Origin of the sequence: Lactobacillus sp. ESL0681, from assembly GCF_029392835.1 — a bacterium.
In the GTDB taxonomy this organism is placed as follows: domain Bacteria; phylum Bacillota; class Bacilli; order Lactobacillales; family Lactobacillaceae; genus Lactobacillus.
On record NZ_CP113943.1, the window covers coordinates 1,382,658 to 1,440,328 of the forward strand.

54 protein-coding genes, 1 pseudogene, 3 riboswitches and 1 other annotated feature (2 of these 59 cut by a window edge) are annotated in these 57,671 nt (G+C 37.1%); of the genes and pseudogenes, 38 read left to right on the top strand and 17 right to left on the bottom strand.

Annotated features, from left to right (window positions below; all coding sequences use genetic code 11):
* The 10 genes from OZX59_RS06605 to OZX59_RS06650 all read left to right on the top strand — a co-directional run.
* Window positions 1–861, top strand: partial view of an adenylosuccinate synthase gene (locus OZX59_RS06605; protein ID WP_277125434.1) — the 3' portion only. It extends 426 nt beyond the left edge of the window; the window shows 861 of its 1,287 coding nt (coding positions 427–1,287); the start codon falls outside the window, past its left edge; the stop codon is at window positions 859–861.
* Window positions 862–864: 3 nt separating this feature from the next.
* Entirely contained in the window at window positions 865–2,160 is a 1,296-nt protein-coding gene (gene purB / locus OZX59_RS06610; protein ID WP_277125436.1) for an adenylosuccinate lyase, read from the top strand.
* Between the two features lie 148 nt (window positions 2,161–2,308).
* Complete coding sequence (locus OZX59_RS06615; protein WP_277125438.1) at window positions 2,309–2,764, top strand: LytTR family DNA-binding domain-containing protein; 456 nt, start codon at window positions 2,309–2,311, stop codon at window positions 2,762–2,764.
* On the top strand, window positions 2,764–3,525 hold the full coding sequence (locus tag OZX59_RS06620; RefSeq protein ID WP_277125440.1) for a hypothetical protein: 762 nt from the start codon (window positions 2,764–2,766) through the stop codon (window positions 3,523–3,525). The genes OZX59_RS06615 and OZX59_RS06620 overlap by 1 nt, the downstream gene beginning before the upstream one ends.
* 67 nt (window positions 3,526–3,592) lie before the next feature.
* A complete protein-coding gene (locus OZX59_RS06625) occupies window positions 3,593–4,408 on the top strand; it encodes a hypothetical protein (protein WP_277125442.1) in 816 nt (271 codons plus the stop codon).
* 180 nt (window positions 4,409–4,588) lie between these two features.
* Entirely contained in the window at window positions 4,589–5,710 is a 1,122-nt protein-coding gene (locus OZX59_RS06630) for an NAD(P)-dependent alcohol dehydrogenase (RefSeq protein WP_277125444.1), read from the top strand.
* A 34-nt stretch (window positions 5,711–5,744) separates the two neighbouring features.
* Window positions 5,745–7,388 carry an FAD-binding protein gene (locus OZX59_RS06635; protein ID WP_277125446.1) on the top strand — a complete coding sequence of 548 codons (1,644 nt, stop codon included), beginning with the start codon at window positions 5,745–5,747 and terminating at the stop codon, window positions 7,386–7,388.
* A 24-nt stretch (window positions 7,389–7,412) separates the two neighbouring features.
* On the top strand, window positions 7,413–9,224 hold the full coding sequence (locus tag OZX59_RS06640) for an FAD-binding protein (RefSeq protein WP_277125449.1): 1,812 nt from the start codon (window positions 7,413–7,415) through the stop codon (window positions 9,222–9,224).
* 167 nt (window positions 9,225–9,391) lie between these two features.
* Window positions 9,392–9,619, top strand: a complete 228-nt coding sequence (locus OZX59_RS06645; protein WP_277125451.1) for a helix-turn-helix transcriptional regulator — start codon at window positions 9,392–9,394, stop codon at window positions 9,617–9,619.
* Window positions 9,600–10,022, top strand: coding sequence for a hypothetical protein (locus OZX59_RS06650; RefSeq protein ID WP_277125453.1), 423 nt, complete (start codon window positions 9,600–9,602; stop codon window positions 10,020–10,022). The genes OZX59_RS06645 and OZX59_RS06650 overlap by 20 nt, the downstream gene beginning before the upstream one ends.
* Window positions 10,023–10,082: 60 nt before the next feature.
* Here OZX59_RS06650 and thiE read toward each other — a convergent pair whose 3' ends face one another.
* Genes thiE through thiM form a run of 3 tightly spaced genes read right to left on the bottom strand, consistent with a single transcriptional unit; the run spans window position 10,083 to window position 12,361 of the window.
* A complete protein-coding gene (gene thiE, locus OZX59_RS06655) occupies window positions 10,083–10,739 on the bottom strand; it encodes a thiamine phosphate synthase (RefSeq protein ID WP_277125455.1) in 657 nt (218 codons plus the stop codon).
* A 9-nt stretch (window positions 10,740–10,748) separates the two neighbouring features.
* The gene (thiD, locus tag OZX59_RS06660) at window positions 10,749–11,558 is read right to left on the bottom strand and encodes a bifunctional hydroxymethylpyrimidine kinase/phosphomethylpyrimidine kinase (protein WP_277125457.1); all 810 of its coding nucleotides are present in this window, start codon (window positions 11,556–11,558) and stop codon (window positions 10,749–10,751) included.
* 14 nt (window positions 11,559–11,572) lie between these two features.
* Window positions 11,573–12,361: a hydroxyethylthiazole kinase gene (gene thiM / locus OZX59_RS06665; protein WP_277125459.1), complete on the bottom strand. Its 789-nt coding sequence runs from the start codon at window positions 12,359–12,361 to the stop codon at window positions 11,573–11,575.
* A 60-nt stretch (window positions 12,362–12,421) separates the two neighbouring features.
* Window positions 12,422–12,510, bottom strand: a riboswitch (TPP riboswitch).
* A 149-nt stretch (window positions 12,511–12,659) separates the two neighbouring features.
* Between thiM and OZX59_RS06670 the strand changes: the two genes are divergently transcribed.
* On the top strand, window positions 12,660–13,031 hold the full coding sequence (locus tag OZX59_RS06670; protein WP_277125461.1) for a pyridoxamine 5'-phosphate oxidase family protein: 372 nt from the start codon (window positions 12,660–12,662) through the stop codon (window positions 13,029–13,031).
* Window positions 13,032–13,077: 46 nt separating this feature from the next.
* Here OZX59_RS06670 and OZX59_RS06675 read toward each other — a convergent pair whose 3' ends face one another.
* Together OZX59_RS06675 and OZX59_RS06680 are read right to left on the bottom strand one after the other, a co-directional pair.
* The gene (locus tag OZX59_RS06675; RefSeq protein WP_277125463.1) at window positions 13,078–13,827 is read right to left on the bottom strand and encodes an amino acid ABC transporter ATP-binding protein; all 750 of its coding nucleotides are present in this window, start codon (window positions 13,825–13,827) and stop codon (window positions 13,078–13,080) included.
* Window positions 13,827–15,446 carry an ABC transporter substrate-binding protein/permease gene (locus OZX59_RS06680; RefSeq protein WP_277125464.1) on the bottom strand — a complete coding sequence of 540 codons (1,620 nt, stop codon included), beginning with the start codon at window positions 15,444–15,446 and terminating at the stop codon, window positions 13,827–13,829. Before OZX59_RS06680 ends, OZX59_RS06675 begins: the two co-directional genes overlap by 1 nt.
* Window positions 15,447–15,560: 114 nt before the next feature.
* Window positions 15,561–15,736, bottom strand: a riboswitch (Lysine riboswitch).
* Between the two features lie 110 nt (window positions 15,737–15,846).
* Here OZX59_RS06680 and OZX59_RS06685 point away from each other — a divergent pair.
* Entirely contained in the window at window positions 15,847–16,311 is a 465-nt protein-coding gene (locus OZX59_RS06685) for a YbhB/YbcL family Raf kinase inhibitor-like protein (protein WP_277125466.1), read from the top strand.
* Window positions 16,312–16,319: 8 nt separating this feature from the next.
* Here OZX59_RS06685 and OZX59_RS06690 read toward each other — a convergent pair whose 3' ends face one another.
* From OZX59_RS06690 to OZX59_RS06700, 3 genes are all read right to left on the bottom strand, one after another.
* On the bottom strand, window positions 16,320–17,477 hold the full coding sequence (locus OZX59_RS06690) for an ArgE/DapE family deacylase (protein ID WP_277125468.1): 1,158 nt from the start codon (window positions 17,475–17,477) through the stop codon (window positions 16,320–16,322).
* 18 nt (window positions 17,478–17,495) lie between these two features.
* A complete protein-coding gene (locus OZX59_RS06695; protein ID WP_277125470.1) occupies window positions 17,496–19,115 on the bottom strand; it encodes an ABC transporter substrate-binding protein/permease in 1,620 nt (539 codons plus the stop codon).
* Window positions 19,116–19,231: 116 nt separating this feature from the next.
* Window positions 19,232–19,409: riboswitch (Lysine riboswitch) on the bottom strand.
* 755 nt (window positions 19,410–20,164) lie between these two features.
* Window positions 20,165–21,829, bottom strand: a complete 1,665-nt coding sequence (locus OZX59_RS06700; protein ID WP_277125472.1) for an IS1182 family transposase — start codon at window positions 21,827–21,829, stop codon at window positions 20,165–20,167.
* 606 nt (window positions 21,830–22,435) lie between these two features.
* On the opposite strand from OZX59_RS06700, the gene cas3 reads away from it, so the two are divergent.
* From cas3 to cas2e, 8 genes are read left to right on the top strand one after another with little or no spacing between them, the layout of a single operon-like run.
* The gene (gene cas3, locus OZX59_RS06705; RefSeq protein WP_277125474.1) at window positions 22,436–25,201 is read left to right on the top strand and encodes a CRISPR-associated helicase Cas3'; all 2,766 of its coding nucleotides are present in this window, start codon (window positions 22,436–22,438) and stop codon (window positions 25,199–25,201) included.
* A complete protein-coding gene (locus OZX59_RS06710) occupies window positions 25,182–26,885 on the top strand; it encodes a type I-E CRISPR-associated protein Cse1/CasA (protein WP_277125476.1) in 1,704 nt (567 codons plus the stop codon). Before cas3 ends, OZX59_RS06710 begins: the two co-directional genes overlap by 20 nt.
* Window positions 26,886–26,914: 29 nt before the next feature.
* Entirely contained in the window at window positions 26,915–27,559 is a 645-nt protein-coding gene (gene casB / locus OZX59_RS06715) for a type I-E CRISPR-associated protein Cse2/CasB (protein WP_277125478.1), read from the top strand.
* Entirely contained in the window at window positions 27,552–28,640 is a 1,089-nt protein-coding gene (cas7e, locus tag OZX59_RS06720; RefSeq protein WP_277125480.1) for a type I-E CRISPR-associated protein Cas7/Cse4/CasC, read from the top strand. The genes casB and cas7e overlap by 8 nt, the downstream gene beginning before the upstream one ends.
* Complete coding sequence (gene cas5e / locus OZX59_RS06725) at window positions 28,621–29,331, top strand: type I-E CRISPR-associated protein Cas5/CasD (protein ID WP_277125482.1); 711 nt, start codon at window positions 28,621–28,623, stop codon at window positions 29,329–29,331. Before cas7e ends, cas5e begins: the two co-directional genes overlap by 20 nt.
* Before the next feature lie 12 nt (window positions 29,332–29,343).
* Window positions 29,344–30,015 (top strand): type I-E CRISPR-associated protein Cas6/Cse3/CasE, encoded by a 672-nt coding sequence (gene cas6e, locus OZX59_RS06730; protein ID WP_277125484.1) that lies wholly within the window; start codon window positions 29,344–29,346, stop codon window positions 30,013–30,015.
* Window positions 30,012–30,965: a type I-E CRISPR-associated endonuclease Cas1e gene (cas1e, locus tag OZX59_RS06735; protein WP_277125486.1), complete on the top strand. Its 954-nt coding sequence runs from the start codon at window positions 30,012–30,014 to the stop codon at window positions 30,963–30,965. The genes cas6e and cas1e overlap by 4 nt, the downstream gene beginning before the upstream one ends.
* Window positions 30,962–31,858, top strand: coding sequence for a type I-E CRISPR-associated endoribonuclease Cas2e (gene cas2e / locus OZX59_RS06740; protein ID WP_277125488.1), 897 nt, complete (start codon window positions 30,962–30,964; stop codon window positions 31,856–31,858). The genes cas1e and cas2e overlap by 4 nt, the downstream gene beginning before the upstream one ends.
* An 832-nt stretch (window positions 31,859–32,690) precedes the next feature.
* Here cas2e and OZX59_RS06745 read toward each other — a convergent pair.
* Complete coding sequence (locus OZX59_RS06745) at window positions 32,691–33,605, bottom strand: LysR family transcriptional regulator (RefSeq protein ID WP_277125490.1); 915 nt, start codon at window positions 33,603–33,605, stop codon at window positions 32,691–32,693.
* 115 nt (window positions 33,606–33,720) lie between these two features.
* Between OZX59_RS06745 and OZX59_RS06750 the strand changes: the two genes are divergently transcribed.
* Together OZX59_RS06750 and OZX59_RS06755 are read left to right on the top strand one after the other, a co-directional pair.
* Entirely contained in the window at window positions 33,721–35,187 is a 1,467-nt protein-coding gene (locus OZX59_RS06750) for an FAD-dependent oxidoreductase (protein WP_277125492.1), read from the top strand.
* 164 nt (window positions 35,188–35,351) lie between these two features.
* Window positions 35,352–35,720 (top strand): DUF488 family protein, encoded by a 369-nt coding sequence (locus OZX59_RS06755; protein WP_277125494.1) that lies wholly within the window; start codon window positions 35,352–35,354, stop codon window positions 35,718–35,720.
* On the opposite strand, the gene OZX59_RS06760 is transcribed toward OZX59_RS06755, so the two are convergent.
* From OZX59_RS06760 to asnA, 4 genes are all read right to left on the bottom strand, one after another.
* Window positions 35,706–36,479, bottom strand: coding sequence for a TerC family protein (locus tag OZX59_RS06760; protein WP_277125497.1), 774 nt, complete (start codon window positions 36,477–36,479; stop codon window positions 35,706–35,708). The two genes, OZX59_RS06755 and OZX59_RS06760, sit on opposite strands and share 15 nt — an antisense overlap.
* Window positions 36,480–36,971 carry a methylated-DNA--[protein]-cysteine S-methyltransferase gene (locus OZX59_RS06765; protein WP_277125498.1) on the bottom strand — a complete coding sequence of 164 codons (492 nt, stop codon included), beginning with the start codon at window positions 36,969–36,971 and terminating at the stop codon, window positions 36,480–36,482.
* Between the two features lie 3 nt (window positions 36,972–36,974).
* On the bottom strand, window positions 36,975–37,679 hold the full coding sequence (locus tag OZX59_RS06770; protein ID WP_277125500.1) for an NAD-dependent protein deacylase: 705 nt from the start codon (window positions 37,677–37,679) through the stop codon (window positions 36,975–36,977).
* A 119-nt stretch (window positions 37,680–37,798) separates the two neighbouring features.
* On the bottom strand, window positions 37,799–38,812 hold the full coding sequence (gene asnA / locus OZX59_RS06775; protein ID WP_277125501.1) for an aspartate--ammonia ligase: 1,014 nt from the start codon (window positions 38,810–38,812) through the stop codon (window positions 37,799–37,801).
* A 60-nt stretch (window positions 38,813–38,872) separates the two neighbouring features.
* Window positions 38,873–39,120, bottom strand: a binding site (T-box leader).
* Between the two features lie 123 nt (window positions 39,121–39,243).
* Between asnA and OZX59_RS06780 the strand changes: the two genes are divergently transcribed.
* Entirely contained in the window at window positions 39,244–39,729 is a 486-nt protein-coding gene (locus OZX59_RS06780) for a hypothetical protein (RefSeq protein ID WP_277125502.1), read from the top strand.
* Between the two features lie 48 nt (window positions 39,730–39,777).
* Here the strand turns inward: OZX59_RS06780 and cls are convergent, their stop codons facing one another.
* Entirely contained in the window at window positions 39,778–41,235 is a 1,458-nt protein-coding gene (cls, locus tag OZX59_RS06785; RefSeq protein ID WP_277125504.1) for a cardiolipin synthase, read from the bottom strand.
* Between the two features lie 27 nt (window positions 41,236–41,262).
* Window positions 41,263–42,192 carry an alpha/beta hydrolase gene (locus tag OZX59_RS06790; RefSeq protein WP_277125506.1) on the bottom strand — a complete coding sequence of 310 codons (930 nt, stop codon included), beginning with the start codon at window positions 42,190–42,192 and terminating at the stop codon, window positions 41,263–41,265.
* Between the two features lie 73 nt (window positions 42,193–42,265).
* On the opposite strand from OZX59_RS06790, the gene OZX59_RS06795 reads away from it, so the two are divergent.
* A complete protein-coding gene (locus OZX59_RS06795) occupies window positions 42,266–43,084 on the top strand; it encodes a ribonuclease H family protein (RefSeq protein WP_277125508.1) in 819 nt (272 codons plus the stop codon).
* Here the strand turns inward: OZX59_RS06795 and OZX59_RS06800 are convergent, their stop codons facing one another.
* Entirely contained in the window at window positions 43,085–44,047 is a 963-nt protein-coding gene (locus OZX59_RS06800; protein WP_277125510.1) for a DUF1002 domain-containing protein, read from the bottom strand. It abuts the gene before it with no gap.
* Window positions 44,048–44,190: 143 nt separating this feature from the next.
* On the opposite strand from OZX59_RS06800, the gene OZX59_RS06805 reads away from it, so the two are divergent.
* The 6 genes from OZX59_RS06805 (at window position 44,191) to OZX59_RS06830 (ending at window position 48,933) form a co-directional block, all read left to right on the top strand.
* Window positions 44,191–45,036 carry a glycosyltransferase family 2 protein gene (locus OZX59_RS06805; RefSeq protein ID WP_277125512.1) on the top strand — a complete coding sequence of 282 codons (846 nt, stop codon included), beginning with the start codon at window positions 44,191–44,193 and terminating at the stop codon, window positions 45,034–45,036.
* Window positions 45,033–45,689, top strand: a complete 657-nt coding sequence (locus tag OZX59_RS06810; protein WP_277125514.1) for an alpha/beta hydrolase — start codon at window positions 45,033–45,035, stop codon at window positions 45,687–45,689. The genes OZX59_RS06805 and OZX59_RS06810 overlap by 4 nt, the downstream gene beginning before the upstream one ends.
* An 86-nt stretch (window positions 45,690–45,775) precedes the next feature.
* Window positions 45,776–46,753, top strand: a complete 978-nt coding sequence (locus OZX59_RS06815) for a ribose-phosphate diphosphokinase (protein WP_277125517.1) — start codon at window positions 45,776–45,778, stop codon at window positions 46,751–46,753.
* A gap of 145 nt (window positions 46,754–46,898) precedes the next feature.
* Window positions 46,899–47,579 (top strand): TetR/AcrR family transcriptional regulator, encoded by a 681-nt coding sequence (locus OZX59_RS06820; protein WP_277125519.1) that lies wholly within the window; start codon window positions 46,899–46,901, stop codon window positions 47,577–47,579.
* A gap of 12 nt (window positions 47,580–47,591) precedes the next feature.
* Window positions 47,592–48,422, top strand: a complete 831-nt coding sequence (locus OZX59_RS06825; RefSeq protein WP_277125521.1) for a hypothetical protein — start codon at window positions 47,592–47,594, stop codon at window positions 48,420–48,422.
* A gap of 22 nt (window positions 48,423–48,444) precedes the next feature.
* Window positions 48,445–48,933 (top strand): GNAT family N-acetyltransferase, encoded by a 489-nt coding sequence (locus tag OZX59_RS06830; protein ID WP_277125523.1) that lies wholly within the window; start codon window positions 48,445–48,447, stop codon window positions 48,931–48,933.
* A 43-nt stretch (window positions 48,934–48,976) separates the two neighbouring features.
* Here OZX59_RS06830 and OZX59_RS06835 read toward each other — a convergent pair.
* Window positions 48,977–49,948 (bottom strand): annotated as a pseudogene (locus OZX59_RS06835) (CAP domain-containing protein); the annotation flags it as partial.
* A 319-nt stretch (window positions 49,949–50,267) separates the two neighbouring features.
* Here OZX59_RS06835 and OZX59_RS06840 point away from each other — a divergent pair.
* The 8 genes from OZX59_RS06840 to OZX59_RS06875 all read left to right on the top strand — a co-directional run.
* The gene (locus OZX59_RS06840; protein ID WP_277125525.1) at window positions 50,268–53,021 is read left to right on the top strand and encodes a cation-transporting P-type ATPase; all 2,754 of its coding nucleotides are present in this window, start codon (window positions 50,268–50,270) and stop codon (window positions 53,019–53,021) included.
* Between the two features lie 139 nt (window positions 53,022–53,160).
* Window positions 53,161–54,009: a hypothetical protein gene (locus tag OZX59_RS06845; RefSeq protein ID WP_277125527.1), complete on the top strand. Its 849-nt coding sequence runs from the start codon at window positions 53,161–53,163 to the stop codon at window positions 54,007–54,009.
* Between the two features lie 252 nt (window positions 54,010–54,261).
* A complete protein-coding gene (locus OZX59_RS06850) occupies window positions 54,262–55,038 on the top strand; it encodes a hypothetical protein (protein WP_277125529.1) in 777 nt (258 codons plus the stop codon).
* Complete coding sequence (locus tag OZX59_RS06855) at window positions 55,038–55,478, top strand: thioredoxin family protein (RefSeq protein WP_277125531.1); 441 nt, start codon at window positions 55,038–55,040, stop codon at window positions 55,476–55,478. Before OZX59_RS06850 ends, OZX59_RS06855 begins: the two co-directional genes overlap by 1 nt.
* A complete protein-coding gene (locus OZX59_RS06860) occupies window positions 55,475–55,894 on the top strand; it encodes a hypothetical protein (RefSeq protein WP_277125532.1) in 420 nt (139 codons plus the stop codon). Before OZX59_RS06855 ends, OZX59_RS06860 begins: the two co-directional genes overlap by 4 nt.
* 38 nt (window positions 55,895–55,932) lie before the next feature.
* On the top strand, window positions 55,933–56,307 hold the full coding sequence (locus tag OZX59_RS06865; RefSeq protein ID WP_277125534.1) for a hypothetical protein: 375 nt from the start codon (window positions 55,933–55,935) through the stop codon (window positions 56,305–56,307).
* A complete protein-coding gene (locus tag OZX59_RS06870; protein WP_277125535.1) occupies window positions 56,294–56,647 on the top strand; it encodes a hypothetical protein in 354 nt (117 codons plus the stop codon). Before OZX59_RS06865 ends, OZX59_RS06870 begins: the two co-directional genes overlap by 14 nt.
* Before the next feature lie 142 nt (window positions 56,648–56,789).
* Window positions 56,790–57,671 carry the 5' portion of a D-alanine--D-alanine ligase family protein gene (locus OZX59_RS06875; RefSeq protein ID WP_277125537.1) on the top strand. Its footprint extends 204 nt past the window's final position, so the window shows 882 of its 1,086 coding nt (coding positions 1–882); its start codon is at window positions 56,790–56,792; its stop codon lies beyond the right edge, outside the window.

Sequence of the window (57,671 nt, forward strand, 5' to 3'; positions counted from 1 at the left end):
GGTATCAGAGTTTGTGATTTACTAGAAAAAGAGACATTAGCTGAAAAGTTACATGCTAATTTGACTGAAAAGAATGATTTGTTTACCAAAGTTTATGGTAAACCTGCGTTAGAGTTTGACGAAATTTTTGAGCAATATTATGAATATGGACAAAAATTAGCTCAGTATGTTACTGACACCTCTGTTTTGGTTAATGATGCCCTAGATCGCAATGAAAATGTGCTACTTGAAGGTGCCCAAGGAGTAATGCTAGATATTGATGAAGGCACCTATCCTTATGTGACTTCATCGAATACCATCTCTGGTGGAATTGCTAGTGGAATTGGAGTTGGCGCTAACCGCTTGCAAACGGTAATTGGTGTCTGCAAGGCTTATACGACTAGGGTAGGTGAGGGACCATTTCCAACTGAATTACTTGATGCTACCGGGGATCGGATTCGCGATACTGCACATGAATATGGAACGGTTACTGGTCGTCCGCGTCGAGTTGGTTGGTTTGATTCAGTTGCTTTGCGTCATGCTAAAAGAGTTGCTGGGATTACTGCCTTGAGTCTGAACTTACTTGATATTTTTAGTGGATTTGATCGTATTAAAGTTGCGACAGCTTATGAACTTGATGGACAAACGATTGACTATTATCCAGCTAGTTTGAAGGAATTAGATCGTTGTAAACCAGTCTATGAGGAATTACCTGCTTGGGATGAAGACATTACTGGCGCTAAGAGTTGGTCTGACTTGCCAAAGAATGCTCAGAGTTTTTTAAAACGCATTAGTGAATTAGTTGGTGTGCCGTTAGTAACGGTTTCGCTCGGACCTGAACGCCAACAAACGATTGTTTTACAAGATCCATGGGAATTATAAGTTATGCTTGAACGTTATACACGACCACAAATGGGTCAAGTCTGGACAGATGAAAATAAATATGCGACTTGGCTACAAGTTGAAATTGCGGCCACAAATGCGTGGAGTGAAATTGGCGAAGTTCCAAAAGCAGATGCAGTAAAAATTGCCCAGAATGCTAGCTTTACAGCTGAAAGGGTTGCCGAACTTGAACAGGTAACCCATCATGATGTGGTTGCCTTTACTCGGACAGTTTCTGAAAGCCTTGGCCCAGAGAAAAAATGGGTTCATTTTGGGCTGACTTCAACTGATGTGGTTGATACAGCTCAAGGACTACAATTAAAGCAAGCCGATGAGATTATCAGACAAGATTTACAAGCTTTAAAGCAGACGATTGCACAAAAAGCAATCAAATATAAGTATACGGTTGAAATGGGGCGTACACATGGTGTACAAGCTGAACCAACAACTTTTGGCTTAAAATTAGCTCGCTGGTATGCGGAAATTAACCGAGACATAGACCGCTTTGAGCACGCGGCTAAAGGAGTGGAGTCTGGCAAAATTTCTGGAGCAGTGGGTACCTTTGCTAACGTTCCACCAGCAGTTGAGATCAGCGTGATGCAGCAACTGGGATTAACGCGTCAGCCGATTACTAGCCAAATCTTACCGCGTGATTTACATGCGGAATATATTGCTACTTTGGCTTTGATTGCGACTAGTATTGAAAACTGGGCAACAGAAATTCGCGGCTTGCAACGTTCGGAAATCCATGAAGTTGAAGAACATTTTAGAGCGGGCCAAAAAGGCTCATCAGCTATGCCACATAAACGTAATCCGATTGGTTCTGAAAATTTGTGTGGGATGGCAAGAGTTCTGCGTGGCAATATTGTTACTGCTTATGAAGATGTTTCTTTATGGCATGAGCGTGATATTTCGCATTCTAGTGCTGAACGAGTAATTTTGCCGGATACGACAATTGGCATTGATTACATGCTTGATCGCTTCAATCGTATTTTGGCTAATCTCGATGTTTTTCCTGAAACGATGTGCAAAAACATGGATAAAACCTATGGCTTAATCTATTCACAAAGACTTCTGCTTAAGTTAATTGATGAAGCGGGTTTGGCTCGTGAAACAGCTTATGACATGGTGCAGCAGTTAACCGCTAAGTCTTGGAATGAAGGCATTTCATTTAAAAAATTAGTGGAAAATAGTGAGATTGTAAATTATTTATCTCAGGCAGAGATTGATGATGCATTCGATTATCACTATCATTTGCGTCATGTTGATGAAATCTTTGCTCAGTTAGGACTTGAATAAATGTTTGAAAGCAGACTGTTAATAAGCCTGCTTTTTTGATACCTGCAAAAATTACATCTTAGTCTTAAAAATTGACCACTTATGCAAAGAAGCTAGATTTTAATAATAAATTAGCGTTTAATAAAATAGTGAAAGGCAGGTGAGAATCATGAAAGTTAAGATTGATCTTGATCCCGATATTGCAGAACCTGTGGTGACAATTCATGCCAAAGAATTATCGGCAGAAGTTGAGCAAGTTTATCGGCAACTTCAGGAGGTTAATAAACGACCAGATCAGCTTGAGTGTCATAAAGATGGTGCTTCATATTATTTGTATTTAACTGATATTTTGTTTTTTGAGACAGAAGAGCGACAGGTGATTGCTCATACTAAGCGTGAATCGTTCAGTATTGATTATAAGTTATACGAACTTGAGGATTTGTTAAGTAGTCAGTTTATGCGGGTGTCGAAGTCAACGATTTTAAATTTAAGGCAAGTATACGCGTTGACCAGATCGATTTCGAATTGTCAGGTACACTTTCATGATACTTATAAAGCTGTCTATGTTTCACGACACTATTACCATAGTTTACGTGATCGGTTAAATGAGAGAAGGTCATTATAATGAAGAAACATAAAATTAAAGAAATATTTTGGGGCCTTACTTTGCTAGCTGCAGCTGCCTTTTTGGTCATGAATCAGCTTAATTTGTTGGCCTTCCAATTGAACTTTTGGACAGTCCTTTGGACAATTATTTTTGGTGCATGCTTAATCGCAGGTATAGTTAATAAAAGCATAACAGCAACAGTATTTTCTATGGCATTCTTACTAATTATTTATGCTAAACCGCTCAAAATTACACGGATTGTGCCGTGGACTGTGCTGCTGGCCGCCTGCCTAATTAGTGTGGGCTTGCATTTGATTTTTACTAAACATGGTCATAAGACCCATGTTTATGTTAATGGCCATGAATTTAAGGGGAATTGGACTAAAATGGGAACGGAAAAGTCTTTTCATGCTGATCATATTTTTGGCAGCGATAGTAAAAGTGTTGATGATGCGGATATTGTAATCAGTCAAAGAATGTCGGATGTCTCACGTTATGTGCATTCGCAGAATTTGTGCAGTGTAACTATTAATTCGCTAATGGGAAATGCTGAAGTTTATCTTGATGCTGCTACACCTGCTGGTGATACTGTAATGGTGAATATTAATTCATCAATGAGTGAAATTTCAATTTATATTCCGTTAGCTTGGCAAGTTGATGACCAACTTACTTCAGTCTTTGGTGAGGTTGAAGTACGGGGAACTTCCTCTGGCGAAGGACCGACCTTGGTTTTAACAGGTAGTAGTAAACTTGGAAATGTTAATGTTAATTATATATAAATAAAATGCGTGTCTTAATGGAACGCATTTCATGTACTATTTCTCATTACTCAGGAAGTAAAAAATAATGAAATATAAACGTGAATTTTTGCGGCAAGTAAGAAGCTATCCGGATAATTTGAAAAAATATCGTCTAGGCGATACGGTTGTTGGTGAGAGTGTTTGGTGGCGTAATTCAATTCATCCATATTCGCTAAATTTTGCGGCGTGGATAAGTCCAACAATAGATTTGAATTATCAAACACAAACTTTTACACAAATTTTGGATTTTTTGCAAAAAAGGGCAAAGAATCAAGGCTTAACGACGTTGATTACTAAAGATTATGCCCCGCAATTATTATTTAATTCACTTGCTCAAGCAGCAAATTTTGCACTTGTTAGAACGACAGTTCAACCACAGCTCTTATTAGCTAGCCTTGAATTGACGAATTTGACTATTCCTGAAGGTTTTGAAATTATTAGTTATAGTGATTTGAAAAAGCGGCCAACTGCTTTCGCAGCTTTAGCTAAGTTGAACTATCATGATTATCAGATAAGCCACATACTTAATCCAGTTGCTAAGATTGGTTTAACTGAATGGGAACGAACAATTTATAATGCTGTTTTACCTGAAGCACCAATTGCACTCATTAAAGATCAGCAGTTTTTGGCGTATTGTTTTTTGTTTGAGGATGAGCCAGGCACATTAACTTTAGGTTGGATGGGAGCTATAGAGCCAGAATATTTGGATATACTGCAAAATATTCAGCTTGATTGGGCAAAGGGAAAATATCAACAGCTTGCAGGAGAATTTGATTCAACTGATCAATTGGCAATGCATTGTTATCAAAGATTTCCTTTTGAATTGTGTCCAGTTTATGAGACTTATAAAAAAGAAATTTGATATTTGGTAAGTTAGCTATTTTTATAATTCGTTAAAGTTAAAATACTATAATAGAAAATAATCAATATATTTCTTTAAATATTTATTAAGCTATATATTCTCTTAACCATTGTAAGCGGTTAAGTGATAAGATGAGCATGAATTAAATAACAATCTTAAATGTTAAAGAGGTATATTAGCATGAAAATTAATGCAGCAGTTTTAAATGAGGCAGGGCAAAAATTAGAATTAGAAGAGTTGGTCTTAGATGAGCCAAAGAAAGATGAGGTTCTAATCAAAACGGTTGCCTCGGGAATTTGTCATAGCGATATTGAGTTCCAGGCGAGTGGCTTTGCTGGTGGTATACCAACAGTACTTGGTCACGAGGGTGCCGGAATTGTTGAAGCGGTAGGTCCTAATGTGACAACTTTTAAAAAAGGTGACCATGTTGCCGTTGGTTTTGCTTATGATGGAACTTGCAAGTTTTGTCGTAATGGTTTGCCGGGATCTTGTGAGAATTTTAACCAGCTTAATACAAGCGGTGGTCCAATGCGTGATGGTACTTATCGTTTGCATACCCAAGATAACCAAAACGTAGGTAATTTCTTTGGACAATCTTCATTTGCTGATCATATGGTTGCTAATGTTAATAACTTGGTAAAAGTACCTGAAGACTTGAATTTACGTCTGGCTGGCCCTTTAGGTTGTGGTTATATGACAGGCGCTGGAACGGTTTTGAATGCGTTAAAGCCAGAAGTCCACTCTAACTTAGTAGTATTAGGAGCTGGTTCAGTTGGTCTTGCTGCAATTATGGGTGCAGCAGTTTCTGGTTGCAAGCATATAATTGCTGTTGATCAATATGATGAGCGTTTAGCAATGGCTAAGAAGTTTGGTGCTACTGATGTTATTAATAATCAGAAGGTAGACATAGTTGAAGAAATTAACCGTATTGTTGGCTCTGCAGGTTTAAATTATGCTGTCGATACAACTGGAGAACCTGAAGTAATGAAAGCCGGTCTTGCAGCATTAACGATTAAAGGGCAGTTTGCGGTTGTAGCAATGGGGACGAAGACGATTGATAAAATTAATCCAATGATTGATATTTTGACTTTTTCTAAGACTGTTACAGGAATTATTGAGGGTGATTCGGTACCGCAAGAATTCATTCCAGAAATGATTGATCTTTATCGTGCAGGCAAGTTCCCAATTGACAAAATTGCTAAGTTTTATAAGCCAGCGCAGATTAACCAAGCAATTGCAGATTCTTTAGCTGGAACGACAATTAAACCTATTATTGTTTTTGATGAGCAATACCAAGCTTAACTTTAATAATAAAGCAGATAAGGAGTCAATATTAATGGTTGAAAATGGAACTTACACAGGTACAGCTCAAGGTCATAATGCCAAGATTACTGTGGCTGTAACTTTAGAAGATGAAAAAATATCTCAAGTTGAAGTAACTGATGAACATGAAACAGCTTTACTTTCAGAAAATGCATTGAAAATAATACCGCAAAAAATAATTGATAATCAATCGACTGCGGTAGATGCAATTACAGGAGCAACTTTTACTTCTAATGGAATACTTAAGGCAGCTCGATCTGCCTTATCCCAAGCTGGCGCTACAGCAACTGAATTTACTGCCAAAGAACAGATTACTAAGCAACAACATAATATTACGACAGATGTAGCAGTATTAGGAACTGGTCTTGCTGGTTTAGATGCTGCAATTACCGCCAAAGAAGCTGGTGCAGATGTTGTTTTAATAGAAAAAACCGGCCGTCTTGGAGGCAATTCAGTAGTTTCTGGTGGTTTTATGTATGCAACAGGAAGTAAATTTAACAAAGAAGAGGAGAACGATCCAGCTGGTCTGGTTAAATTTTATGAGGACTTTGCTGCTAAAGAAGGCGGAAAGATTGATCATGATTTAATCAAAGAAGTTGCTGAAAATTCTGGTTCGGCTGTTGATTATTATGCTGATAAATATGGGGTAGAATTCACGGCAATGCCGCTAGGTATTTCGAAAAAGCCGAAAACTCATGTTAACCTTGAAAAAGGACCTGTTGCAATTATGGGTCCGGTCATTAAGCGTGTTAGAGAGCTGGAAATACCTATTATTTATGATCAAACTCATGAAAAAATTAAAACCGAAAATGGGCAAGTTAGTGGTATAGCTACTAGCGGTAAATACGCTGATTATGATATTAACTGCAAAGCTGTTGTTATTGCAGTTGGTGGTTTTGATGGCTCGCAAACGGTACGTGACAAGTATGCCCCTAGTGCTCAAGGAACTAGATCGCTTTCAACCCCGTATGATAATGCAGATTATATTGATATTACTAGTAATTTACATGCAGCAACAGAGTTTAAAGATGGTGTCATGGGTATTGTGACTGCTAATTACTTGAGTGTTGATGGTGGTGCCAATGGATTGATTATTACAGGTAAGGCTTTAGCTGTTAATAATTTGGGTAAAAGATTTACTAAAGAAGGTCAACATTATTCATTAATGTATAATGATGCCAAAAAATCTGCTGGTAATAAGTTTTTCTGGATTTTTGACCAAAATAATGCTTCGTATGATGCTGCAAGTCAAATGCCAGAAGCCAAAAAATGTGCTTCATTGCAAGAAGTTGCAAAACTAATTGGGAGTGATTTGCAAACATTGCAAAGAACTGTTGCCGATTATAATGCAGCTGCGACAAATGGCGATGCTGATTTTGGCAGGGATGATATTGTTCCGGTTGCTAGTGATGGTCCTTATTATGTGATAGAGGGCTATCCGACAACAGTAGCTGGCTTTGGTGGCTTGAAGATCACACCTGATGCACAAGTTTTAGATACTAGTAATCAGCCGATTGCTGGTGTATATGCTGCAGGAGAGGCTGCGAGTGGGCAATTATTTGTTCATACCTATCCTGCAACTGGAACGATGTTAACAGTTTGTACAGTATTTGGCAGAATTGCTGGACAAAATGCTGCTGAATATGCTAAAGAATAATTTTACTATGGGAGATTATAAATAATGATAGTTAATAAAAACACTTATTATGATGCTAGTTATGACGTAGTTGTGCTAGGATTTGGGGGAGCTGGAGCGACAGCTGCTCGCTTTGCCGCAGATGATGGAGCTAAAGTCTTATTGGTAGATTCCGCTCCGGAAGGCCATGAAGGTGGTAATACTAGATATGCTGCTGAATTAGTCGGTTATAGCAGCAGCGAAGCTGACTACCGTAAATATTATGAAGGTTTAGCGCAACATTTCGAACTTGATTCTGAAGTCGAAACAACAGTCGTTCATGGAATAACCCACATGAAGGAATACTTCAAAAAATATTTAGGTGTTGACCAGCCAGTTAGCTATAAGACAATTTTGGGGCTACCAGATGATGCAATTGATGCCGATCATCCTGATCTTCCGGGTGCGAAGAGTTATGACATGATTACACTTAAACCGGGAATTTTTAACGCTTCACTTTGGAATGTTTTGCGCCAAAACGTAATTGACCGAAGTGATAACATTGATGTGTGGTATTCTTCGCCAGTTGAACACTTACTGCAGACACCTAATGGTAAAGTGGTAGGAGCACAAATTGAGCGCGATCATGTTTTATTAAATATTTATGCTAAGAACGGCGTTGTTTTAGCAACTGGTGGAATTGAAAACAATCCAGAGAAAATTCAAGATTACATTGGTTCTTATAAATTAATTCCTTTAGGGACACTTTATAATCAAGGTAAAGGAATCGATTTAGCCCATGAAGCGGGTGCTGATATGTGGCATATGTCAATGTATGCTGCTGGGGGGATGCAACAGAGCTTTGCCTTTTATGAACCAGGGATGAAGCGTGCGCCATTTTATATGGGTAATCCAGTCTTTTATACTGGTAGTATTTTTACAGTTGGTGATGATGGTACACGTTATTTCAAAGAAGATCAAGCAGCTCGTGAAGGCTATGTTGAAAATCATGGTTCTTGGTACAAGCCACTTAATCCGATTAAGCCATACTTTGTATTTGATCAAAAGCAATACGATAAGATTAGTGAATTGAAAGACTTCCCTGATAATAAGGCATTAAACTCGGTAATTAAGGCTGATACTGTGGCGGAATTAGCCGACAAAATGGGGGTTACTGCTGAAAAGTTACAAACTACTATTGATGAGTTTAACTTCTTTGCGCAAAAGGGCACTGATTATGCCTTTCATCGCGCACCTGAAACTTTAACAGAGTTTTCTGCTACTGGTCCATATTATGCTACGCCATTGGTGCAAACTATTGGTTGGTCTGAGGCTGGACCAAGACGTAACGCACGGGCTGAGATACTTGATCCTGATCATCAGCCAATTCCGCATTTGTATGGTGCAGGAGAATTGGGTAGTAATATGGCTAATCTATACCAAGGTGGCTCTGACTTAGCTGATTGTTTAATCTTTGGTAAGATTGCTGGTCAAAATGCGGCTCATCCTAAAGATGATGTTGAAGATATTTCTGCAGAAACAGCAGATCATGAACAGCATATTGGTCATCAACCACTATCTTCAGATCTTAAATCAGAAAAGTATGCTGTTGGTCCTAATCAATACTTAGGCAAATCTGATCAAGGTATGGGTGATGAAATTGTGGTTCGCGTAACTGTGGATCAGCAAAAGAATATCAAAAATGTTGAAGTCTTAAAACAAGCGGAATCAGATGATTACGGGCTTAAGGCGATCAAGGAATTGCCACAAGCGATGGTTAAAGCTAATACAGTTGATGTTGATGCCGTTTCTGGTGCATCTAACACCACAAGAGGCTTAAAAGCGGCCGTTAAAGATGCTCTAAGTAAAATTAAATAAAAGTTTCTAGACTAAAAAGTCCTGGTAGTTTAATTGCTATCAGGACTTTTTTTAATCTTAAATAAAGTAATTTTGAATTTTTAAAACCCATTATATAACTTGACTTTTTATTTCGATTTTTATAGCATGAAGTGAGCTTCATATATGTGATTAAATAAGGTGAAACGATGCCAAATTTAGTAAAAAAACTACGATTAGAATATAATTTAACTCAAGAAGAATTGGCAGAAAAGGTTAATGTGAGTAGTCGAACAATTATTTCGATTGAAAAAGGAAAATATAAGCCATCATTAGTGTTGGCATATAAACTTGCTCGTATTTTCAAGCTTAGTGTTGAAGAACTCTTTTGCTTACAGGATTATTTGGGAGAAGAAAATGAGGAAGAAACTAATTAAAAATGCTATTTGCGAAGTATTCTTTTTATTACTGGGCTTAATCGAATTAGCAGCCATCTTTTTTAGTAATGGTTGGGGTCATGAGCTAAAAGATCTTATTTTGGCGGCGCTTGGTTTCTTCATAGCCCTTGGCTATCATATTAACGCCCAAGATATTAAAAAGGGTCACAGAGATGAATTTGAAGATGATGAACGTGATCGATATGTTAGTAACGTTGCTGATGCGCGTGTACTTAAGTGGTTGAACAATATTGTGTTAATAGTGGCTGTTATCTTCGCCTTGTTATATGCTAATTTTAAAGTCGAAACATTTATAGTAATAGTAGCTATGTCAATTTTTTATTGGAATGTTAGTATGATTTTACAAATTATTTTTGGAATCATTGAAGATCGAAAAAATTAATTCGTTTAATTAAAAAAACTTCCAGAAGTAATCAACAACTGGAAGTTTTTATGTTTTGCATTACTTGTGCCAAGGCGCATTGTTCATTGTGGCAACAGTTTTGGCAATATTATTACTTTGGGCAATCATTGAAATAACGGCTGCACCAGCTGCACCAGTCTGGGCAATGGCAGTCAAATCCGTTTCTTTAATACCGCCAATTGCCACAATCGGCCGGGTACTTTCATTGACTAGCGTGGCTAAACCGGCAACGCCAATTTCTGGGTCAGCATCACTTTTGGATGTAGTGGCAAAGATGGGGCCGCTACCGTAATAATCGATACCAGCAATTTGGTTAGCTTGCTTAATTTGAGTGGAGTTGGAACAAGAATAGCCTACGATCATCTGTTCAGCTACTTCAGAGATTACTTGCTCAATCGCAGTATCACTTTGACCGACATGAATTCCTTCTGCATTAACTTTTTTAGCTAATGCAAGATCGTCATCTATAAAGAATGGTACTTGATATGCCTGACAAAGCTCATGCAAATGTTGGGCCATTGGTAAACGCTCAGCTTCCTTTAAGGTCGAATTAGTACCTTTATCACGAAACTGAAAGGCAGTGATGCCGGATTTTAATGCCGTTTCAACTATCTTAATTAGACTTTGTCCTTGTGGAATATCTTGACTGCCGCAAATAAAATAGGCTTGTAAAATGTTAGAATTAAACTTTTTCATGAAATACTCCTAAAATTGTTTGGCCCAATGATTAAGTGGGCCATGATCGTGGCCTACTTGGATCGTGTGCTCGATAGTTGCTGTGACATACTTCTTGGCTATTTTAATTGCATTAGTTAGGTCTTGGCCTAAGGCTAACTGGGAAGTAATGGCAGCAGCTAGGGTATCACCAGTTCCGTGAGTGCGCTTGGTATGGGTGCGCTTGCTACTAGTCCAAAAGCTAGAGCCGTCTGCCAGCAAAGTATAGTCACGCACATCTTCATTGTCCATGTGACCGCCCTTGATGATGACGTTCTTAACGCCCATATCTTGTAAAGTATGGGCTACATCAGGATATTGTTGTTCACTAGTGATTTTCATCCTAGTTAAAACCTCTGCTTCAGGTAAGTTAGGCGTTACTAAGGTGGCTAATGGCAATAGTTCTTTTTTGACTGTTTCAACAGCTTCATCGCTTAGTAGTTGGGCACCGCCTTTAGCTACCATTACTGGATCAACGGTAACTGGGCCGAAGTCGTATTTTTGTAAGTTTACTGCAACTTGGTGAACATGTTCGGCATCGCCTAGCATACCAGTTTTGCAGGCGCGAATATCTAAATCATCAGCTAAAGCTGCACACTGTGCGTCGATCATTTCTAATGGTAAGAGATGGGTAGCTTGTACGCCTAAAGTGTTTTGAGCAGTAACGGCTACAATTACCGCGGTGCCAAAAACTTGTTGCATTTGAAAGGTTTTTAAGTCTGCCATAACACCTGCCCCGCCACTCGAATCTGTACCTGCAATCGTTAGTACTTGGGGAAATGAATTAATTTTTTCTACCATAATATTTACCTTTCTTAATCAAATTTAGCAATTTTTACTAGGTCGGGAACCTGCACTTTAGCTAAAGCATCAATTAATTTAATGCCAAAAGTTCCGGGTCCGAGATCGGATTGTTGGTTAACTAGTAATTCTCCCGTGGCAGAAAAAACTAGTGTAGCAGTCTCGGCTGCTTCAAAGAGGTTGTCACATACCGCCGCAAAAGCTGCAACAATGCTAGATAGCATGTCGCCAGAACCAACGTGGGCTTGGAAGAGTGGACTACCATTATAAACGTGAGCGATTTGTTGACCATCACTAATCGTGTCAACAGCGCCACTGGTAATGACTACGCAGTGATATTTTTGAGCAACTTGCTTAGTGATTTCGTCTAAGTCTCCTGTACCAGAACCGGCGTCGATGCCCTTAGCTTGCCAATTAAAGTTGCCCAAGGCGGCAATTTCGCCAGCATTGCCGCGGATAATATTTACTTGAAATTCTTTTAGCAGTTGTTCTGCAGCTTCAAGACGATAATTAACGGCACCAATAGCAACTGGATCTAGTACAATTGGTTTGTGCTGCTGCTCAGCCAATTGTCCCATTTTTAGCATATGAGCAAGTTCTGTTTGCGTCATAGTACCTAAGTTGATCTGCACTGCATTAGCCATCTTGACCATTTCGGTAGTCTCATTAATTTCTTTGCTCATAATTGGTGAGGCTCCGAGTGCATTTAAACCATTGGCAACGTCTTGGACGGTTACAAAGTTGCTTTCATTTAAAATAACTGGGTTAGCTACCCGTAATTGCTCTAATAATTCTAATTGCATAATATTCTCTCCGTTAAATTCGGTAATAATAAAAAGCCTTGGCACGTTGGGTGCCAAAGCTCAATTAGAGTGACACGTTCCTAGCGTAAGTGTTAACTTACAGGTTCAAAGGGTTTAATCTCAGCTTATCAGCACCCCTCGTGTTGTTGCCATCATTATAGCGGCTTTTGGTAGAGAATACAATAATAATCTCATTTAAATAAGATTAGTCTGATCATGCCAGGAGCTAATAAATTGAAAGTAGTTAAATTTAGCACTATGCTAGGAATACATTTTTATTAAGCAAAGGGGATTACAAATGGATCAGAAATTTTTAGAAGTAATGAAGCATGAGGGCCCGGCGACGATTATTGCCCTTAACGCCCAGCCAGCGGGAATCGTTAATACTTGGATGTCATACATTACAATTGATCAGGAAGATAACCAACTATATTTACCAGCAGCTGGAATGCATAGTATCGAAGCTGACTTTGCTGAAGATAACCATGTAGTGATCACGGTTGGTAGTAAGGAAGTTGAGGGGACAGCAGGTCCAGGTGCTGGCTTTTACATTTATGGTACAGGTAAGTTCCATGCTGAGGGCAAGTATTATGACCAATTAAAAGCTAAATTTCCTTGGCTAAGAAAAATTCTTGAGGTAAAAATTGACCGCATTGAACAAAAAATCTAGCTAACTTAAAAAGCATCCTAATTCAATAAGGATGCTTTTTTGATGCTTAATTATTTTGGAAATTACGCAAAAACTTGGTAGTTTTGTCATTTTGAGGATGATTAAAGAGCTGGTCAGGGCTGCCTTCTTCTGTGATGATACCGTCGCTGATGAACAAGACTTGATCGGCTACGTCGCGGGCAAAGGCCATTTCGTGGGTTACGATAATCATCGTTAAACCTGTTGTGGCTAAGTTCTTCATTACACTTAAAACTTCTCCAACCATCTCGGGATCAAGAGCTGAAGTTGGTTCATCAAATAATAAAATCTCAGGATCCATGGAAATGGCTCGGGCGATAGCTACTCGTTGTTGCTGACCGCCGGATAATTGGTTGGGTCTAGCATCAACGTATTCTGCCATGCCGACTTTTTCCAAATTAGCTAAGGCAATTTGTTTAGCCTCTTCTTTTGATCTTTTAAGGACTAACTCTTGACCTACCATGCAATTAGCTAAGACATTTTTATTTTCAAATAAATCAAATTGTTGGAAAACCATCCCCACTTTAGCCCGATAAATGTTGCGATTATAGTTTTCTGCTAGGACATTTTTGCCGTGAAAATCGATTTCACCAGCACTCGGCTCCTCTAGTAAGTTGATGCACCGCAAGGTAGTTGATTTACCACCACCGGAAGGGCCGATAATCGTTGCGATTTCGCCTTTATTGATGTCAAAGGAGATATCACGTAACACTTCATGATTGCCGAAGGATTTCTTAATATGCTTTAAACTTAAAATGGTTTCGTTTGCTTGTGTCATTATTTCTTGACCTCTGTTTCATTATTAGTTCCGACCTGTACTTGATTAGCCATTAGATTATAGTTCTTGCTTCCTGCCAAGCGTTTTTCAATCAAGTTGAAAATTCTGGTAATTGTGAACGTTAAGATTAGGTAAATTGCTGAAATGGTCAGGTAAGTTGGGAAGAACTTGAAAGTTTGACTGGCAATTGTGGTACCAACGAAGAATAATTCCGAAACCGAGATGATACTCAAGACTGAGGTATCCTTGATATTAACGATAAATTCATTGGTAATTGATGGTAAACAATTCTTGATTGCTTGCGGTAAAATAATGTGCCACATTCTTTGGTTGTGTGTCATTCCCAGTGCACTAGCAGCTTCGAATTGTCCCTCAGGTGTAGAAGTAATCCCACCGCGAATAATCTCAGCTAAGTAGGCACCAGTATTAATAGAAACAATAATTAATGCGGCAACTGTTCGGTCAATGCTCAGGTGCCAAAATTGGGCGATACCATAGTAGATAACGGCAGCTTGCACCATCATTGGAGTACCCCGAAAGATTTCGATATAGACTGCAAGCAACCAATCAACAAATTTCAATCCCCATCTTTTTGGTCGTGACTTTGGAGTTGGGATAGTTCTAATGATACCTACTAATAGACCGATGAAGAAGCCAGCAATGGTTCCGACTGAAGCTAGTAGCAAGGTCATGCCAATTCCGTTCAGAATCATGCCACCGTATTCTTGCCACATGGAGACGAACCAGTTTGTTTGTTTCCCTTTCTTGGAAGACTTATCACTCTTAGGTTGCTGTTTAACGGCCTCATTCATCAACTTGGTTCTTTTAGCTTCTGGAATAGTTGCTAAAATGCGGTTAACGTCTTTGAGCAGCTTTTTATTAGGCTTAGCAATCCCAATCGAAGTAATTGATTCGTCTTTAGTTGCGTGGAAACCCGCCATTTTGCTGACAGCGATTGCCTTAATATCAGGATCGACTAGCTTGAAAGAGGTCGATTCAGTGTCTTCTGCTACATAGCCATCGATTGTTCCAGAGATTAAGCTCTGCCGCATAGCTGCGAAGTCACGCATTGCTGGTTGTCTCTTAGCCCCCTTTAATTGCTTGATTAATTGGTAGTGGAAGGTTCCTTGCTGTGCAGTTAACTTGGCGCCTTTAAAGTCGTTTAAACTTTTAGCGTTAGCATATTTACTGTTGATTTTAGTAATTACAACGAAAGTGCTGCGTTTATATGGCTTAGAAAAATTAATCGCTTTTTCACGCTGTGGGGTTGGACTCATGCCGGCGATGATCAAGTCAGCTTTACCACTAGTTAAAGCGGGCAAAAGACCGTCCCATTCGGTTTTAACCACTTCAACTTTGCGGTGTAATTGTTTACCGATGATTTTCGCAATTTTGACATCATAACCGTTAGCGTAAGCACTTGAACCATTGATTGGTACTGCACCGTTAGCCTTAGTGGTTTGGGTCCAGTTGTAAGGCTGATAATTTGCCTCCATGGCCACCTTCAAGGTATTAGTGTCTTTTTTAGCTACAGTTTGATCGAGATTACTGTTCAAACCAATTGCTAAACTTAACAGTCCAGCAAATAGGACTGCTAACCACTTATTTTTTGACTTCACTTTGAAAACCTCCGTAAATAGTTTCAAACGTAAGCCAATACAATAAAAAAGCGTAAATAAAAACCTCGTTATCTAAGCCAGACAACGAGGTAATAATCAATCATTATTATAGATAAATCAGATAGCGCTCCCCGGGGAAAACCGGGACAGTCCGCAAGATATGCTCTTGCGTCCCAACGAAAACATTGCAGCAAATAATCTTTTCGTTTCGGCGACAATTCTTACATTAGCCTTCTTCGTGTTTGCTCACTCAGACTAAATTCGTAATTGACGCGACCTCTATTGCATTGGAAATTATTTAATTAATGAAAATAATAGTTGAGAAAATCAGCTTTGTCAATCTTTTTCTTTAAAAAAGCATTATAATGAGCCTTGAAAGTGGAAACTTAGGAGAATACTAATGAATAAATTATTATTTACTTGTTCAGCAATTGGTTCTGATCATCGTTTTAAATTACTTAATACCAAATTGGGACAAAACGAATCACCTGAATTTATCCTCAAAAATTTAGATCCACATGCTAAAAGCATTGCAATTATTTTAGAGGATTTAAGTCATCCATTGATTCATAATTTTACCCATTGGGTAATTTGGAATATACCAGCAACAACAATTATTGCAGGTAAGATACCTGCTGGCAAAAGAGTCGCAAATATTAAAGCGGTACAGGGACGAGCATATGGTTGGCATCAGTATGCAGGTCCCAAGCCGCCGCGTGGTCAAAAACATGATTATCGATTTACTGTTTATTCTTTAGCGGAATATTTGGATTTACCTACTAGTGCTAATAAGCGTCAATTTTTCAAGGCAAGTCAGGGTAAAATTATTCAAGCAGGGCAGTTAACTGGTAGTTTTAAACGATGAATAATTATTTATTTAGTCAAATATTTTCTGGCAAATCTTTCATAAAATTCGCAAGCTGATAAGTATTCTGCAACATCAACGTATTCGTTAACTTTGTGTGCTGAAGCATTACCAGGTCCCGCTACTAGCATAACTGGTGGGGTAGGACTCTGGCTAAATTTAGAAGCATCAGTTGTACCTGATTCAGTTACTAGTTTGACGCGATGACCAACAATGTCACTCATCATTTCTTGGGCGGCTAAGAGATACTCGTTATGTTTATCTCCCATGACGGGCTCACCGAGGTAATCGTATTGCAGCGTAAATTGGTGTCGCGGCAATTGATTTATTTCATTTAGAACGTCTGTTAAAACTGCCTGAATATCTGCGACGGTGTATAACGGATTGATCCGAATATTTCCCCGAGCAGTGACTTTGCTGGGCATATTGTTAATCTGGTCACCACCAGAAATCATGGTGATATTGTGGATTACAGGCCCCATTTTTGGATCGACGCGTGGTAAATTTCGTAATTTTTGATTTGCCAAGTTGATAAAATCATACATATTATCAATGGCATTTAAGACGCCAACTTGATCAGTCCTGGCAACTGCACCTTGAGAAGTGACAGTATAGTCAATATCGCCATTGCTAGCATAAGAGATATTGAGATCGGTGGTATCTTCACCAATGATTAAAACATCTAAATCATCGACATAGCCTTGTTTAGTTAATTCCTCTGAACCCCATTGACCAGTTTCTTCACCAACTGACATTAACAAGCGTAATTCACCGCTTAAAGGTACGTTTTCTTCAAGTAAAGTTAGCAGAGTACTGATCATTCCTGCTAGTCCGCTCTTCATATCGGTAGTGCCGCGTCCATAGATTTTAGTATCATGATCGTATAATTTCCCAGAAAAAGGATCATCATGCCAAGCAGCAGGATTGCCCAAGTTAACTACGTCCATATGACCGGAAAAGCCTAACTTGAAATTACCATCTGTTGGTCCAATTGAAATTACCGCACTTTCACGATCTCCTTGATAAGGAATCCGAGTGAACCGAACACGTTCGCCATAGGGGGCAAACAGACTGGCTACGTAGTCAACGACCTGCTTTTCATGGTCATCAATCGTAGGGATTTGGATTAAGTGCTGTAATAGCTTGATTTGTTGTTGCTGATTCATTTTGGTTACTCCTCTTAATTAATTATGTGATTGGGTTTGGCCAACTTGCACTTGGTTAGCCATTAGATTGTAATTTTGCTTACCATTAAGGCGCTTTTCAATTAAATTAAAAATTCTGGTAATAGTGAAGGTCAGGATTAAGTAGATGGCTGAAATGGTGAGGTAGGTCGGGAAAAACTTAAAGGTCTGACTGGCAATGGTGGAACCAACAAAGAATAGCTCGGAAACAGAGATAATACTCAAAACAGAAGTATCTTTGATGTTAACGATGAATTCGTTGGTGATTGACGGCAAGCAATTTTTAATAGCCTGCGGCAAGATAATATGCCACATCTTTTGACTATGAGTCATGCCTAAGGCACTAGCGGCTTCAAATTGTCCTTGCGGTGTAGAAGTGATCCCGCCGCGAATAATTTCGGCTAAATAGGCGCCAGTATTAATAGAAACAATCAGTAGTGCTGCTACTGTTCGATCAATATTTAAATGCCAAAACTGTGCAATGCCATAATAGATTACTGCTGCCTGAACCATCATCGGCGTACCACGAAAGACTTCAATATAAACGGCCAGTAGCCAGTCAAGCAATTTTAGACCCCATCTTTTAGACCGCTTTTTGGGTATCGGAATAGTTCTAATGATACCGACAAGCAGACCGATGAAGAAGCCAGCGATTGTGCCAACTGCTGCCAGCAGTAAGGTCATGCCAATGCCGTTGATGAGCATACCGCCGTACTGGTCAAGCATTGCAATCAGCCAATTTGTCTGCTTAGTAGACTGGCCCTTTTTAGCATGGGTGGTTTTAGGCTGCTCCTTAATAGCAGCTGTCATTAGCTTTTTTCGTTTAGCAGTTGAAATAGTTGCGAGAACTTGATTGACTTCTTTGCGTAATTTTTGATTGGTTTTCGCAACACCGATACAAGATACCATTTGATCCTGCGTGAGGTGAAAACCCTTCATATTGTTAAGCGGCACTGCTTTGATATCTGGATCAACTAATTTAAAAGAAATGGCTTCTGTTGAATCTGCAATATAACCGTCGATGGTACCAGAGATTAGACTTTGACGCATTGCGGAAAAATCACGCATAGGTGGCTGCTTTTTGGCACCCTTTAACTGATTAATCAGCTTGTAGTGAAAGGTACCTTGTTGCGAAGTTAGCTTGGCGCCTTTAAAATCGGTCAGCTTTTTGGCTTTAGCATAAGGATTATTGACTTTAGTAATTACCACAAAGGTACCACTCCAATATGGCTTGGAGAAATCAATGGCTTTGGCTCTTTGCGGCGTAGGACTCATACCTGCAATAATTAGGTCAGCTTTGCCACTGGTTAAAGCTGGCAAGAGACCGTCCCATTCGGTTTTGGCAACTACCACTTTGCGGTGCAATTTTTTACCGATGATCTTAGCAACTTTGACATCATAACCGTTAGCATAAGTATTGGAACCCTCGATTGGAACGGCGCCATTAGAACTGGTCGTTTGTGTCCAATTGTTTGGCGAATAATTAGCTTCCATTGCTACGGTCAGGGTATTGCCATCTTTTTTAGCAGCCATAGTTTGCGTGTTAGTCGCCATGGTTCCGCATATTATGCTGAAAATAACTGCAATCATTGCAATTAACCCATTATTTTTTGACTTCATTTTGAAAACCTCCGAAAAAATTCTTTCAAATAAAGCCAATACAATAAAAAGCGTAAAATAAAAACCTCATTGTAGTACAACTACAATGAGGTAATAATCATTCATTAACTTTAGATAAATCAGATAGCGCTCCCCACGATTTGCTTCGTGGGACAGTCTGCAAGATATGCTCTTGCAGCCCAACGAAAAGTTTACGCAAACCCTTTTCGTTTCGGCGACAATTCTTAGCTTAGTCATCATAGCTTTGCGCAAGCTCAGACCAAGTTCGTAATTATCGCGACCTCTATTGCATTGGAAATTATTTAATTAATATGAATCATAGATTAGAATTAACCTTTTGTCAATTTTATTTTAAAAGGATTATATGAGCCCAGGATGGTATTATTGATAAAGTTAAATTGGTCGCTATTTATAATTGGTATACCCGTAAATGTGTAATAAAATTCATGTATAATAAATTATATACAAAACTGGTATGTAGCATTTGTACAAATAATTTAGAATTATTAAATGTTGGAACTGATGATTATGAGTAAACAAATGATTAATGTGCTAGCTACTACTATTTATCTGATTTTATCAATCTGTGTAATAATCTTTCAGCCGATTAATGAAAACTTCAATTTTGTTTTCTTAGCTATCTTGACGATACTACTTTCTTGTTTTAGAAGATTAAGTAAAAAATATTTTAAGCAGTAGTGCTTAGAAAATACCAAGTAAGGTAAAAATAAGCAAAGGTCTAAAGGGCAATGATAAAAGTTCATTACCAACAAAAAATGCCACTAATATATCCACTGATAGAGCTTGACAAAATAAAATTATGGATATACAATGGCTGATACAAAAACAAGATATTGCTTAAAAGAATTTTATAAAAAGGGGGGCGGAAGATAATGTTTAATAAAACAGCTTTTTTAATTTTAGGAATGTGTTTCTTGCTGATGCAAGTGAATTCTTTTTTCTTTTTAAAATTACTTATACAATTGCTTAAATAGCTATAAAAATAGGATATTGGTATTGTATGAAAAAATTAAGTGTCTGGGAAAAAACTAGCTTTTCAGACTTAAAAACAGACCAAGTTTTCGTAATAAGAAAATCTTGATCTGTTTTTTATTGCTTATTTTCTGTAAAAGAAGTTTTCCGCCACCTCTTCTACTCCAATATTTGCTCAAATTCATCATCATGAACATCAAACCTACATCGGTTTCGACCTTTTTCTTTCCTCGCAAGTGTGTTCTGCGCACACCAAAAACGTTCTTCATATGTCCAAAGACTGGCTCTACGTCCGTTTTTCTACAGCCATAGATCCGTCTGCCTTCGCTACTTTGAAGAGTTTGTTTAGCTTTTGCCTTTAAATATTGCCAATGGGGGTTGTATTGCACCTGCCTTTGGCGTCCACTTTTAGTTTTTGCTAGCTCAGTTAATTCAGCTGTTAACTGAAACTCATCTGCTTCATATATTTTTAGATCAGAGATTAACCCCGTACTCTTATTCCTCCGCTTACCATAACGTTTGAAATTAAAACGCACACCTTGCCAGTCAAGGTAATAATCTTCTTGCTCATTATAAGTCCAATTCGCCAACTTGGTGGGATCATTTTGATACTTTCTAGTCTGCTCCTTATCGTAAAGGCTGTAAGGAATAAAATATTGTTTATCTTCATACTCATTTTCAAGCATAGAATAATTATATTCGCTGCCATAGCCGGCATCGGCAACGATGTTCTGGAACTTGTCTAAAATTGTCATTTGCTTTAAGAAAGGTTCTAAAGTCTTGAAGTCTGTTGGATTAGGATAAAGTGCATAATCTACTACATATTGGTTGGTAGTTGCCACTTGAATATTATATCCGGGTTTGAGCTGACCATTCCTCATATGATCTTCTTTCATATGCATAAAAGTGGCATCATGATCGGTCTTTGAGTAGCTATTACGCTCACCAAAAGTTGCTTGCGCCTGTTCATACTTTTCTGCTCTGGGGATAAAATCCTGACGCAACTTATGCAAGACTTTTTTAAGGCCTCGCCTTTGACGTTTTTTAGTTGAACCTCCAGGAATTACTTTCGGCTCAGCCGCGATTGCTTCATCTAGTTGCTTGATGGCAGTTTCTGTTTGTTCTGCCATGATTGCCAGACCCTGACTAGTTTGTGCTTCTTCTTCAGTAATCGCTTGGATTACTTCTTTTTGAATCAATTCATCATAAAGCTCAACTGCATTAGCCTTTAACTTAGTATGAAACTTTTCGACAGCTCTTTTCCAAACGAAAGTATACTTGTTAGCATCAGCTTCAATTTTAGTCCCATCAATAAAGATAGCATCTTCTCTAAGCAACCCTTCTGCTTGCAAAAGATTAGTAAAATAGACAAAAGCTTGTTTAATCAGCTGATTGGTATGGCTACTAGCTCTAAAGTTATTGATCGTATGATATGAAATATGTTTACCACTAGCTATGACCATCATCGGTAGGTTTTCTGTGAGCATCCGCTCAATTTTTCTACCAGAGAAAACGCGTCTAGAATAGGCAAAGAGTAGTATTTTGAGCATCATTGCTGGGTGATAGGCAGGCCGACCAGTATTTGAATTGTCTTCCAGCAACACATCGGCAGGAATCGAGTCGACAAAATCACTGATAACCTGAGCAAGATGATTTTTAGGAATAGAAAAGTCAAAGTTAAGTGTTAAAGCAGTTTGACCTGTGATATAATTTTGATACATGAAAAGCCCACCTTTTTTGTTTTTTGTAGTAATTTAATAATAACAAGGTTAGGCTAGAATGTATATGAAAAATCCGCTAGAACGCAAAGGTTCTAACGGATTTTTTGCTTTTAAGGGTCTAGTTTTTTCCCAGACACTTTTTTATATTTTATAGTTATATTTTTAAGGCTATTAACGTTTTACTTAAAAGATATTTATATCTAACGAACTCTAATTTTATTAAAAATTAAGACGCTAAACTATACAAACAAGTTTATTTAAGCACGCTATATCAAAGAAGTCCACTAGACTTTTTAAAATTTGTTGACATATTATTAAAAAAGTTTATCTACTTAGAACACTATGGTACAGTTAACTACGTATTCCTTACTTAAGTGAGGGTGCTCCTAAGATTTTGGTAAAACCATGAGATTAGGAAGTGGTGTTCCCTACGGAAGTGGGGCTAAGTATAAATTATATTTTAATCTTATTTCGAAATAGGGATGAAGGCTGTTTTGCTTCATCTCTATTATTTTATAGATATTTAACTATAAGTCTATAAAAGCGATTGCATATTTCTTTGTTCTGCTTTAATATTTAAATCATATATAAGAAGAAAGAAAAATAATGATAAAATTATCTGACGAATCCACAGCCCTTTGGGCTAAGAAAAATACTGAAGATGGTCAGCAACTATGGCTGCCACTAATTGCTCATTTAACTGATACCCAGGAAGTCATCAAATGGCTATATAATAACTGGCTGAGCGATAGTCAAAGGGACTTCTTAAAGCAGAATTTATCTGATGAAGAAGTACATAAATTGGTTAAGTTTTTAGGTTTTGTTCATGATCTAGGCAAAGCTACCCCAGCATTTCAGATTAAAAAGTCACATAACAATGATAAAGATCTTGATGAAAAATTACTTGATAAATTAGCTATGCATGGTTTTAGTCAAATAAATGAATTGAATTTAGAATCTAGTTCACAGTCTCCGCATAATGTGGCAGGTGAGGCATTGCTACTAAAATTTAAGGTACCCGAAAATATAGCAGCATTAATTGGCGGACATCATGGTAAACCTTTGAACCATTCCCCTATAACTGATATTTGTCATCATGAAACTAATTATTGGCAGAGTACCAATAATCAGCATATAAAACATGTTTGGCAAAAAGTGCAAAAAGAGCTTTTTGAATATGGTTTGAACTCTTCGGGTTATAAAGATGTGTCGGAATTACCTAAGCGTATTACGCAACCTGAAGCAGTAATACTAGAGGGCCTCATTATTATGGCAGATTGGCTTGCCTCCACTGAATATATGAACAATAATAAAAATGAGCCATTATTTCCATTAATCGATCTTGATAAATCATGGGATAGTATATCTTCTGAAGAACGTTTGAAAAAAGCTATTAAGAATTGGAAACTGAATGATTATTGGGAGCCCCAAAAGATTGATAAGATTAAAGATCCGTATGATGATCGTTGGGAATATAAGGCACGCCCAGTGCAGAAGAAAATGACTGAAACAATTGGGCAGGCATATGACCCTGGAATGATTATTATTGAAGCACCAATGGGGATAGGAAAAACAGAGATTGCATTAATCGCGGTTGAGCAACTAGCTTATATTAGTGGACAAAATGGCTTATTCATGGGTTTACCAACTCAAGCAACTAGTAATGCAATGTTTAATCGAGTTGAATATTGGCTAAATAAGCTGGCAAAATCTCAAGAAAACAAATTTTCATTTAAATTAATGCATAGTAAGGCTCAATTTAATGAAGATGTTCAAAAATTACCTAAGGCAGAAAATATTGAAGCTGATGCAGGTGCAGTTGTTGTAAATGATTGGTTTTCTGGTAAAAAAACCATTTTGAATGAATTCACAATAGGTACAATTGATAATCTACTTTCAATGGGGTTAAAGCAAAAGCATTTATTTTTAAAGCATTTAGGCTTAAGCGGCAAAGTTATTGTTATTGATGAAGTTCATGCATATGATGCTTATATGAGTCAGTATTTATATAAAGTAATAAAATGGCTGGGAGCTTATAAAGTGCCTATTATTATTTTATCTGCTACACTTCCACAGTCGAAAAGAGAGATGCTAATTAATCAGTATTTACGTGGAAAATATCATAAAAAGCCTGAGAAGGTTCTTAAAGCACCAGATAAATGGCAAGAAAATCAAGCGTATCCTTTGCTCAGTATCTTAGATGGCTGTGAATTAAAACAAGTTTCAGATTTTCCTGGTCAAAGTGATCAAAAGCCACAAGAATTACAAGTTAAGCGGCTCGACTTAGCTGATGAAGACTTGATCGATAACCTTATGACTAAGATCAGTGGTGGCGGTGTTGCAGGAGTCATTGTCAATACCGTCAAGCGTGCACAGTCACTTGCCAAGCTAGTTGCTGAGCGAGATGTAGAACTAATGGTTTTGCATTCAGCTTTTTTAGCTCCAGATCGGACTGAACAGGAAAAGAAGTTACAAGATGCGATTGGCAAGGAAGGTAGTCGACCTGAAAAGTTAGTGGTAATCGGTACTCAAGTTTTGGAACAATCGCTGGATATTGATTTTGATGTTTTGTATACCGATATCGCACCAATGGATTTGTTATTGCAACGTGCAGGAAGACTGCACCGTCATAATATTTTACGACCTGAGACCTTGCGGCAGCCGCAACTATATGTAATGGGAATCAATGATTTTGGAGATTATGGTGATGCTAATGAAGCTGTTTATCACAAATACTTATTGATGAAAACTGATTATTTTTTACAGGATAAGATTGCATTACCTGATGATATTTCCCAACTTGTGCAAAAAGTTTATGGTACAGAAACCGATGAAGAAATCGACGGGATTGCTACAGCTAAAACTGATTTTGATGATTATGTGAAAACTGAAGAAGGTAAGGCTGGAGAATTCCAAATCTGTGATCCTAAGTATAAAAAATCAATTCATAGGTGGTTAAGTAACGACAAAAAAGGAGCCGATGTTAGCGAACAGAGGGCTAGTGCAGCAGTGCGGGACATTAAAGAGACTCTTGAAGTTATTTTACTTAAGCATACTACAAAAGGTGATTTTTTATTAGATGGTCGCAATATAGCACAAGTTCCTGCTCATGAAATTGCTCAGCAGCTCATTAGGCTGCCAACAGCGATTACACCAAGTCAGGATAAAATTATTTCGGTAATTGAGGAATTAGAACGTTGTACTTATGAGTATTATTCAGATTGGCAAGATAATGTCTGGCTGAGAGGAGCATTGGTCTTGCAACTAGACAGCAATTTATCAACAGTATTTGATGTTTGGAATATCCAATATTCTAAGCAGTTAGGTTTAATTTATTCAAAGGAGGATGATCATGACGGAAAAAACATTTAATTTAACTACCCAACCTTGGATTAAAGTTATTAATACTGATACTAATCAGGAACAAAAAGTTTCATTGATTGAGTTATTTGAACATGCCCAGGATTATCGTCAGCTAGCTGGCGAAATGCGTATACAGGATTTTGCAATTTTGCGTTTGTTATTAGCGATTTTAACAACCGTGTATTCTCGATTTGATGCAAATAATCAACCATATGAAGACCTAAAAGTCGACCCAATATCAATGCAAATAACTTCGGATATTGATGAAGAAGAGGAAGAGGATTTTGATGAAGACCTCTTGGCAACGTGGCACCAGCTATACTCTAAAGGATCGTTTTCTGAAATTGTAGTTAAGTATTTGCAACAGTATAAAGATAAGTTTGACTTTTTTGGTAGTCATCCTTTTTATCAAGTTACTAGAAAGGAATACAACGAATTAGTTCCAGACAATTGTAATGTTAAAACGGGCAAAGGTAGAGTTGCAATTAAGCAAATTAATCGCCAAGTTTCTGAAAGTAATAACTCACCTGCAATTTTTGCACCACGTGCTGGCCAGGCAAAAAATATTGTGGAATTAGATGAATTGATTCGCTGGATAATTACTTATCAAAATTATGCTGGTGTAACAGATAAAACCAGAATCAAAGCAGATGAAAAATTTTCTTCTTCTCCAGGATGGCTTTATAAATTGAATCCAGTTTTTGCTAAAGGAGAAACTTTATTTGAAACTTTAATGTTGAATCTGATTTTAGTAAATGGAAAGTATGCACCCCAGAAACCTATTTGGGAATATCAAAGCGTTCAAGAGTATATTGTTGTACGAAAAAAGAAAATTTTGCCGAATAATATTTCTGAACTGTACACAGCATGGTCACGTATTTTGCATATTGAATGGGATGAACTGGAACAACCAACTATTTTTAGTGCGGGAATTCCGATGTTTGATAGTATGAATGCTAAAGTTGAACCAATGACCATTTGGAAGGAAGACAGAGAAAGCAATATCAAACCATCAACTAGAGGTTTGAAGTCACTGGGAAATGCAATGTGGCGTAAATTTAGTAATTACGTGAATGTTAATGGGATATCTGACGATATTGAACCAGGGGTTGTTTGTTGGTTAAGAAATTTAAAAGATGAAGGAATAATTGCATCTGATAAAAATATAACGCTTGCTTCAATTGATTTACTAGATGATGGTAATTCATCATCGCAGTTACCAGCAGCTGAACTGTACGATGATATGAGTATTGAAGCCGATGTTATGTTCGATACTAGCGGCGAGAACTGTTGGCCAGTAATAATTGAAGAAATGATCAAAAAAACTCAAGGTATTGGTAATGTTTATTGGCAATTTCTTAAAGCAATTTGTGAACTTCGTGGGCTTAGTAATCAAGCATTTGCAAATAAAGCGAGTGAAGAATTTTATTATGGACTCAATGAACCATTTAAAACTTGGTTAGCAAGGTTATCTACTGAAGAAAATAGTGATCAAGCAATTACTTCATGGAAGAGATGGCTTGAAAAATATGCATTAGATAAAGCCCATAGTATTTTGGATACAAGCACTCCAAGAGATATTACTGGTATAAGAATTGAAAAAAATGGTGTAAAAAAGTTAAGAAATATTGTTACGGCATATAATTACTTTTGCTTTAAAGTCAACCAAGACTTAGAAATTAACGAAAAGTAGAGAAGTATTAAAGAAGGGGTGATACATCAATGAAATATAATAATGCAGTAGCAAAAAAGACTTTTGTAATTATTAAAAAAATTTATAATGGTGGTGATTTAAACAAGAGTGCCTTGGCTGCTTTTAGAGAATCTCCATCAGTCATAAGTCATCATGCTCAACAAATATGGCCAATCTTATTGAAAGAGTTATCTAAAGACATGCTTAGTACAAATGGTGAACCATCAGCGGCTGAAAGAGCCATTTTTACTGCTATTAAACTTTATGCAATTTATCAAAAAGGCGAGGATAGATTTGTTTGTAGCGACTATTCTGAGTCTAAAGAAAAAGCTGAATCTAAAGAAGAAAAAAAGCAAAGATATGGAATACCACTTTTTTATGCCTTTGCTAATTTGAAAGCAGATGAACAAATTGAAGAAGCATTAGATCGTCGAGTCCAGTCCTTGCTATCTTCACCAGTTATTACTAGTGTAGTTAATTCAATGACGCAATTGGTAAGAATTTTAAAGTCCAAGGATTCAACTCAAGTGATTGACTTTCCAAGGATTGCACAAGATTTATATGATTTTCAGCAAAGCTATTATCGAGCTAATGAAGTACATCTTTATTGGGCGGAACAATATTTTTCAAAAAATAATGTAGTTAAAGAAACAGAGGAGAAAAACAATGACTAACAAAAATCTATATCTTGATCTAAATGTATTACAGACTGTACCTTCATCTAATCTTAATCGTGATGATACTGGCGCTCCTAAAACAGCTATGTATGGAGGGGCAATACGTTCACGAGTCTCTTCTCAAAGCTGGAAAAAGGCTATGCGCGACTTTTTTAGAGAAGAAAGTATTGCAACAGGCACTAGAACTAAAGAAATAGCTAAATTTTTGGCTCAAAAAATTATGAATTTAGATAATTCATTAAATGAAAAAAAAGCTATGGACAAGTCTGCTACAATATTGAAGGCAGCCGGAATTAAGGCTAATAAAAAAGATAATAAAACTAATGCCTTGTTATTAGTAAGTCCTGGTCAAATTGAAAAGTTAGCTCAATATGCGTTATCTCACGATACTTTCGATGATAAAGATGATAAAAAAGAGATCAAGACTATTTTGCAAGAAGATAATTCGTTAGACTTGGCACTTTTTGGGCGGATGGTAGCAGATAATCCAGAACTTAATGTGGATGCATCAGCGCAGGTAGCTCATGCGATTTCAACTCATGAAATTGTGCCAGAATATGACTATTTTACAGCACTTGATGATTTGCAATCTGATGACAATGCAGGTGCTGCAATGCTTGGAACAATTGAATATAATTCTTCCACGTTGTATCGCTATGCCAACGTTAATGTTAAAGATTTAGCTAAAAACCTGGGTGACAACGATGCAGTGGCAAGTATTGCCGACTTTATTAAGGCATTTGTACTTTCTATGCCAACTGGTAAGCAGAATACTTTTGCTAACAAGACTTTGCCGAGCTATGTAATGTTAACGGTAAGGACGGATACGCCAGTAAACCTGGTTTCAGCTTTTGAAAAGCCAGTTGCAACTAAGGGTGGTTATGTTCAGAAGTCAATTGAAAAGCTAGAAACAGAATATAAAGAAGCTAATCAGATGGTGGAGCAACCGATGTTAAATGTGATTTTAACTAATAAGGCTACTGAACTCGCTGATCAGACTAATAATTTGTCTGATTTGATTGAGCAAGTTACTACAGCTTTGACAAAGGCACTGCAAGATGAAGACACTAACGATTAGACTAACTGCACCTTTGCAGTCATATGGTAATGAAGCTACATTTGAGAGGCGTACAACTGGAGATTATCCTTCTAAAAGCGCGGTGATTGGCATGATTGCCGCCGCCTTCGGCTTAAGTCGCGAAGATCCACAAGTTACCCAATTAAATGACCTGTCTTTTGCCGTGCGAATTGATCAAAGAGGCAGTATACTAAACGATTTTCAAACAGTTGAGTGGAAAAAGGGGAAGCCAAGGAAACTTTCATATCGTAACTATCTTCAAGACGCTGTCTTTATGGTGGCAATTGGCAGTGATGATAAAACGATTGATAAAATAGAGTTTGCGCTCAAACACCCACGTTACCAACTATTTTTGGGTCGTCGCGCTAATGTTCCGGCTGGTATCTTAAAAATGCAAAGTTTTGCTAATGAAGATCCAGTGTCGGTATTGCAAAAGCTAGATTGGCAAGCTTCTGAGTGGTACATGAAAAAGAATAGGCGAGAAGCTCAGATCCGTGTGGAACTAATCGCTGATGCCAGCTTGTTACCGGAAGTTGTGGATAATCGCTGTGAAATGGTCAAGGATCAGGTGATTTCCTTTAGTCAAGATAATCGCCAGCATGGTTTTCGTAAAGTAGCGATTAAGCAGCTTAAGTTGCTTAATCCACTTTTTCAGGCTGATACAGAACATGATCCTATTAGTATTCTTTAGAAAGGAGCGCATATGTATCTATCAAGAGTAGAAATTGATACCGATAATCGGCAGAAGATCAAGGACTTAGTGAACTTGGCAGCCTATCATAATTGGGTGGAGCAGAGTTTTCCTGAGGAAATTGCTGTAGGCGAACGTCGCCGTCATTTATGGCGAATTGACCAGTTAAATGGTCGTCAATATCTATTAGTTTTAAGCGAAAATCAGCCAGACAAGGATAAATTATTGCGCTATGGCAAAGGAGAAGTAACCATTAAGGATTACGATCACTTATTGAGTAGCTTACATGAAGGTCAAGTGCTGCAGTTTCGCTTAACTGCTAATCCAACGCGGACTGTTAGCGAGCCTGGGAGTAAACAAGGGCGAGTTTTCCCTCATGTTACAGTTGAACAGCAGAGTAAGTGGCTAGCTGATCGTGCGCCTAAAGCTGGCTTTCAATTAGAATTTGCCGAAAGTGAAGATGATGAGTCTCAGAATAGCTCGAGTTTCAAGATCGTAAGTCGTGATTGGCCGATCCTCTCTAATCGCAAAAGTCGCAGGGTTAAACTTAGCCGGGTTTCTTATGAAGGAATTTTGCGAATAACCGATGTTGAGCAATTTAGGCAAACTTTGATGAATGGAATTGGTCGAGAAAAAGCCTTTGGTATGGGATTAATGACAGTTATTCCGGTGGCCAGCCGATGAGTCGAAAGTTTGGTGCGAAAAAGCCAGAGTTATCTGAACTTAGTCGGGTTAAAGACCGCATAACTTTTCTTTACTTTGAACATGCAAAACTTAATCGGCAGGATAGTGCCCTTTTAATAACAGATAGTCGCGGAACAGCTTACGTTCCAGTGGCTATTGTGAGTGTCTTAATGCTAGGACCGGGTGTGGATGTCACGCATCGAGCAATGGAATTAATTGGGGATGCTGGTGTTAGTGTAATGTGGGTCGGTGAACAAGGTGTGCGGCAATATGCCCATGGCCGAGCTTTAAACCATTCTTCGCGATTACTTGAGGCACAAGCAAAACTAGTTTCTAATGAAAAGTCGCGAGTAGCAGTTGCTCGCAAAATGTATCAAATGCGGTTTGCGGATGAGGATGTTTCACGATTATCAATGCAAGAATTACGAGGAAAAGAAGGCAGCCGCGTAAGGAAGATATATCGTGAGCAGTCTCAGCGGACGAATGTCTTGTGGACTAGACGCGAATATAATCATGAAAATTTTGAAGCTAGTACTCCGATTAATAAGGCTCTGACAGCGGCCCATCAAGCTTTATATGGTTTAAGTTACAGTGTCATTGTAGCTATGGGTGCTTCTGCTGGACTGGGATTTGTTCATACTGGGCATGATTTAGCCTTTGTCTACGACTTCGCCGATTTATATAAGGCTGAAGTGTCAATTCCAGTGGCGTTTGAAATTACCGCTAAGTATGAAAGTGATCCAGATATTGCTAGTAGGACCCGTTTGGCAATGCGAGATGCGTTTCGGGATGGTAAATTATTAGTCCGAATGGTAGCCGACTTAAAAGATTTGTTAAATGTGACGGATCTGGAAACCGAAGTTGACGCAATCAATCTTTGGGATGATCAACAGGGACTGCAAAAGTTTGGTGTGCAATATCATGAAATAACAGAAGATGATGAACCATGATTGTAGTTACTTTAACTAAGGTGCCACAATCTCTTCGCGGAGACTTGACTAAATGGTATCAAGAAATTCAAACCGGTGTTTATGTTGGTAATGTGAGTGCCAAAATCCGAGATTTACTCTGGGGACGAATTATTGAAAATATTGGTACTGGTGAAGCTACGATGGTCTACAATACGAATAATGAGCTAGGTTACCAAATAAAGACCACTCGTAGGCAGTTCCAAGTAGTCGATTTTGATGGGATTCCGTTAATGATGAGGTTGAATAACTCTGACGATGCAAGGCCGATTATGCATGGTTTTAGTAACGCAGCTAAATTTCATCAGGCCAAATTGGCTATGAGAAAACCTAAAGTTGAGCGTTCTGCGCGAAGTAGTGCATCAATAGTGTCACTTGATTTGGAAACTACTGGAACCAATTATGAAAATAATCAAATTATATCAATCGGAGCGGTCAAAAAAGGAGAAAATGATCAGCTTGACACTTTTTATAGATTAATTAAAATTGAAGGTAAAGTGTCGGAGAAGATAACAGCTCTCACTGGCTTAACTACTGAAATACTGCATAGGGATGGTGTGGACTTAAAAACTGCTATTATTGAACTAACAGAGTTTGTTAAGTCAGCAACCTTGGTTGGCTATAATTTTAAATTTGACGAATTGTTCTTAATGTATGCTTGTAGGAAAGTAAAGCTACCTGAGTTAAATAATAAGACAGTAGATTTACTGCCAGTGGCTAAAAAAGCTGATAGTTTTTTGGATAATTATCAGTTGGCAACGGTTTTGGAATCTTATGGGATTAAAAATTTGACACCGCATAACGCTTTATCTGATGCAAAGGCAACGCTTGAGTTGGCAAATGAACTCATAAAAAAAGGGAGCTTGCGAATTTAAGAATGTTGATATGACTGGGATCTTTTACTGTGTTCCCCACGTATGTGGGGGTGATCCTTGGCACATGTAAATACACAAGCTCGCTTTAATGTGTTCCCCACGTATGTGGGGGTGATCCCATCAGAGAACCCTACGTTGGCTATTCCCCTACGTGTTCCCCACGTATGTGGGGGTGATCCTGGCATTGATAATTTTTCTTATCTAAATGTAAAGTGTTCCCCACGTATGTGGGGGTGATCCTTTTCATTTTGCCATGTAATAATGTTGCGTTCGGTGTTCCCCACGCAAGTGGGGGTGATCCTCTTGTATGTCATCTCCTGATAGTTCATAGGTAGTGTTCCCCACGTATGTGGGGGTGTTCCTGTTTCCTGTACTATCTGGAGTTTTGCTATTAAGTGTTCCCCACGCAAGTGGGGGGTGATCTTAATTATTAATGGAGGAATTTTATGAGCAATAAATTTAAAAAAGACTACTATGCATATTCAGCAGTTTTTAATGATTCTGAAATTGAAAAAGCTCAGGAAAACCTGAGCTTTTTATAGTTGAACTACTTATGTAGTTTGTATGAGGCACTTAACGCGTAGAGCAAGTTAACTATTTGCAACGCGTGATGACGGTCAATTATGACCGTCTTTTTTGTACAATATTTCTTATTCTAATTTTTTATAGCGATTTCCATTTACTCAGTGAATTGGTCATATATTGAATAACTAAAAGTAAAGCAAAAGTCATCATAATAACCAGCGTAAAAAGAAATTTACAAATAATTCTTGACACTCACTACTTTTGATGACGTACTGTAAGCATTTATCCATAAGTTTCAATCATAATTTTAAAAATTACTTTTATCCTTGTTAAGAATATTGATTAATTTTTTTAGCATTTTATTTTTATTATCTCTTTTATAAACTGCTACAATTTCATAATTTTGAGAATCATTATCACAAAACTCACAATATTTAACTTCAGAATCATTAAGCATTTCATTCCTACTAATCAATCCAGAAGGATAAAAAGCAATTGCCTTATTTAAAGACACTAGCATGTGCATTTGCTCGGTACTAGAAACACGTTTGATTTCTTGATGGTCAGGAATTTTAACTAAACTAGCAAGAAAACACTCTAATAAAAAAGTAGAATTTTCTGGACAATAATAAATAATCGGTATACTTTTTATCATTTCTGGCAATAGTACTCTCTCTTGACTTAACGGATTAAGCTTGCTGACTCCCATAACCATGTTATTGCGATATACTACTGTATTGCTTAAACTAGAGCTTTCTGGTACGCAAGTCTTGCCATAATTAATAGAAAATACTACATCTAAATTTCCGTTAATTACATTTTGCATTAATCGTTCGTTACTTTCTTCATGTATTACAATATTAACCTGTGGCTCCTCATTCATTAATGAATAAAGAGATTTCTGTACAATTTTTCCCTCAAATGCAGAAAAATATCCTACTCGCAGTATTTTTCCCTCTTTATCATCTAAATAGTGCAAATCGGCAATTGCATCATTAAGATTATTGATAATGTCTTGAGCTGATGAACAGAAAACTCTACCCTGTGGTGTTAAAAAAATTTTATTACTACTTCGATCAAACAATTTTGTTCCAAGTTCATTTTCTAAATGGGTAATTTGTTTTGAAATTGCACGTTGAGACTGATAATTTATTTTTGCAACTTTTTCAAAACTGCCTAATTGTACAACTTGTAAAAAAGTTTTTAAGTATTCAATATTCATTTATTATCTCTTTATCCGAACTAAAAGTTCGCCTAACCAAAAAATTTAGTGTCCAAATTATTACTAACAATTATTATAATCAATAGTGAATTAGTGATCAATGGAGGTAATTTTTATGACGCTAACAAAATATAATTCATACGATATCGTTGTTGTTGGAACGGGAGCCGCTGGTGTATCAGCTGCGTTGGAAGCTGCACAAAGAGGAGCAAAGGTTTTATTACTAGAAAAGGGCCGTACAACTGGTGGCAGTACAAATTATACTGAAGGACTTTTTGCGGTTGATTCGTACTTGCAAAAAGAACAAGGAATTAAAGTATCTGGAACTGATGTATTAAATGAAGAAGTTGAATATTCAAAATATAAGGCAGATTCAAGAATTTGGCGTAAATATGTTGATGATAGTCCTACCACTGTTAAATGGTTAAAGGACCAAGGCGTTAAATATGAAGGCGTACAAGCAATGGGTGCAGGTGAGGCAACTTGGCATGTTTATGAAGGCATGGGAAATGCAGTTATTCATGATGCATTATTACCTCAAGCTCAAAAATCAGGTGTTGAGTTGATCAAATCAACTGCTGCAACCAAGTTAAATAAAGACAGTAACGGAAAAATAACTGCTATCCAGATAGAAAATCAAGCTACAAAAGAAACTCAGACAATTTCAACAAAAGCAGTTATTTTAGCAACAGGTGGGTATCTAAATAATCCTGATATGATGAGAGAACTAACTAGTTACGATACTTCTCGCTTAATACCTGTTAGCTCTGGAAAAGGCACAGGTGATGGCTTGCAGATGGCTTGGAATATTGGTGCTCAGAAATATAATACCGGTATGGCAATGCTTTTCGGCGGATATTTAAAAGATCCAGATGAACCATCTTTCAAATATATTGCGTCACATATGGAAACAGCAGCAGGTCAACAGCCATTATTGTGGGTGAACGAAATGGGTGAGAGGTTTGTAAACGAAGAAGTTATTTATAACTTTTCTTATGCAGGCAATGCATTGTATACACAAAATAAAGTTTATAGCATTCTAGATCAATCTGTCATCGACAGGATGATTAATAAGGGCAACTTTATGGGTCTTGGCGTGTATGTTAGACGCGGGGAAAAATTAACTAAATTACAAGGTGAATTAGATGCTGCAGTGAAAGCAAATAAACCTTATATTTTCAAAGCTGATTCATTAAGTGAACTTGCCTCCAAGATGAATCTTCCTGAAGATAAGTTTGAACAAACAATTGCTCAATATAATAATTTCTGTACAACAGGAACCGATAGTGATTTCGGAAAAGATGCTGAATATCTAGTAAAAGTAGCAAATGGTCCATTTTATGGATTTGAATTAAATGTAGGTGCTTTTTGTACTATGGGAGGGCTTCGTGTTTCAACTAAAAATGAAGTCCTTGATAATGATGGACAAGTAATTGCAGGACTTTATGCAGCCGGAAACGATGCTTCAGGGTTAACAGGTGACACTTATGGTCCCAACATGCCAGGAACATGTGTAGGATATGCCTTTTATTCTGGTAGAAATTCCGCAAAAAATGCAGTTGAGTATTCAGATCAAAAATAAAAATTATTGCGTAAAGCAATAAAAAAGAGCTTAAGGAAGCCTTGAGCTCTTTTTAAATGCCTATATATTCTCGTGAAAACCACATCATATATAATTCACTCTAGTTGTATTTTGGACACAATTGCAATTATGATTAATATAAATTATTCAAGGAGGATTATGCTATGTCGGAAATCAAGTTAGTGCGAATTTACGATCACGTTCAACCACAAGGTTATCGAATACTGGTTGATCGACTTTGGCCGCGAGGTATGAGCAAAGTTAAGGCTAGTTTAGCTCGTTGGTCTAAGGAAATAGGTCCTAGCAATGATTTGCGAAAGTGGTTTAACCATGATGATGCTAAGTTCCCTCAATTTAAGCAAAAATACATTGCGGAACTTGACAGCAATCCTGCTATTGGAGAGTTTCTGCAGTTGGTCAAAGAACAGTTACAAAAGCAAAATGTGTTATTTTTATATGGTGCTAAAGATCGGACACACAATCAAGCAGTGGTACTTAGAGATTATGTTAGTCAAAAGCTAGGATTGATGTGAGTGTCTTTTTTCTCGCCAAAAGTGGAAAATAATGGTGATTAATAAAATACTAAAAACGATAATTGCAAAGGTAGTGTTTGGTAATTCGTAGTTCAGTGGTGGTAGTGAAAGCAACAGCTTCAGCGCAATGATAGCGATTAGAACATAGGCCATTGGCTGCAGTTCTGGAATAATATCCATTAACTTGATGATAATTTCAGCCACGCCTCGCATGCATAAGATGCCGATCATGCCGCCGATTAAGACAATTACTGGATTATTGGAAACTGCCAATGCTGCCAAGACTGAATCAATTGAAAATACAATATCCATGGCTTCAATTGAGATAACAGTCCGCCAAAATAGTGACAATATATGCTTGCCATTTTGTTTGACGTTTCGTTTAGGATTAGTAGTGTCTTCACTGGCAGTAGCTTTTTGTGGATGTTTACGATCATAGAAAAATTTGCCAGCAAGATAGAATAAATAAATACTGCCTGCTAATTTAATCTCCCAAAAGTTGATTAGATAAGTCCCAATACCAATTACAATGAAGCGAAAAATATATGCGCCCCAAAGCCCATAGAACAACGACTTTTCTTGTTGTCGTTTAGTTGGCAAGCGTTTAGTTTGTGCTGCTAAGACGACGGCATTATCAACTGATAGCAAACATTCCATTAAAATTAGGGTCAAAATGACTAGCCAATCTTTACCACTGGTCAACACATGCAGCCAGTTGCTAGCACTAAAAAATGGAGCATACATTTTAATAATTGACATCTAAAAACTCTTTTCTAAATTAATTAATTCCTTTTTAACGGGGTTGCCTAAACGATACTTACCAAATTCCCCATTGGCACGAATGATGCGATGACAAGGGATAAAAAATAAAATCGGATTATTGGCAATTGCATGCGCAACAGCCCGTACTGCTTGTGGCCGATTAAGCATGTTTGCAATTTCGCCATAGCTGGCCGTTTGGCCATAGTCAATCTGGCTGACTTGAGCTAAAACTTGTTGCTGCCAAGGAGTACAAGTTGTTTCAAGATTCAAGGGTAGATCAAATTTAGTCCGCTTTTTTGAGAAAAACTCGGTTAGTTCTGAGGCGTATGGCGCAAGAAGCACAGAATTCCGTTTAAATAACGTATCTGGATAAAAATGGTCGATTGACAATTTAGGAGCTCCTAGTTGCCCAACATAAACTAAACTAGTATTGTCTGCAGCTAGTAGATAAGTAATGTTGTTAATTGTTACATTATCATAATATAGCATAAGCTAAACTTGTTTAAAAACATCTAAAGCATCACCAATTATGGAATTAATTCCAGTTGCAGAAATTGGTGTTTTGTTAATTGCCCATATTTTCGCATTTTCCTGTTTATAAGCTAACAATTGCGCGAATGGATAGACGACAAAGCTAGTTCCAGAAACGATGATCATGTCTGAAGATTGCATAGCGTTGATTGATTTGGCTAAGTTTTCACTGTCTATACCTTCACCGTAAAGGACAATTCCTGGGCGAATAATACCACCGCAGTTTTGATGCTTAAAACTCTGGGCATATTCCTCATAGGGTACACTTTGATGGCATTTAGTGCAGTATATTTGGTATAAATTACCGTGAAATTCAGTTATATGCTGATTACTTGCTTTGCGATCAAGACCATCAACATTTTGGGTAATTAGTTCACCTTTTTCATTACAAATAGCTGCGATTTTTTGATGAATGGTATTTGGCTGAGCTTGGGGAAAATACATATTGTCCATGACAAATTTATAGAAAAATTCTGGTCGCTGATAAAGCGTATCTTCACTTAAGATAGTTTCAGGACTTTCACTTACACCATCATAAATACCGTTTTTTGAGCGGTAGTCAGGAATACCAGAATGAGTTGATACTCCAGCACCAGTTAAAAAGGTTACGTGCTTAGCTTGAGCAAGATCTGCTTTAAGTTCAGCTATTTGATTAGGATCAATCATGGTTTACTTCCTTTCACAAATTAAGATTACTATGTGTAGTTTACTACAAGTTTTAGTGGGATAGTGGAAAAATTGCTAATTAGAAAAGTCACACCAATTTAGTAGTGTGACTTTTCTAATTAGAGGATTTGAATATTGTGGTCGAGGCAGTCTTTGACCATTTCTTCAGGCCAAACGCTAGCTTGGACTTCACCAATATGTGCTTTAGCTAGTAGCAACATGCAGAGACGTGATTGTCCAATTCCGCCGCCAATGGTATATGGTAGTTCACCCTTAAGTAGCATTTGGTGATATGGCAGTTCTTCACGTTCAAGACAACCTCTTTGTTGCAGTTGTTCGTGTAGACTCTCAGGACTGACCCTGATGCCCATTGATGAAATTTCAATTTTTTGTTTAAGGGGTTCATACCAAAAAGTTAAATCGCCGTTTAATTGCCAATCATCGTAGTCAGGAGCTCGACCGTCATGTGGTTGACCGCTGCGGTTTAAATCACCACCGATTTGCATAATAAAGGCAGCACCGTCTTTTTGAGCAATTTTATTTTCGCGTTCTTCAGGACTAAGCTCGGGCCAGCGATCTTCTAGTTCTTGGGTGGTGACGAAACACACTTTATCTGGCAAATGATAAGTTGAAGCCGGATAGCGCTGCGCACATTCTGTTTCAATTTGTTTGATTGCTGCGAAAATTTGATTAACGGCAGCCTTCAGCGTTTCAAGTGTGCGTTCTGATTTATCGATCACCTTTTCCCAATCCCACTGGTCGACATAAATTGAATGGAAATTATCGACTTCTTCATCGCGGCGAATGGCGTTCATGTTAGTGTAGAGCCCTTCATGCATACCAAAACCATACTTTTTAAGTGCAGTACGCTTCCATTTAGCTAATGAATGCACAATTTCGATGGAGTCGTCTTGTGGTAAATCTTTGGCATCGAATGCAACAGGACGTTCGACACCGTTGAGGTTATCGTTTAGTCCAGTACTTTGCTCGACAAACATTGGTGCAGACATTCGTTGTAAATTTAATTTTTGCGCCAAGATTTCTTGGAAACGTTCACGAATAAAGACGATGGCTGCCTCAGTATCGCGAATGGTTAGAGTTGGCTGATAATTATCTGGGATAGTTAATTTCATTTTTGGAAAACCTCCTATTTTTTAAGCCAAAGAAAAAGCCCTTTGTCTTCTGATTAATTACATCAGGACGAAAGGCTTTTTCCGCGGTACCACCTAAATTGCCCAAACTTTTTGGGCCAACTCATGAAGCACAATCATGCTTCACCAGCTTGATAACGTACTGGGGACGGCAATACCTACTTTAAAAAGATTATTTCAGCATGCAGCTAAAAGTGTTTTTCAATAATTCAGGGTCTACCAAATTCGCACTATCCTTGGTTCACTTATTAAGAAATAAATTATTTACTCGTCTTTTTCATCGCATTTAATTTAATGATATTTAACTACACTTTTAAGCAAAATTCAAGTAAATATTAATTAAAAATGATTTAACTAACTAAAAAAGCTGGTTCTGTTATAATAAAAGATAGTAGATATTGAGGAGAATTTTTATGGCAGATTTATCATATTTCTATCTTATTCTAGATGTTATTTTGCTTGGCTATACCTGTTATAGCTGGTTTTGGCAGGCTAGTATTGACATTAGGGGACACTATCGCACGTCTTCTGTTGTCTGGGCGCTAATTTTTATTTGGATTAGTTTCGCTTGGGATTTACTTAGTCCCAATGATCCCGGCTTAGGAATTTTTTTGGCAATTTTTATTTTAATGAGTATTCTAGATGGTACAACAGGTTTGGCTCCCAAACGAGCTGTGGTTTCTGGATATTTCAAGCGAACGATTGCTTATACTGATGTTGAGATGGTAACGCTAATTAAAGTGCCAAATCCCAAAAAGAAAACTGTCATCTGCATTTTAACTACTAAAAAGCACCGGCAATATTACTTGCGTTTTTCTGCTGGGATTGCGCAGGTTATTGAAACTTTGAAAACGCGGATTGATCACAATACTAAAATCGAAGTGCAGAACATTATGTAATTTTTGTAAATAATAAAGGCTATCATCTAGTAAGTGATAGCCTTATTTTTATAGAATTGGTGATAACATTCGCGAAAAGCTCTGAAGTGTTTTTAGCCAGCGACTTTGCTTTGCGATCATTTCTGGTGTAAGCAAAGTCGAATATTGCATATCTTTTTCAAATGCTTGAGCAACTTCTTTGGTAAAGTTTTGATCATAAAACACGGCTACGTCCTCAAAGTTGAGATCGTAAGAACGATAATCTTGGTTCATCGAGCCAACTGTGGCAAAATCATCGTCAACTACGATCGTTTTAGCATGAATAAATCCATGATTGTAGATATAAATTTTGACACCGTAACGCGATAATTCGTTAGCATACCATTGAGTAGCGCGATAAATAAAAGGGTGATCAGGCTTGCATGGAATCATAATTCGTAAATCAACGCCTGACATAGCGATTGTTTGCAATGTCGCGAACATGGCATCATCGGGAATTAGGTAAGGAGTTTGCAACCAGAGTCGTTTTTTAGCTAGTCCCATTAACCGCATAATACCGTTACGCATGTTAGCATTAGAATTATCTGGACCATCAGCCACGATTTGAGTAGCGACATCACCAGGGTGGATTTCATTTTCGTCTAAATCTGGGAAGAGCAGTTGGTTAAAGGTAATTAGTTGACTGTCTTTTTGAATCGAAGCATTCCAATCCATGACGAAGCGTTCTTGCAAGATTAAGGAGGCAGAACCAACGATGCGGACATGACTGTCGCGCCAGTACCCAAATTTCTTTTTACGGCTGAGATATTGATCCCCAATGTTAAATCCACCAGTCCAAGAGGTTTTGCCATCAACTACGACAATTTTGCGGTGTAGATGATAGTTAATTCGGTAACGAGTAATCATGTTGCGTGAAGTAATAAAGGGCAGGACTTCTCCGCCAACATCACACAATTGTTTAAACCACTTTTTAGTGGCTCCCATTGATCCCCATGCATCATAAAGTACCCGAACTTTAAGACCTTCACGAGCTTTTTTAATTAATAAATTTAAAATTTGGTTGCCGATATCATCATTATAAAAAGTGTAAAATTCTATGTTAATGGTTTCTTTAGCTTGTTCAATATCTTGGATAAGATCGTGAAACATGGCTTCACCATCAGTGTACAACTTAACATGGTTATTTTTACTTAATGGTGCTTCACCATTACGGTCAAAATAATTTACTACCATATCTGCCTTATTCGAAGTGTCTGCGGAACTGATTTTTTGGGGTGCTTTAGTAATTGATTTTTGCACATTTAACAAACCAATATGTTGCTGCTTATTAATTGCAAAGATATTTTCTTGAGAAATTCCTCGACCAAAAAAGCCGTATAAAATTAGTCCGATGACTGGTAGTACTAGTAGAATAATCAGCCAAGCCCAGGTGGTCGATACTGAACGTCGCCTGTGAAAGACAATATAAAAACTTAAAATAGTGTTGGTAATAACAATAATACGGATAATATCTCGAACTAATTCCACTTTTTTCCTCCCAAAAAGTAACCCTAATTATTCCTTTAACCCAATAAATTTATCAACAATGTCGATTACAAATGGATTGTCATGCATCCAACTGTGTTCGGCATATTTTTTACCGCGGATTTCAACTTCATGATAAGATTGTGCGCTAGGAGCGAGGATATACCGAATGCTCTTAGCAGAGATAACAGAAATAAATTTGTCACTATTAGTATTGTCTAAGACATTCCCGTAGATATTTAAGACCTGAATTTTAGGGTTAAAACGTTTGCGTCTAAATAAGAGGTACAAATAATGAAAGTTAATCACAGCTGGTCGACCATTTTCGTTGAGTCCATTAACGTTGGGGATATCTCCTAAATAAGTAACACCATCAAATGGCCCAGCGATAAAAACACACTTATCTAAACGAGGGAAGTGCTTTTTGTGCACGGTTCTCATTTCCGTTCGCACAATACACGGACAAGCAAGTGAGTGGGCAACTGCGGTATAATGAGTAAAATGATATCTTTTAGCTAAAAATGGCAAAACTAAGCGTAAATAATAATCAATCGCATAAATTCCTACTAAGCGCTGTCGAAAAACTACTTGCACAATTGGTTGAGCATCATCTGTCCACGTGCCTTCTAGCTTGTAATTGCCCCACAAGTCGACAGTAACTTTTAAAAAGCGACTATCTCCCTTATCTTTTAAAGCTTGTTTAACCATTGCGTTAGTCGTGTAGTCGCCTCCGCGAAAACCGTGAAAGTAGATAATAGGAATTTGCTCACATTTTGTATTGTTGATAATGTTGACATTGTCTGTAATTTTAGTTTTGTGCAATCGTAGTAATATTCTAGTGGGTGCAAAAGTAGCTAAAATAGCCAAGCAGATCATGTTAAGGCGGCTAGGCTCAGTAGCTAAATTATGTTTACGATTTTTTTCTGCTTCTTCTTTATATTTTTTAGTATTGAAGAACATACTGTCACCCTTAAAATTAGAATTAATTATAGTGTAACATTGAAAAACAACTTTGAGTGTAGGAAGGTAAAAAATGAAATTTTATGCAGTTAGAAAAGGTCGTGAGCCAGGTATTTATCGTAGTTGGGATGCGGCGAAGCAACAAGTCAATGGCTACTCCAATGCTGAATATAAATCTTTTAAGAACATCACTGATGCAACTGATTATTTAGGCTGGGGTCAAACGGAGCGCAATGAAGTCTTACAAAAAGATGAAGATACCTTGGAGCGAGCAGTTGCTAAAATTAAGCGAGCAAGTCAACAGGTTAAGCCACCAACAAAGCCCGCTAAGCTTGTCACTGCTAAGCGTAAACCAGCTAAAACTACTCGATCAAATCATTTTAAGTCAAGCAATCCTAGTGACTTTTTTGCAGCAATCTATACTGATGGTGGTACACGCAATACAGGTAATTACAAGGGTGGCCATGTCAAAGCAACCGATAAAGCTGCTTGGGCGTATTTAATTGAATGGCAAGAAGCCGGGCAACAGCAAGCAACTTCTGATAGTAATGGCGAATTTGGTGCGACAAATAATAAGATGGAATTAACAGCATTGATTGAAGCTCTAAAGAAGCTAATCAAGCTGGGCTTTAATCAGCAACGTTTATTGTTTACGCTAGATTCCCAATATGTATTAGAACCGATTAATAAGGGCTGGCTCAAGTCATGGAAGAAGCGTGGCTGGAAAAAGAGTTCCAAAGGTGAAATTGCTAATTTAGCATGTTGGCAAGAGTTGGATCAATTACTTGAGCAATTTACTAATACCAAATTTGAATGGACTAAAGGTCATGCTAATAATCGTGGCAATGAATTTGTCGACCATAAGTTGAATCAGTTTATGGATCAGATGTAACTAATTTAAAACTAGAGTGCCACCAAAAAGGTGCCCAAAGAATTCGGTCACATTATGCCATATTTGCTGGAACCAGTTACGATTTTTAGGAGTATTTATTTTATCAAAAATACCTTTAGCATGTTCCTTAATTCCTTGTGAAACACTAGCAGCTTGTTGTTTAAAATTATGATTCTTCAACGCTCCAGAATCACGGACTTCAATTAAAACATTGATGATTTGCTGCTTTTGGTTATTGTTAATGGTATCGCCAAGGTGGTTAATATTAATTTGTTTGTCAACGATATCATGAATTTGACTATTAGAAATATTGTTGCCAACTTTACCCATTTCTTGCTTGGCGCCAGCAACAGCATGATTAAGTTGCGCATCGCTATAACCGTCTTTATCAGAGTTTTCCTTAGTAATCTTACTTAAAGTGCCCATTTCATCTTGGGCTGCATTGACTTGAGCTTGATTTAGGTTTTCACCGGTTTTAGCATAAGCAGCATAGACGCCAGCTAAGGCTCCGGAACCATCAATGGGGGTAGCACTAGTTACATAAATATCGGCGTCACTAATACCAGCAGTCAGCGCAGCATTTTTATATTGGCTCGTAGTGATCTTGGTAATATTGTTATGACCGTTGTAGTCGAGAATTTGCACATTAATACCGCTACCACTAGCCGACTTCTTAATCATAGCACTGGACCAGACTCCAGAATTAGTCGTAAAGTTATCGCCAGAAGGATTTAGATATTTAACTAGGTCATTACCATCGATAGTAATTGTTTGATAGCTGTCATTATTGAGCGGCTTAGTCAGCGTTTTAAGAGTACCATCTTTTTGATCATTAGTTAATGAAGTTCCTAAACAGATAATAGGCAGGTCTTCGGCTTTGACTGTTTGCTTAGATGCACTCATGCTAACAATACCAGTAATTAGGATTGTGATAAGGGCAAAAATAGAAATCTTTTTGTTCATAATAAAATAATTAACTCCTTTTTAATAAGTTAATTATACTAAAGACTGGCAATAAAAGGTCAAGCTAAACGTTTTTTGTTATTTATCTTAGATTATTTTTAACTGTTAAATGGTATAATAAATCTAATTGTGAGGGGGATGTTATGACTGAGCAACCAGAATTAACTGTTATTATGCCGGTATATAATGTTGAGAAATATTTAGCTAGAGCGTTAGACCATCTGGCAAGCCAGACAGATCCAAACTTTAAGTTGCTAATTGTCAATGATGGCTCAACTGATCAGACTCGTGAAATTGCGGAGCATTATCGGCATAAATTTCGTTACTTTAAACTAATTAATAAAACCAATGGTGGCTTGTCTGATGCCCGTAATGTTGGATTAGACAACGTTGATACGCCATATTGTACTTTTCATGATGGTGATGATTGGGTTGATGCTGACTATACGGCCTTTTTTGTTCGCGCTTTTCATGCTCATCCAGAAGCAGCAATGGTATCGTGTGGTTTTTGGTTAGATTATGAATACCGATCTGGTTCAGTAAGTGCAACTAAAAAGCAAGTTCGCGGATTAAAGAGCAAGTTAAAAACCTATCAGTTGATTACTAATTTATTGGGGTCACTATTTAATAATCACTTATTTGCCAGTTCAGTTAAAGGCTATACTTGGAACAAAGGTTATAAAATATCGGTGATTCGCAAATATAACTTAAGTTTTGTCAAAGACTTAGCCTTCATGGAAGATCAGATTTTCAATATTGAATATTTATCATTAACGCAGGGCTTTTATTGTGATAGTCAACCTTTATATCATTATTGGCAACGCAAGGATAGCATGGTACATGATTTTAGCTTAAAGATGATTCCTGATAATTTTAAGGCAAATTACATAGTGGCGAAGATGATTGTTCACAGTTTATGGCAAGAACATAAAAAAGACCATACTGCTGAACAAAAGTTAATCGAAGCTAGTGAAAGGAAGCAGCAATGAGAGAAAAGGTTAATGGCAATCAACTATACTATACTAAGTTAGGTAAGGGTCAACCGCTGCTTTTACTACATGGACATCACTTAGATGGTGGGATGTTTGATAAGGTAGCAGCCCCGCTGTCGCTTTATTATACTGTCTATGTGCTCGATATGCGGGGACATGGCTTAAGCCAAGGAGACGTGGCCGAACACTATCAAACTGAAGTCGAGGATGTTGCCAGTTTTATTAAGCAAGTTGGCATTGAAGGGTGTTTTTGTTTTGGCTTTGATGCGGGTGGCTTGGTAGCTATGATGCTTGCCAGTCAGCAGCCGCAAATCTTTGCTAAGCTAATGATTGCTGGTGTTTTTGTTAACGGCAACGGTATTAGTCCGTATCATTATTTGACTGAAGGTTTTTTACGTTTTTTACGACTTGATCGTGATAGTCAGGTAGAATTAACTGAGAGCTTCATGTCGGTCGATAGTTTGCGAGCAATCACTATTCCAACTTATTGTATTGTCGGTGAAAAGGATTGGGTCAAAGTCGAGCATGTGCGTTGGTACAGTCAATTAATTCCTCAAGGGCAATTGATTGTAATGCCCCGTCAGACTCATGATAGTTATGCAGTTAAAAGTTTTAAGCTGCTTAATTTAATGGAAGAATTTTTTAAATAGTAATTAGAGTGGACTCTGTGGTCAAACAAACTAGTTTTTGAGTATAATAAAGGGATAAGATTAGTATTTTTAATGAAGAGGTAGCTATGAATAAGGAAGAAATCTTGCAATTAATGCACCCAATGAAATTAATCGGGTTAAGTGGGAATCCAGCTTTAAATGAAAAAATTGCTTCAATCTTGAAAAAGCCATTAATTGAAACAGCTGTGCAACATTTTAGTGATGGTGAGATTCAAGTAAACATTGGTGAAAGCGTTCGTGGGTGTGATGTGTTTGTCATTCAATCGATTCAAGATCCAGTTAATGAGAACTTTATGGAATTAGAAATCGTTTTGGATGCTTTGCATCGTGCATCAGCACATAAGGTTAGCGTAGTTGTTCCATATTTAGCATATTCACGTTCTGATACTAAGACACGCTCACGTGAACCGATTACTGCTAAGTTAGTGGCTAATTTATTACAAATTACAGGAATGGATCATTTGATTGCTCTTGATTTACATGCTTCACAAATTCAAGGGTTTTACAATATTCCAGTCGATCATTTGCATGCTTTACCGCATTTGGCACAGTATTTCCTTGATAATGGGATTGCGACTAAAGATGATGACAACTTAGTAGTTGTTTCACCTGATCATTCGGGGGCAAAACTGGCTCGTAACTTTGGTCAATTCTTTAATGCGCCAATTGCAATTGTTGATCAGCGTCGTGCCCGTTATGATACTGAAGTGCACGATGTGATTGGTGACGTGAAGAATAAAAAGTGTATCATTGTTGATGACTTGATTGATACTGGTTCACGAATTTCGTCTTCAACTAAGTCAGTTATGGCTGCTGGTGCTAAAAAGGTTTATGTTGCAGCAACTCATGCATTATTATCGCAAGATGCGACTGAAGTGTTGAATGAACTACCAATTGAACAAATTGTAGTAACAGATACGATTAAGCATAGCCATTATCCAGATCGTATGGTCAGAATTTCAGTTGATTTACTGCTAGCGCGTGGCATTAATTATGCTTATAATGATCGTTCTATGCACTCTTTGAGTGAAAATGAGAAGTAACTTTTACTTAATAATCCTTGTTTTTAACTAAGCGTGACTTAGTTATACTAAAAATAGGGGTTATTTCCCTTTTAGTATATTTTGTTTATCTATCTTGAATGATTGATATAATAAAAGCAAAGTGTATAGAAAACGGAGAAAACTTATGGCACGACGAAAGAACCTTAAGCGGCGCAGAATTATTCTAAATAATACATTTTCTTTAATTCGAACAAATGGGATGGATAATGTTTCTTTTCAGTTAGTTGCTGAAAAATCGGGAATTTCAAAGTCTTTATTACAGTCGTATTATTCGCATAAGTCCAAGTTGATTGATGATGTTGTTCGAAATATTCTTAATACGTTAGACCAGCAAGTGAGTAAGTTTAGTAACTCTAACGCTGGAATTTGTGCGCGAACCAAGGCTTTCATTTATATAATTGCGATGCTTGGTATATATGATCAAGGGCTAGAGCGGATTATTCTGGAAGTTTTTAGTAGTACTAAAACGCTCGATACTTGGAGTAAAATGCTCAACAGTTGGATTAAAGAAGTGCAATTATTTGACGATACGCCGTTTGATATGGTGCAAGTAGAATCAGGCATTGCTTTTGTAGTTACTGGAGTCGGATTTCTGTATCGTAATCGTGAAAAATATAATTTAAGCGCAGAGCAATTAGCAGATTATGCGACTAGTTCTTTTATGTATAGTTTTTTACATTATAATTCTAAACAGATAAAACAAGAACTACAAGCTGGTCATGAGATTATTGCCGCTGCTGATATCGAAGTGATTCATGATGCAATTAACACTATGTTTGATGACGATAAAGAGATTGTATGTTAGAAGGAAGATAATATGGCTAATCGTGCGCAAACTGAGTTACCTAAGGTAAGTCAGCCGCAGAATAATCAATACAAAAAGGTACTGCCTTTTCTAATTCTCCTAATTGTGACGTTAACCATGATTACCGTGACTTTTTTAAACCCGTATTATATGAAGGGCCAAATTCGTAGTGATAACAATCAAGCGGTTGTTGTCAGACAAGTTAATCAACATTTTGATGCTTTGGCTGAAGCGATTGGTGCTGATGAAGATGGTAATAGCGCTAATCTTCTGACGAATAAGCAAACGCAGCCGATTGCGGACCATATTATCGACTATACCCTTGGACTGCATTGGTTTAAGTTTAATAATCTAACTTTGGCTAAACAGATACTGCATGACATTGAGTTGAATATTGGTCAGGGAGCCTCAAGTGACGCGCAGTTAGTCCAAGCAAAATTAAAAAAGCTAGCCAATAATGCGCCATATGAAGTTATTGATACTTTCAGCTTGAATACTATTACCTTAGGTGCAAACATTGCTGTCATGGTTTTATTGATCAATATTGTATTATTGGTAGCTGCTATTGCCAGTTTGTATTCGTTAATTAGCGAAATGAGAGAACGATTTTCGGCCAAAGAATTATGGCATCGGATAACTGCTGCTGGAATGTGGGGTGGCTTCTGGTTAATGTTAACTGCCGGGGTATTAGCGCTAATTCCAGTTGTTTGCAATGTTGCTGATCTTGCAGTGTTTGGTTATCTAATCGAAATTAGTAGCAGTGTTTTTTTAAACTTCGTAATTGTTGGCGTAATTATTTATGTGCTAAGTGCTATTCCGTGGGAAATCACATCTAATAATTGATTAGTTACTGGGGGCAAAGCCGATGATAGAATTTATTAAGGCAAAAGATACGGACTTGCGGTTTATTGTGGAAGTATACAATCAAAATATTGCGAGTAAGAGTGTAACGGCTGATTTAAGTCCGGTGACAGTAGCACAAAGACAAGATTGGTTTGCTGCTCGAGATGCTCAACATCCGATTTGGATAATCCAAGTTGACAAACATAAGGCAGGGTGGCTTAGTTTAACCCCTTTTTATAGGCGCGCTGCCTACCATGCTACGGTTGAAATTAGTGTTTATATTGATCGCGATTGGCAACATCATGGATTAGGTACACGAGCATTACAATTTGTTACAGAACAAGTAAAGAAATTAGAAATTCATACAATTTTGGCTTATATATTTACTAATAACTTGCCAAGTCTGGCTTTATTCAAAGCTGCTGGCTATCAGGTTTATGGTCATTTGCCACGCGTAGCTGATATGGGTGAGCAAGTGCTTGATGTAGATATCTTGGGTAAACAATTTTAAAAAATATAAAAGACAGGAGATACCCTCCTGTCTTTTATTGTGCTTGATTAAATAATTTAAATTGGTACTGATAAATGCCTTGAATATCAACTCGATATTCATGACCTGTGATTAATGGCAGTGAACCTGGCGAATAAGTAATAATTGTTTGAAAGTTGCCATATCCAATATCATGATAATTTTTTACTTGTGTCGCTTGTACAGATTGCTGAGTATCAAGATCTGTAATAATGATTTTGGGAGTATGCTTGATTGTTTGATCAGAAAAGTAAACTGACCAGGCAATATTGCCCTGCAACAGTTCAATTGGAAAGACTCCATTATTGGGGTAGACTACCATTTTTTTACTAGCAGGACGAAAAATATCTTTTGGATTCAAGACTTTTTGGACTGAATAGCGATAGCCGTTAGTACCGTAAGCGGCGCCAACTCCTGTTGATGTAAGTCTAGTCGATAAGATCCAAGCACGGTGCCCAGTATCATTACCGGTTAGGTTGTGGCGATCAGTTACTAAGTCACTAATGACCTCTCCTGCACTTTGATTACTAGCATTAAAGTTTAGATTGGCTTTTTGCGAAGTATCCTGAGCAGTTTTCCAAGTAGTTTTAGTAATATTCTTGGGCCTTTTCTCATAAGGAAGACCATGTTGGTTGATAAAAGGATTGGCATTAATTGCTGCCATAACAGCAGCAGTCTTTTGAGCATTTTGATTACTTTGCTTATTCTTAGTAATTGGATTCAGACCAAAAAGTCCCCGATAATAGTTGATATAGGCTATTTGATCATTAATATAAGCAGGAGCCAAACTACCAGCATTAAATTTACGCTTTAACTTTGGCTTAGTTGCATAAAGATTATGGATATTGTATTCGGTTTTACGTAAAGTAGTGTATTCAGCTTGGTATTGCTCTACTTGACTGGCTTCAGTGGGACTTAAGTCTGCGGCAAAGGTAGTCTTAGTCGCACAAAAGCAGACAAGCAATGTTGAGATCAGTATTAATTTTTTAGATGGCATGCTATTCGTCTTCGTCACTTTCTCGATGATAATCTATATTACTATAGTTTACATGATTTTTTTATAGACAAAGCAAAACTTTAATAAAAAATAACTATTGTTTTTATTAAAGCAATAAAGTTTAGTTCAAAATTATTTGCTGTCAAGTATATTACTTGCAAAAAGTAAGTAGCTCAAGTAGGCTAGTGGTAGATAGCCATATTTTAATATTAGAAAAATGTAATTTTTAGGTTAAAGTATTGGCTCACAAGATGTGCTTTTGAGGGCAAGCAAAATTTTGTTAGCCGCGCTTTTTCCTTTATTTAAGAAAGGACGGCCAATGAATTTCTATCAAAAGAGTAAAGCAGAAATTATTGAACAATTCAAAGTCGACTTGGAGACTGGTTTAACTGCCAAGCAGGTGATAGAGCAAAGAACCAAATTTGGTGAGAATAAATCACCTGAAAAACGTGAAGATCCCTATTGGAAAATTCTTCTTAAAAGTTTTAAAGAACCAATTATCATTGTTTTAATCGGTGCAGTCATACTCTCATTATTGAGTGCCTACTATAAAATTAAGGTTCAAGGACAAATAAGAAGTGGCCAAGAATCCCTCTATGAAGCTGCTGCAATTTTCATCTTAATCATGGTTAATGCGATTTTGGGCTTTTGGCAAGAAATTAGTGCGCGTAAAAGTCTGAATGCCTTGAAAGAGATGAATAATCGGTATACTAATGTCTTGCGTGATGGTAAGTGGCAAAGTATTCCTGCTCATGAATTAGTTGTTGGTGATGTGATTAGCAGTCAAGTTGGGGATTTCGTTGAAGCGGATGTCCGTTGGCTAGAAGTTAGCGAACTGCAAGTAATTGAGTCACACTTGACTGGTGAGGCAGATGCAATTGAAAAGCAAACCGAAGCAATTGAAGATGAAGTTGAGGTAGCTGATCGCAATAATATGGGCTTTTCGGGCTCAACGGTGACTAACGGTCATGGTCTTGGTGTAGTTGTAGCAGTTGGTAGTGAAACTGAACTTGGTAATATCGCACAAATGATTGAAGAGGTTGAAGATAAGCCTTCACCGCTGCAAGATACAGTCAAAGACCTAACTAAGGTTATGATGATTATGGCAGCGATTTTGGTAGTTTTCACTTTTATCATGATTATGATTAAAACGAAAACTATGAACGTTGCGGCATTTGCGACCGTTTTATCAACAGCCCTCGCGTTAGCTGTGGCGTCTGTTCCAGATGCCTTGCCAGCGGTGTTGTCAATTGTATTGACAATTGGTGCGCGTAAGATGGCAAAGAATAATGGCCTGATTAAATCGCTAAATAGTGCAGAAACTTTGGGAGTTACGTCTTATATTTGTTCTGACAAAACGGGGACATTAACGAAGAATGAAATGACAGTGGTGCAATATTATGCCAATGGTCAATATTATCAAGTTGATGGTCTAGGGTATAAACCTGAAGGTGAGATTCACAGCCAAAATACTGATGAACATAGTGATCAAGCCTTTTTGAAAGGTGCAGTCCTGTGCAACACGTCAACTATTGAAACCAATGAACAGGGCGAACACGTTCCTGTTGGTGCTCCAACTGAGGTAGCCTTAACTGTTTTGGGTAAAAAGGCCCACATTGATCGAGCAGATTTGCTAAAAGATAATGAAATTGTCCGCACTTTACCCTTTAGCAGCAGTCGTAAGATGATGAGTGTGGTAGTAAAAGAACAAGATCGCTATATTGTTTACGCTAAGGGCGCACCTGATGTAATGGTTAAGCAAGCTCATGCAGTCTTGCTTAATGATCAAGTTGATGATAGTGAAGCTGCTAAAACAAACTTTTTGGCAACAGTTAATGAATTTGCCGATGAGGCTTTAAGAACATTAGCGGTTGGGCAAAAGGAAGTTACGGAGCAAGAGGCTTTAAATGCCCCAGTTGAAGAACTTGAAGCAGGATTGGTGATTACTGGCGTTGCCGGAATTATTGACCCACCACGTGAAGAAGTTAAAGCATCAATCAAGAATTTACATGATGCTAAGATTGAAGTAGTAATGATTACTGGTGATCATGAGAATACTGCTCGGGCGATTGCCGCCGATCTAGGAATTATTAGCAGTAAAAATGCACCAGTTATCACTGGTGCTCAATTAGAGAAAATGACTGATGAGGAACTCTTTGAACGTGTCCCAGTAACTAATGTGTATGCGCGAGTTTCACCAGCGCACAAACAACGGATTATTAAACAACTGCAAAAGCATAATCAAGTTACTGCAATGACTGGTGACGGTGTCAATGATGCGCCAGCTCTGCGCGCAGCAGATATTGGAATCGCGATGGGGATTACTGGCACGGAAGTTACCAAAGATTCTGCTGATTTGATTTTGCTTGATGATAACTTTACTACGATTGAATCTGCGGTTAAAAGTGGTCGGACAATTTATGGCAATATTAAGAACTTCATTCGGCATGAATTAACAACTAATGTGGCCGAAGTGTTAGCAATTTTATTAGGCTTCTTGTTTTTCAATCATTCAATTGGTCAGGTGGCAGTTGGGACACCAACTTTAACTGCTCTGATGGTTTTGTGGGTTAACATGATTAGTGACTCGTTACCGTCTTTTAGTCTTGGGTATGATGTACCAGAAGCGGGGATTATGCAAAAAAGTCCGCGCGATCCTAAAGAATCAGTCCTGGCCAATCACGTGTGGTCAAGAGTCTTAATTCGTGGCTTTTTCATGGGAGTGCTAGTCTTTGCCGCATTTTTATGGGCAGCCCGGCAAGGAATGAGCGGTGAAGAGGCGCAAACAATTGCCTTCTTGACTTTAGTGTACGGACAATTGTGGCACATCTTTGACGCTCGTAGTACGAAAACGTTGTTTGATCGGAATCCTTTTGAAAATAAACGGTTAATAGCCGCAGTTTTGTTTGCAGGAATTAGTTCGTTCTTAGTAACAGTAATTCCATTCTTCCAATTTATTATGGGCACAACAGCCCTGAACTGGCAGTTGTACCTGTTAGTGATTTTTGTACCGGCTTTACCAACATTTATCTTATCGGGTTTAAAGAAACTCTTTAAAATCAAAATTTGGTAATTAATAAAATAGTGGTGTTTAAAAGCAGTTCGTTTGAACTGCTTTTTTCATATTTTTTTAATTCTTTGTTTGCCATTAATGTGAAAATAATACATAATATAGTTAGGAAGAAAAATATTTATTTTACTAGGGGTATAAAATGAAATTAGGAGAATTATTAAAAAAGTATCGAGACAAACAGTCAAAAAATAAAAAAGAATGGTCTGGTAATATTATTAGTCCATCTTTTTATGCTAGAGTGGAGGCAGGAATTAATCGAATATCAGCAGAAGATTTGATTGATTTGCTGCATTACAATAAAATTTCTCTAATCGACTTTTTTAGTAAATTAGATCAGAATGAACAGCCTGAAGATGCTATACAACGCAAGATCAATCGTTTACTTAATCAAGCTTATTATACATGTTCACAGCAAGACCTTGAGAAAGTTCGTGAGCAAATCGAAAGTAGTGATTTACCTCATAAGGAAGATGAATTAGCCCAAATTGAGCTGAGTATTGCAGCTCTAAATAATGATTTTTCACAGGTAAGAAGTGGAACAAGAGAGAAAATAAAAGCGTATCTGTATAATGTCGATAAATATGATGTTGATAGTCTAAATGTCTATTGTAATTGTATAGGACTATATAATTTAACAGAAAACCTCTCTGTTTCACATCGCATTGTTAGGCATTTTAAAAATTCTGATAATCCACAGATTCAAAAAAATATACTAGGCGTAATTTTTAACATGCTAATTTTGTGTATAGAAGGTAAACAGTACAATAAAACAGATTTTTTTATTAAAAGTGCAAAGGAAATTAAAACTTTGCCAGAAACATTTTTTTATAAAAGTATGCTACCCTTTTTTTCAAATTTAATTGAATATCATTATAAACCTAAAGACGATTATCTCAGAGAGTGTTTGACGGTAATTGATAATGTTTCAAGTGCAGGAATGCTTGAATATAGTCAAGAACTCAAAAAATTTTTGGAAGAAAATATTTAATTTAAATGACGTATTTGCAAAATAGCAAATACGTCATTTTTTATTATGCTTAATTTATTAGAATATAATTAAATCACAAGACTAAAAAAGGAGGGAATACGAATGAGTAATTTACTTAAGATTCCGTTATTCTTTATTTTTAATAAGATGTAAGACTTTGATAGGCTAGTTATTTAATTAATTATTTTTAAATTCAAATTTAGAGAGAAGGAAGATATTATGCGTTCTTTACATTAAAAAAAGTATATCTTAATGATGATAGGCTTGATTTTGATTTCAATTTTTGGAAATGTTTTTGAAAGCGTCAATGCTATTTCTCAGAATTCTGAGTCAGTGTCAGTAAATGATCAGGCGATTAATGCTTTTTTCAGAAGTAACGAATATGTTAAGATCAAGGATTCTTTAGTTAGTGAGACACCTCAGGTAATTAAGCCATTATATGATGATGATGGACATCAAAATGGTATTTCGTTAATATTTTCAGTTAAAACGGATACTAAACAAAGTTTTGATGAAAACAAAGTCAAAGGAACTTATACAGCAAAGGTCGAATCTCCTTTGTTAGCTGTTTACAATTTAAAAGATAAAAAAATTACAACTGTAGATTTATTCGATTATTCTTACTTGGCAACTGAGGATAAAAATATTAAGGTAACTGATTTATCAGATGATTCTGTAATGTACCTCAAACCAAATGAAGTTACTGATAATACAAATGAATTTTCTAGAAACTTGAATAAAGATATTGACAAAACAGTTGATAATGCAACTGAAAAAATTAATTCTAATAATGGAATTGCTTCAAGGGTTACCAAATCATGTTCTATATTCGAATGTACTAAATATAAAAAATATGGTGGATACTCGAATGAAGGATGTTCTACTATAGGTAATATGGTATGCGCTGGAGTTTCTGGTAAATGGAGGAGTGTTGTCTGCGCAGGTGCAGTAGCAGTAGCTTGTTATGTTCCTAAAGGAAAGCTTTGCGTGAAGGGACGTTGGTACCATTCAAATGTGTGTCCAATATAATGAAAAATAATAGAAAAAAAGTAAATCTCACTGTAATATGTCTGATTTTATTGGCTTTAACCTTATTAATTTATTGTAGCTACAGTAAATATCAAAGTGACAATTCAAAACATACTTCAAATATTAAGGTTGAAAACGTTAAACAAAAAAATACGTTATCCGTTACTCAACTAGTCAAGAAAATAAAAGAAAAAGATACATTTTCAATTATATTTTATGGGAGTTCATGTCCACCTTGTAAAAAGGAGCTGAAGGCATTAAAAAAGGTAAATGTTGGTAGTAGCTTCTTTTATCTAGACTTGGACAAAGTTGAAGACATCAGTAATAAGACTTTTAAGAAGCTAAATGTTGAGTATACGCCAACTATTATGAAGTTTTATCAAGGTAAACCTGTGTTAAGACAGGAATCATATGTTGATATTAATGTCTTAAAAAAATGAAACTTAACGATTTTAGTATGTATTCCAAGAAAAATACTTCTAAGAAAGTTTCGGATTACTTCATACCTATCAATATAAAAAAATTTAGGAAACTTATTGCTAATAAGAAAACTTTTGTAGCTTATATCGGTAGACCAACATGTGAAGACTGTCGTTCTTTTGAAAAACAGCTGTTAAAGAAGGATTTGAATCCCTTTAAAGGTAAAGTTGTCTATTTAAACGTAACCAAAGTAAGTAAAAATCTAAAATACTGGAATAAGTTTAAAAAAAGTAATTTTATTTATGGAACACCAGCTTTTGTAAGTTATAAAGAAGGTAGAATTTATTCTTCTTCATCTTGGAGTGTTGAAAACGGCTATAACTCGAATAAAGCAATAAATTGGCTAAATAAACAAAAACTGCAAAAAGTGTATTAATAAAAAATATCCTACTTTAATTTGAGTGAGGAGAAACTATGGACATTAAAGCTAAAAGACAGGTTGCTAAACTAATATCGGCAGGTGCTCTATTGCTAATCTGGCTGATTACACGTAATTATGCGAACTTTTGGCCAATCTATTCAATCACTAGCTATATATTAACAACAACAGAAATAATATGGTTACCAACCTTAGAGTCAACATTTTTTCGTCAAATAGCTAATGATTTATCTGAAGTCTCTGTTTGTCAACTAGGTCCTATTCTATTTGCTTTATTGCCATCTTCTGATTCTGCAAGTAACCATTATTTTGGTCTAATTATCATAATTACTTTGGTAAATATGGTAACTGTTTTAATTAGCGATTTGATATTGTTTAAGCATAGTGAGATTTCAAATGAAAGCGAATAATAAAAGACTAATATTAGAAGTAATCTACATTGCTGTTTTGGCAATTTTATTGTTAGCTAAGGTATCAAATATCTATACCATTTGTGCAATTGGCAGTTTTCTAGTTTCAATGATAGAAACTGTCTGGTTGCCGCTAAAGGAAGAAATAGTAGCTAAGCAACTGGGTAGCGATGTGCTTAATTGTCTTAGATTGCAGATGCCGGCATTGGTATTATTAATATCGTTAACTACTGAAAATAACTACGCTTATCAGCAAACCATGCTGTTACCAATGATACTAATAATTTTGGTAAATTTAGTTTGTATTGTGCTTGCAGATTATTGTCTTGATACTAATTAAAATATATATTAATATCCATTTTTAGGCGATCTTTATTAGGTCGTCTTTTTGTTGTGAAAATATAAAATTCTACTAAATTTCGTGTTTTACTAACCAATTGCCGTATAATAAAGGGGATTAATGATATTAAGGGGCAAAAACAATGGTTAAGAAAACACAAGTTGGTCTAATTTTTGGTGGAAATTCCTCCGAATACGAAGTTTCAATCAATTCTGGTCATAATATTTATAACGCGATTGATCAAGATAAGTATGATGTGCATCCCATTTGGATGACCAATGATGGCTATTTAGCGAGTGAAGCAGATTCCTTCAAGGTGTTAAATAATCCGAAATACACGGTTGAAACTCCTCACAAAGTTGCCAATCTTGCTAACTTAAGCGAATTAGGTAATTTACCAGAAATTGATGTTTTCTTTCCGATTGTTCATGGTAATCTGGGTGAAGATGGCTCTTTGCAGGGGCTATTTCGTCTGTTAGATAAACCGTTTGTTGGTGACGATGTTTTGTCAGCTGCAGTGACGATGGACAAAGAGTTTACTAAGATTTTAGCTGAACGTGTTGGGGTCAAGGTAGCTGATTGGATTTCGATTAAGCGGTTTGAATATGATGACCTAAATAACACTAAGCGTGATTATGCCAAGGTCAGCGAGCAGCTTGGTGGTGACTTGTTCGTCAAGCCAGCTAATCAAGGTTCTTCGGTCGGTGTACACCATGTTACTAATGCCGCTGAATACGAACAAGCATTAGCTGATGCCTTTAGATATGATGACAAAGTGTTAGTTGAAGAAACCATCCATGGTACTGAAGTTGAAACAGCAGTTCTGGGCAATGACAAGCCAATCGTTTCGGGAGTAGGTCAAATCATTAATGCTCAAGGCGACTTCTATAGTTATGCTAACAAGTATGATGATAGTTCAACTACCCAGTTGCAAATACCTGCTAAATTACCTGCTGAAATCGTTGAAGAAGTCAGAAGTAACGTCTTAAAGGTTTATCAAGTAACTGAATGTAATGGCTTAGCT

Bases quoted from the DNA above. Each gene is read 5' to 3' on its own strand.
- OZX59_RS06765 (WP_277125498.1), bottom strand. From the start codon at position 36,971: ATGCTATATTATGATAATGTAACAATTAACAACATTACTTATCTACTA.
- purB (WP_277125436.1), top strand. From the start codon at position 865: ATGCTTGAACGTTATACACGACCACAAATGGGTCAAGTCTGGACAGAT.
- cas7e (WP_277125480.1), top strand. From the start codon at position 27,552: ATGACTAACAAAAATCTATATCTTGATCTAAATGTATTACAGACTGTA.
- OZX59_RS06635 (WP_277125446.1), top strand. From the start codon at position 5,745: ATGGTTGAAAATGGAACTTACACAGGTACAGCTCAAGGTCATAATGCC.
- OZX59_RS06840 (WP_277125525.1), top strand. From the start codon at position 50,268: ATGAATTTCTATCAAAAGAGTAAAGCAGAAATTATTGAACAATTCAAA.
- OZX59_RS06805 (WP_277125512.1), top strand. From the start codon at position 44,191: ATGACTGAGCAACCAGAATTAACTGTTATTATGCCGGTATATAATGTT.
- OZX59_RS06800 (WP_277125510.1), bottom strand. From the start codon at position 44,047: ATGAACAAAAAGATTTCTATTTTTGCCCTTATCACAATCCTAATTACT.
- OZX59_RS06845 (WP_277125527.1), top strand. From the start codon at position 53,161: ATGAAATTAGGAGAATTATTAAAAAAGTATCGAGACAAACAGTCAAAA.
- OZX59_RS06630 (WP_277125444.1), top strand. From the start codon at position 4,589: ATGAAAATTAATGCAGCAGTTTTAAATGAGGCAGGGCAAAAATTAGAA.
- OZX59_RS06790 (WP_277125506.1), bottom strand. From the start codon at position 42,192: ATGTTCTTCAATACTAAAAAATATAAAGAAGAAGCAGAAAAAAATCGT.
- OZX59_RS06830 (WP_277125523.1), top strand. From the start codon at position 48,445: ATGATAGAATTTATTAAGGCAAAAGATACGGACTTGCGGTTTATTGTG.
- thiE (WP_277125455.1), bottom strand. From the start codon at position 10,739: ATGAAAAAGTTTAATTCTAACATTTTACAAGCCTATTTTATTTGCGGC.
- OZX59_RS06710 (WP_277125476.1), top strand. From the start codon at position 25,182: ATGACGGAAAAAACATTTAATTTAACTACCCAACCTTGGATTAAAGTT.
- OZX59_RS06770 (WP_277125500.1), bottom strand. From the start codon at position 37,679: ATGATTGATCCTAATCAAATAGCTGAACTTAAAGCAGATCTTGCTCAA.
- OZX59_RS06750 (WP_277125492.1), top strand. From the start codon at position 33,721: ATGACGCTAACAAAATATAATTCATACGATATCGTTGTTGTTGGAACG.
- casB (WP_277125478.1), top strand. From the start codon at position 26,915: ATGAAATATAATAATGCAGTAGCAAAAAAGACTTTTGTAATTATTAAA.
- cas6e (WP_277125484.1), top strand. From the start codon at position 29,344: ATGTATCTATCAAGAGTAGAAATTGATACCGATAATCGGCAGAAGATC.
- OZX59_RS06780 (WP_277125502.1), top strand. From the start codon at position 39,244: ATGGCAGATTTATCATATTTCTATCTTATTCTAGATGTTATTTTGCTT.
- cas3 (WP_277125474.1), top strand. From the start codon at position 22,436: ATGATAAAATTATCTGACGAATCCACAGCCCTTTGGGCTAAGAAAAAT.
- OZX59_RS06870 (WP_277125535.1), top strand. From the start codon at position 56,294: ATGAAAGCGAATAATAAAAGACTAATATTAGAAGTAATCTACATTGCT.
- cas5e (WP_277125482.1), top strand. From the start codon at position 28,621: ATGAAGACACTAACGATTAGACTAACTGCACCTTTGCAGTCATATGGT.
- OZX59_RS06855 (WP_277125531.1), top strand. From the start codon at position 55,038: ATGAAAAATAATAGAAAAAAAGTAAATCTCACTGTAATATGTCTGATT.
- OZX59_RS06670 (WP_277125461.1), top strand. From the start codon at position 12,660: ATGGATCAGAAATTTTTAGAAGTAATGAAGCATGAGGGCCCGGCGACG.
- OZX59_RS06795 (WP_277125508.1), top strand. From the start codon at position 42,266: ATGAAATTTTATGCAGTTAGAAAAGGTCGTGAGCCAGGTATTTATCGT.
- OZX59_RS06825 (WP_277125521.1), top strand. From the start codon at position 47,592: ATGGCTAATCGTGCGCAAACTGAGTTACCTAAGGTAAGTCAGCCGCAG.
- OZX59_RS06810 (WP_277125514.1), top strand. From the start codon at position 45,033: ATGAGAGAAAAGGTTAATGGCAATCAACTATACTATACTAAGTTAGGT.
- cas1e (WP_277125486.1), top strand. From the start codon at position 30,012: ATGAGTCGAAAGTTTGGTGCGAAAAAGCCAGAGTTATCTGAACTTAGT.
- OZX59_RS06860 (WP_277125532.1), top strand. From the start codon at position 55,475: ATGAAACTTAACGATTTTAGTATGTATTCCAAGAAAAATACTTCTAAG.
- cas2e (WP_277125488.1), top strand. From the start codon at position 30,962: ATGATTGTAGTTACTTTAACTAAGGTGCCACAATCTCTTCGCGGAGAC.
- OZX59_RS06625 (WP_277125442.1), top strand. From the start codon at position 3,593: ATGAAATATAAACGTGAATTTTTGCGGCAAGTAAGAAGCTATCCGGAT.
- OZX59_RS06695 (WP_277125470.1), bottom strand. From the start codon at position 19,115: ATGAAGTCAAAAAATAATGGGTTAATTGCAATGATTGCAGTTATTTTC.
- thiD (WP_277125457.1), bottom strand. From the start codon at position 11,558: ATGGTAGAAAAAATTAATTCATTTCCCCAAGTACTAACGATTGCAGGT.
- OZX59_RS06815 (WP_277125517.1), top strand. From the start codon at position 45,776: ATGAATAAGGAAGAAATCTTGCAATTAATGCACCCAATGAAATTAATC.
- OZX59_RS06850 (WP_277125529.1), top strand. From the start codon at position 54,262: ATGATGATAGGCTTGATTTTGATTTCAATTTTTGGAAATGTTTTTGAA.
- OZX59_RS06650 (WP_277125453.1), top strand. From the start codon at position 9,600: ATGAGGAAGAAACTAATTAAAAATGCTATTTGCGAAGTATTCTTTTTA.
- OZX59_RS06615 (WP_277125438.1), top strand. From the start codon at position 2,309: ATGAAAGTTAAGATTGATCTTGATCCCGATATTGCAGAACCTGTGGTG.
- OZX59_RS06640 (WP_277125449.1), top strand. From the start codon at position 7,413: ATGATAGTTAATAAAAACACTTATTATGATGCTAGTTATGACGTAGTT.
- OZX59_RS06675 (WP_277125463.1), bottom strand. From the start codon at position 13,827: ATGACACAAGCAAACGAAACCATTTTAAGTTTAAAGCATATTAAGAAA.
- OZX59_RS06865 (WP_277125534.1), top strand. From the start codon at position 55,933: ATGGACATTAAAGCTAAAAGACAGGTTGCTAAACTAATATCGGCAGGT.
- asnA (WP_277125501.1), bottom strand. From the start codon at position 38,812: ATGAAATTAACTATCCCAGATAATTATCAGCCAACTCTAACCATTCGC.
- OZX59_RS06760 (WP_277125497.1), bottom strand. From the start codon at position 36,479: ATGTCAATTATTAAAATGTATGCTCCATTTTTTAGTGCTAGCAACTGG.
- OZX59_RS06645 (WP_277125451.1), top strand. From the start codon at position 9,392: ATGCCAAATTTAGTAAAAAAACTACGATTAGAATATAATTTAACTCAA.
- OZX59_RS06620 (WP_277125440.1), top strand. From the start codon at position 2,764: ATGAAGAAACATAAAATTAAAGAAATATTTTGGGGCCTTACTTTGCTA.
- OZX59_RS06745 (WP_277125490.1), bottom strand. From the start codon at position 33,605: ATGAATATTGAATACTTAAAAACTTTTTTACAAGTTGTACAATTAGGC.
- OZX59_RS06820 (WP_277125519.1), top strand. From the start codon at position 46,899: ATGGCACGACGAAAGAACCTTAAGCGGCGCAGAATTATTCTAAATAAT.
- thiM (WP_277125459.1), bottom strand. From the start codon at position 12,361: ATGCAATTAGAATTATTAGAGCAATTACGGGTAGCTAACCCAGTTATT.
- OZX59_RS06690 (WP_277125468.1), bottom strand. From the start codon at position 17,477: ATGAATCAGCAACAACAAATCAAGCTATTACAGCACTTAATCCAAATC.
- OZX59_RS06755 (WP_277125494.1), top strand. From the start codon at position 35,352: ATGTCGGAAATCAAGTTAGTGCGAATTTACGATCACGTTCAACCACAA.
- OZX59_RS06700 (WP_277125472.1), bottom strand. From the start codon at position 21,829: ATGTATCAAAATTATATCACAGGTCAAACTGCTTTAACACTTAACTTT.
- OZX59_RS06685 (WP_277125466.1), top strand. From the start codon at position 15,847: ATGAATAAATTATTATTTACTTGTTCAGCAATTGGTTCTGATCATCGT.